Annotated in this window: 53 protein-coding genes (1 of these 53 only partly in view); 34 read left to right on the top strand and 19 right to left on the bottom strand. The window is 67.4% G+C overall.

Annotated features, from left to right (window positions below; genetic code table 11):
- The first annotated feature begins 116 nt into the window (after window positions 1–116).
- The gene (locus ABH900_RS08965; protein WP_108760017.1) at window positions 117–338 is read left to right on the top strand and encodes an RNA-binding S4 domain-containing protein; all 222 of its coding nucleotides are present in this window, start codon (window positions 117–119) and stop codon (window positions 336–338) included.
- A gap of 11 nt (window positions 339–349) precedes the next feature.
- Here ABH900_RS08965 and ubiM read toward each other — a convergent pair whose 3' ends face one another.
- From ubiM to ABH900_RS08945, 4 genes are all read right to left on the bottom strand, one after another.
- Entirely contained in the window at window positions 350–1,528 is a 1,179-nt protein-coding gene (ubiM, locus tag ABH900_RS08960; protein WP_429622544.1) for a 5-demethoxyubiquinol-8 5-hydroxylase UbiM, read from the bottom strand.
- 80 nt (window positions 1,529–1,608) lie between these two features.
- Window positions 1,609–1,998: an MAPEG family protein gene (locus ABH900_RS08955; protein WP_429622543.1), complete on the bottom strand. Its 390-nt coding sequence runs from the start codon at window positions 1,996–1,998 to the stop codon at window positions 1,609–1,611.
- 11 nt (window positions 1,999–2,009) lie between these two features.
- Window positions 2,010–2,555 carry a DUF4019 domain-containing protein gene (locus ABH900_RS08950; RefSeq protein ID WP_429622542.1) on the bottom strand — a complete coding sequence of 182 codons (546 nt, stop codon included), beginning with the start codon at window positions 2,553–2,555 and terminating at the stop codon, window positions 2,010–2,012.
- A 58-nt stretch (window positions 2,556–2,613) separates the two neighbouring features.
- Complete coding sequence (locus tag ABH900_RS08945) at window positions 2,614–3,780, bottom strand: hypothetical protein (RefSeq protein WP_429622541.1); 1,167 nt, start codon at window positions 3,778–3,780, stop codon at window positions 2,614–2,616.
- A gap of 474 nt (window positions 3,781–4,254) precedes the next feature.
- Here ABH900_RS08945 and ABH900_RS08940 point away from each other — a divergent pair, with 474 nt between their 5' ends.
- From ABH900_RS08940 to ABH900_RS08930, 3 genes are all read left to right on the top strand, one after another.
- A complete protein-coding gene (locus ABH900_RS08940; protein WP_429622540.1) occupies window positions 4,255–5,733 on the top strand; it encodes an AlkA N-terminal domain-containing protein in 1,479 nt (492 codons plus the stop codon).
- Window positions 5,730–6,221, top strand: coding sequence for a methylated-DNA--[protein]-cysteine S-methyltransferase (locus ABH900_RS08935; RefSeq protein ID WP_429622538.1), 492 nt, complete (start codon window positions 5,730–5,732; stop codon window positions 6,219–6,221). The genes ABH900_RS08940 and ABH900_RS08935 overlap by 4 nt, the downstream gene beginning before the upstream one ends.
- 106 nt (window positions 6,222–6,327) lie before the next feature.
- Window positions 6,328–7,584, top strand: coding sequence for an ectonucleotide pyrophosphatase/phosphodiesterase (locus ABH900_RS08930; RefSeq protein ID WP_429622537.1), 1,257 nt, complete (start codon window positions 6,328–6,330; stop codon window positions 7,582–7,584).
- Window positions 7,585–7,735: 151 nt separating this feature from the next.
- Here ABH900_RS08930 and ABH900_RS08925 read toward each other — a convergent pair whose 3' ends face one another.
- A complete protein-coding gene (locus ABH900_RS08925; protein WP_004150462.1) occupies window positions 7,736–7,915 on the bottom strand; it encodes a 30S ribosomal protein THX in 180 nt (59 codons plus the stop codon).
- Between the two features lie 110 nt (window positions 7,916–8,025).
- Window positions 8,026–8,439, bottom strand: a complete 414-nt coding sequence (locus tag ABH900_RS08920) for a MerC domain-containing protein (RefSeq protein WP_288415847.1) — start codon at window positions 8,437–8,439, stop codon at window positions 8,026–8,028.
- 136 nt (window positions 8,440–8,575) lie between these two features.
- Here ABH900_RS08920 and ABH900_RS08915 point away from each other — a divergent pair, with 136 nt between their 5' ends.
- From ABH900_RS08915 to ABH900_RS08900, 4 genes are all read left to right on the top strand, one after another.
- A complete protein-coding gene (locus tag ABH900_RS08915) occupies window positions 8,576–10,780 on the top strand; it encodes a TonB-dependent receptor (protein ID WP_429622536.1) in 2,205 nt (734 codons plus the stop codon).
- 246 nt (window positions 10,781–11,026) lie between these two features.
- Entirely contained in the window at window positions 11,027–11,593 is a 567-nt protein-coding gene (locus ABH900_RS08910; RefSeq protein WP_295570633.1) for a TetR/AcrR family transcriptional regulator, read from the top strand.
- A complete protein-coding gene (locus ABH900_RS08905) occupies window positions 11,593–13,266 on the top strand; it encodes an MFS transporter (protein ID WP_429622535.1) in 1,674 nt (557 codons plus the stop codon). Before ABH900_RS08910 ends, ABH900_RS08905 begins: the two co-directional genes overlap by 1 nt.
- Window positions 13,267–13,276: 10 nt before the next feature.
- Window positions 13,277–14,437, top strand: coding sequence for an HlyD family secretion protein (locus ABH900_RS08900; protein ID WP_429622534.1), 1,161 nt, complete (start codon window positions 13,277–13,279; stop codon window positions 14,435–14,437).
- 84 nt (window positions 14,438–14,521) lie between these two features.
- Here the strand turns inward: ABH900_RS08900 and ABH900_RS08895 are convergent, their stop codons facing one another.
- The 7 genes from ABH900_RS08895 to creB all read right to left on the bottom strand — a co-directional run bounded on the left by ABH900_RS08895 (window position 14,522) and on the right by creB (window position 22,386).
- The gene (locus ABH900_RS08895; protein WP_429622533.1) at window positions 14,522–15,013 is read right to left on the bottom strand and encodes a transcriptional repressor; all 492 of its coding nucleotides are present in this window, start codon (window positions 15,011–15,013) and stop codon (window positions 14,522–14,524) included.
- A gap of 33 nt (window positions 15,014–15,046) precedes the next feature.
- Window positions 15,047–16,450, bottom strand: coding sequence for a glutamate--tRNA ligase (gene gltX / locus ABH900_RS08890; protein WP_429622531.1), 1,404 nt, complete (start codon window positions 16,448–16,450; stop codon window positions 15,047–15,049).
- A 154-nt stretch (window positions 16,451–16,604) separates the two neighbouring features.
- Window positions 16,605–18,203, bottom strand: a complete 1,599-nt coding sequence (locus tag ABH900_RS08885) for a M20/M25/M40 family metallo-hydrolase (RefSeq protein ID WP_429622530.1) — start codon at window positions 18,201–18,203, stop codon at window positions 16,605–16,607.
- Window positions 18,204–18,380: 177 nt separating this feature from the next.
- Window positions 18,381–18,791: a hypothetical protein gene (locus ABH900_RS08880; RefSeq protein WP_429622529.1), complete on the bottom strand. Its 411-nt coding sequence runs from the start codon at window positions 18,789–18,791 to the stop codon at window positions 18,381–18,383.
- A gap of 10 nt (window positions 18,792–18,801) precedes the next feature.
- Window positions 18,802–20,121 (bottom strand): cell envelope integrity protein CreD, encoded by a 1,320-nt coding sequence (gene creD, locus ABH900_RS08875; protein ID WP_429622528.1) that lies wholly within the window; start codon window positions 20,119–20,121, stop codon window positions 18,802–18,804.
- An 81-nt stretch (window positions 20,122–20,202) separates the two neighbouring features.
- The gene (gene creC / locus ABH900_RS08870; protein ID WP_429622527.1) at window positions 20,203–21,663 is read right to left on the bottom strand and encodes a two-component system sensor histidine kinase CreC; all 1,461 of its coding nucleotides are present in this window, start codon (window positions 21,661–21,663) and stop codon (window positions 20,203–20,205) included.
- 3 nt (window positions 21,664–21,666) lie between these two features.
- Window positions 21,667–22,386 carry a two-component system response regulator CreB gene (creB, locus tag ABH900_RS08865; RefSeq protein ID WP_429622526.1) on the bottom strand — a complete coding sequence of 240 codons (720 nt, stop codon included), beginning with the start codon at window positions 22,384–22,386 and terminating at the stop codon, window positions 21,667–21,669.
- A 35-nt stretch (window positions 22,387–22,421) separates the two neighbouring features.
- Here creB and ABH900_RS08860 point away from each other — a divergent pair, with 35 nt between their 5' ends.
- The 4 genes from ABH900_RS08860 (at window position 22,422) to ABH900_RS08845 (ending at window position 28,162) form a co-directional block, all read left to right on the top strand.
- Window positions 22,422–23,279, top strand: coding sequence for a 23S rRNA (adenine(2030)-N(6))-methyltransferase RlmJ (locus tag ABH900_RS08860; RefSeq protein ID WP_429622524.1), 858 nt, complete (start codon window positions 22,422–22,424; stop codon window positions 23,277–23,279).
- 95 nt (window positions 23,280–23,374) lie between these two features.
- Entirely contained in the window at window positions 23,375–23,920 is a 546-nt protein-coding gene (locus ABH900_RS08855) for a GNAT family N-acetyltransferase (protein WP_004150340.1), read from the top strand.
- Window positions 23,921–24,036: 116 nt separating this feature from the next.
- The gene (mfd, locus tag ABH900_RS08850) at window positions 24,037–27,501 is read left to right on the top strand and encodes a transcription-repair coupling factor (protein WP_429622523.1); all 3,465 of its coding nucleotides are present in this window, start codon (window positions 24,037–24,039) and stop codon (window positions 27,499–27,501) included.
- Between the two features lie 43 nt (window positions 27,502–27,544).
- Window positions 27,545–28,162, top strand: a complete 618-nt coding sequence (locus tag ABH900_RS08845) for an HD-GYP domain-containing protein (protein WP_429622522.1) — start codon at window positions 27,545–27,547, stop codon at window positions 28,160–28,162.
- A 96-nt stretch (window positions 28,163–28,258) separates the two neighbouring features.
- Here ABH900_RS08845 and ABH900_RS08840 read toward each other — a convergent pair whose 3' ends face one another.
- Window positions 28,259–30,352, bottom strand: coding sequence for a M13 family metallopeptidase (locus ABH900_RS08840; protein ID WP_429622521.1), 2,094 nt, complete (start codon window positions 30,350–30,352; stop codon window positions 28,259–28,261).
- 138 nt (window positions 30,353–30,490) lie between these two features.
- On the opposite strand from ABH900_RS08840, the gene ABH900_RS08835 reads away from it, so the two are divergent.
- Entirely contained in the window at window positions 30,491–30,952 is a 462-nt protein-coding gene (locus ABH900_RS08835) for a hypothetical protein (RefSeq protein ID WP_429622520.1), read from the top strand.
- A 109-nt stretch (window positions 30,953–31,061) separates the two neighbouring features.
- On the opposite strand, the gene gpmA is transcribed toward ABH900_RS08835, so the two are convergent.
- A complete protein-coding gene (gene gpmA, locus ABH900_RS08830) occupies window positions 31,062–31,811 on the bottom strand; it encodes a 2,3-diphosphoglycerate-dependent phosphoglycerate mutase (RefSeq protein ID WP_429622519.1) in 750 nt (249 codons plus the stop codon).
- Window positions 31,812–31,905: 94 nt separating this feature from the next.
- Between gpmA and nfi the strand changes: the two genes are divergently transcribed.
- Window positions 31,906–32,580 (top strand): deoxyribonuclease V, encoded by a 675-nt coding sequence (nfi, locus tag ABH900_RS08825; RefSeq protein ID WP_429622517.1) that lies wholly within the window; start codon window positions 31,906–31,908, stop codon window positions 32,578–32,580.
- 38 nt (window positions 32,581–32,618) lie between these two features.
- Here the strand turns inward: nfi and ABH900_RS08820 are convergent, their stop codons facing one another.
- Window positions 32,619–33,599 (bottom strand): cation diffusion facilitator family transporter, encoded by a 981-nt coding sequence (locus ABH900_RS08820; RefSeq protein ID WP_429622516.1) that lies wholly within the window; start codon window positions 33,597–33,599, stop codon window positions 32,619–32,621.
- Between the two features lie 210 nt (window positions 33,600–33,809).
- Window positions 33,810–36,059 (bottom strand): TonB-dependent siderophore receptor, encoded by a 2,250-nt coding sequence (locus ABH900_RS08815; protein ID WP_429622515.1) that lies wholly within the window; start codon window positions 36,057–36,059, stop codon window positions 33,810–33,812.
- Window positions 36,060–36,345: 286 nt separating this feature from the next.
- Here ABH900_RS08815 and ABH900_RS08810 point away from each other — a divergent pair, with 286 nt between their 5' ends.
- Window positions 36,346–37,761 carry a diguanylate cyclase gene (locus ABH900_RS08810; RefSeq protein ID WP_429622513.1) on the top strand — a complete coding sequence of 472 codons (1,416 nt, stop codon included), beginning with the start codon at window positions 36,346–36,348 and terminating at the stop codon, window positions 37,759–37,761.
- 51 nt (window positions 37,762–37,812) lie between these two features.
- Here the strand turns inward: ABH900_RS08810 and ABH900_RS08805 are convergent, their stop codons facing one another.
- On the bottom strand, window positions 37,813–39,120 hold the full coding sequence (locus ABH900_RS08805) for an MFS transporter (RefSeq protein WP_429622512.1): 1,308 nt from the start codon (window positions 39,118–39,120) through the stop codon (window positions 37,813–37,815).
- Window positions 39,121–39,199: 79 nt separating this feature from the next.
- Between ABH900_RS08805 and ABH900_RS08800 the strand changes: the two genes are divergently transcribed.
- The 15 genes from ABH900_RS08800 (at window position 39,200) to map (ending at window position 51,802) form a co-directional block, all read left to right on the top strand.
- The gene (locus tag ABH900_RS08800; protein ID WP_429622511.1) at window positions 39,200–39,649 is read left to right on the top strand and encodes a winged helix-turn-helix transcriptional regulator; all 450 of its coding nucleotides are present in this window, start codon (window positions 39,200–39,202) and stop codon (window positions 39,647–39,649) included.
- Window positions 39,650–39,722: 73 nt separating this feature from the next.
- The gene (locus tag ABH900_RS08795; protein WP_429622510.1) at window positions 39,723–40,850 is read left to right on the top strand and encodes a metallophosphoesterase; all 1,128 of its coding nucleotides are present in this window, start codon (window positions 39,723–39,725) and stop codon (window positions 40,848–40,850) included.
- Between the two features lie 132 nt (window positions 40,851–40,982).
- Window positions 40,983–41,666, top strand: coding sequence for a response regulator (locus ABH900_RS08790; protein ID WP_429622509.1), 684 nt, complete (start codon window positions 40,983–40,985; stop codon window positions 41,664–41,666).
- Window positions 41,663–43,042, top strand: a complete 1,380-nt coding sequence (locus tag ABH900_RS08785; RefSeq protein WP_429622508.1) for a sensor histidine kinase — start codon at window positions 41,663–41,665, stop codon at window positions 43,040–43,042. The genes ABH900_RS08790 and ABH900_RS08785 overlap by 4 nt, the downstream gene beginning before the upstream one ends.
- A 79-nt stretch (window positions 43,043–43,121) precedes the next feature.
- Window positions 43,122–43,958 (top strand): alpha/beta hydrolase, encoded by an 837-nt coding sequence (locus ABH900_RS08780; protein ID WP_429622507.1) that lies wholly within the window; start codon window positions 43,122–43,124, stop codon window positions 43,956–43,958.
- Window position 43,959: 1 nt separating this feature from the next.
- Window positions 43,960–44,319 carry an EamA family transporter gene (locus ABH900_RS08775; RefSeq protein ID WP_429622506.1) on the top strand — a complete coding sequence of 120 codons (360 nt, stop codon included), beginning with the start codon at window positions 43,960–43,962 and terminating at the stop codon, window positions 44,317–44,319.
- Window positions 44,316–44,714: a DMT family transporter gene (locus tag ABH900_RS08770; RefSeq protein ID WP_429622505.1), complete on the top strand. Its 399-nt coding sequence runs from the start codon at window positions 44,316–44,318 to the stop codon at window positions 44,712–44,714. The genes ABH900_RS08775 and ABH900_RS08770 overlap by 4 nt, the downstream gene beginning before the upstream one ends.
- A gap of 10 nt (window positions 44,715–44,724) precedes the next feature.
- A complete protein-coding gene (locus tag ABH900_RS08765) occupies window positions 44,725–45,933 on the top strand; it encodes a DegT/DnrJ/EryC1/StrS family aminotransferase (RefSeq protein WP_429622504.1) in 1,209 nt (402 codons plus the stop codon).
- A gap of 169 nt (window positions 45,934–46,102) precedes the next feature.
- Window positions 46,103–46,819 (top strand): MtnX-like HAD-IB family phosphatase, encoded by a 717-nt coding sequence (locus tag ABH900_RS08760; protein ID WP_429622503.1) that lies wholly within the window; start codon window positions 46,103–46,105, stop codon window positions 46,817–46,819.
- 64 nt (window positions 46,820–46,883) lie between these two features.
- Window positions 46,884–48,284 (top strand): aspartate aminotransferase family protein, encoded by a 1,401-nt coding sequence (locus ABH900_RS08755; RefSeq protein WP_429622502.1) that lies wholly within the window; start codon window positions 46,884–46,886, stop codon window positions 48,282–48,284.
- Between the two features lie 29 nt (window positions 48,285–48,313).
- Window positions 48,314–49,378: a GNAT family N-acetyltransferase gene (locus ABH900_RS08750; protein ID WP_429622501.1), complete on the top strand. Its 1,065-nt coding sequence runs from the start codon at window positions 48,314–48,316 to the stop codon at window positions 49,376–49,378.
- A gap of 3 nt (window positions 49,379–49,381) precedes the next feature.
- Window positions 49,382–50,266, top strand: a complete 885-nt coding sequence (locus tag ABH900_RS08745; protein ID WP_429622500.1) for a hypothetical protein — start codon at window positions 49,382–49,384, stop codon at window positions 50,264–50,266.
- A 105-nt stretch (window positions 50,267–50,371) separates the two neighbouring features.
- A complete protein-coding gene (locus ABH900_RS08740; RefSeq protein WP_429622499.1) occupies window positions 50,372–50,731 on the top strand; it encodes a bleomycin resistance protein in 360 nt (119 codons plus the stop codon).
- Window positions 50,732–50,799: 68 nt separating this feature from the next.
- A complete protein-coding gene (locus tag ABH900_RS08735; RefSeq protein ID WP_429622498.1) occupies window positions 50,800–51,012 on the top strand; it encodes a ParD-like family protein in 213 nt (70 codons plus the stop codon).
- A gap of 7 nt (window positions 51,013–51,019) precedes the next feature.
- A complete protein-coding gene (gene map, locus ABH900_RS08730) occupies window positions 51,020–51,802 on the top strand; it encodes a type I methionyl aminopeptidase (protein ID WP_429622659.1) in 783 nt (260 codons plus the stop codon).
- Here the strand turns inward: map and ABH900_RS08725 are convergent.
- On the bottom strand, window positions 51,799–52,413 hold the full coding sequence (locus ABH900_RS08725; protein WP_429622497.1) for a LysE/ArgO family amino acid transporter: 615 nt from the start codon (window positions 52,411–52,413) through the stop codon (window positions 51,799–51,801). The genes map and ABH900_RS08725 overlap by 4 nt on opposite strands.
- A gap of 105 nt (window positions 52,414–52,518) precedes the next feature.
- Between ABH900_RS08725 and ABH900_RS08720 the strand changes: the two genes are divergently transcribed.
- The 4 genes from ABH900_RS08720 to ABH900_RS08705 form a co-directional block, all read left to right on the top strand.
- Complete coding sequence (locus ABH900_RS08720; protein ID WP_429622496.1) at window positions 52,519–53,412, top strand: LysR family transcriptional regulator ArgP; 894 nt, start codon at window positions 52,519–52,521, stop codon at window positions 53,410–53,412.
- A gap of 78 nt (window positions 53,413–53,490) precedes the next feature.
- Window positions 53,491–54,897, top strand: coding sequence for a TolC family protein (locus ABH900_RS08715; RefSeq protein ID WP_429622495.1), 1,407 nt, complete (start codon window positions 53,491–53,493; stop codon window positions 54,895–54,897).
- Window positions 54,890–55,903 (top strand): HlyD family secretion protein, encoded by a 1,014-nt coding sequence (locus ABH900_RS08710; RefSeq protein ID WP_429622494.1) that lies wholly within the window; start codon window positions 54,890–54,892, stop codon window positions 55,901–55,903. The genes ABH900_RS08715 and ABH900_RS08710 overlap by 8 nt, the downstream gene beginning before the upstream one ends.
- On the top strand, window positions 55,888–56,129 hold the 5' portion of the coding sequence (locus ABH900_RS08705; protein ID WP_429622493.1) for an ABC transporter permease. Its footprint extends 946 nt past the window's final position; 242 of the gene's 1,188 nt are visible here — the first part of the coding sequence; its start codon is at window positions 55,888–55,890; the stop codon falls past the right edge of the window. The genes ABH900_RS08710 and ABH900_RS08705 overlap by 16 nt, the downstream gene beginning before the upstream one ends.

Here is a 56,129-nt window from a genome sequence, read left to right as displayed (position 1 = left end):
GAACCATGCGTACAGGTTGTCGCGCGTGTGCCGCCATGGCCTGTGCTGGCGCACAATACGCGCCCGCTTTCCCCGCATGGCCGATGGCCTGCGCCCCTTTCCAGGAACTCCATTCCATGCAGATTCTCGAATTCGACCTCGACGGCGACTACGTCGAACTCAAGCAGTTGCTCAAGCTGGCCGACCTGGTCACCAGCGGCGGCGAGGCCAAGATGGTCATCAGTGAGGGCCAGGTGCTGGTCGACGGCGAGGTTGAACTGCGCAAGGCCTGCAAGATCCGCGCAGGCCAGGTGGTCGAATTCGCCGACAGCCAGATCCGGGTGCTGGCTGCCAGCTGATCTGAATCCGTTCAGGCCACGCGCTGGGTCAGGTGCGTGGCGATCAACTGCCTGAACGGCGCCACGCCCTGCGCCAGGCGCAGGCCGGCCGCTCGCAGCAGCCGGGCCGGACGGCGATCGTCGGTGTACAGACTGGCGATCGCATTGGTGGCCTCGTACAGCGGCCGCGACGCCAGCCGATGGCCGCGCTGGTAGCTGGCCAGCATGCCGGCCGCCGCGATGTCCGCACCATGCCGCTGCTGCGCGACGATGCCCTGCGCCAGCCGTTGCGCGCTGGCCAGGCCCAGGTTGAAGCCATGCGCGGTGACCGGGTGCATGCCCACGGCGGCATCGCCGATCAGCGCCGAGCCCTCGCCGACGAACCGGTGTGCATACACCCCAACCAGCGGATATGCCTGCGGCGTCGCCACCGGCTGCATCCGTCCCAGGCGATGTTCGAAGCAGCCGCTGATGGCTTCACCGAAAGCCACCTCGTCCATCGCCAGCAGTTCCTCGATCTGCCGTGGCGGCAGCGTGATCACCGCCGAGGCCTGGCCCTCGTTGAGCGGCAGCAACGCCATCGTGCGGCCGTAACCGAACCATTCCCAGGCAGTGTGGTGATGGTCGCGCTCGATCTGCATCCGGCACACCAGCATCGACTTGCCGAAGTCGCGCAGCTGCGCACCAATACCCAACATGCGACGGGTGGCGGAGAAGCGGCTGTCGGCCGCCACCAGCAGGCGTGCATGCAGCGCGCTGCCGTCGTCGAGCATGACCACATGGCCCTGCGCGTCGGCCTGCACGCCCTGCACCTTGCGTCCATCGAACAGGTGCAGCCCGTCCTGGCCCTGCACCGCATCCCACGCGGCGCGACGGATCAGGTGGTTGGGCACCAGCCAGCCCAGTGGCTGGCCATCAGTGTGGCCGCTGGCAAAGGTCAGCGCGAACGGCGAGCCACCATTCATCACCTTGGCATCGCGCAGTTCGGCGACTTCGGCCTGCGGCAGGCACTGCCACAGGCCCAGCTGTTCCATGCTCTGCCGCGAGGCATGCGTCAACGCGATCTCGCGGCCATCGAAGGCGGCTTCGGCGAGCACATGTCGCGGCTGCACGTCCACCAGCCCGACCTGCAGACCGCTGCCAGCCAGCGCACGCGCAAAGCACAGGCCCGCCGGTCCGGCGCCGACCACCACCACGTCCATCCTGCGCATGCGCGCCTCCCGCCGTTGATTCAGTCCGGGCCAGCATAGCGCTGGCTGCCTGACCAGCCTTGATCTGAATCAGCCGCGCATCACAGCAACGCGAACACCAACGCCAGGATCGACAACAGCGACACCGCCCAGACCAGGCTGCGTACATAGGGCACGCCTGCGGCATACAGCGGCAGATAGGCCACGCGTGCCCAGAAATACGCCTGCGTCGCCAGCGCCGTGGTGTCGTTGCCGCGCCCGGCCAGCACCACCGCAATTGCCGCGGCGGCGAAGAACGGGAAGGTTTCCAGGAAGTTGGCCTGCGCCCGTTGCAGGCGACCGGCCAGCGCGCTGAGCGGCCTGGGATCGCCATCCCGCGCCGAGGCATTCCACTTCATCCCGCGCTCGCGGGTGACCACGGTGGAGGTGGCGAAGATGTAGACGAAGCCCAGCAGGACCGACCAGGCCAACATCGTCAGTTCAGTTGCCATCACTCATCTCCTCAAGGTGCCGTCGCACGCAGGCTGTAGCCGGCCAGGCGCCACACCTGGTCTTCGTCGAAACGGAACGAAACCAGCTCGCGCACCGGCTGCGTGCTGTTGGCGAAGCGGGTCGGGAAGCTGACGTTGATGTACAGCCCTTCCGGCACGGCAGCACCAGCGCTGTACTTGACCCGGGTGATGGTCGGCTGGCCACGGCCGGCCAGTGCGCCCAGGCGCGTGCGCTCGGTGGTCAGCTGGGTGACGAAGGCCACCTTCGGCACCGCACGCCGCGCGACCGTCGATGCGCCATCCCACAACTCGCCCACGCGATTGGCATCGACCAGCTGCGCCACCTTCACTGCGGCCGCGCCCATTTCCGCATCCTGCTTCTGCACCTGGGCCTGTTGCGCGGCGGTCAAAGCAGGGGTGGCAGCGGTGATCGGTTTCGCAGCCCCCGGCGATGCCGGCGCCGGGCGCGCCGGGGCCGGTGCAGGCGTAGCCGGTGCAGGCGCCTGCGCCCACGCGCTCAATGGCATCAGGGACAGCAGCAGGAGCACGCGCTTCATGGACACCGCCGGTTCGAAGGAAAGAACCGCAGTCTACGCCAGCACGGTGACCGCTTCGTCAGCGCGCGTGGACGCTGCCTTCCACCGCCCCGGCCTCGGCCTGCGCGGCGGGCCTGGCGGCATCCGTCGTCGGCGCCTGTTCTGCCAGCGGAGGCGTCTGCGAAGGCGCCGGCGGCAACGTTGCCACGTCGATCTCCGAGAGCGGGCTTTCGTCCGGGCACACCGCATCCGGGAAACCGAAGCGCTGCTTCAGTGCCTGGCCGCAGCTGTTGATCGATTCCATGTCGGCGCCTTCGCGCTTGCACTGCTGATCGAAAGCGATCAGGAAGGCATCCTTGCGCTGCACGAAATCATCGCCACACGCACGCATCTGCTTGATCCGCTCCAGATCATCCTGCACCGCGTTGGTGCCATCCAGTCCGTACTGGCGCAGCTCGTCCGGGGTCAACAGGCGCAGGCTGCGGTTGGGTACGGTCATCATCAGGTCGGCCACACCTACGGCCACGCCGTTGCGCTGCAGATAATCCTTCACGTTGTCGTAGACCTCGTGCAGTTCGCGATTGAGCTCTGCGCGCGAGGTCGCCTTGGAACTGATGCGCATCATGCGATGGATGCCGACCTTGCCGGTCAGCAGCCGGTTGTCACCCGCGGCCAACACGAACACGCAGGCGCTGTGACAGATCGAGCCCTCGCGCACCCAGATGGTCCAGCCCGATTCACCGATGCTGTCACCGGCCACGATGGCCGATTCCACCTGGCCACCACTGGAATCCAGATCGAGGATGCGCTTGTGGATCTTCTGTTCGTCGGCGACCACGGCCAGCCGCCACATCATCTCGGCAAAACCCGGGTTGATCTTGCCGGCGTAGCGCACGCGCATCAGGCCACGTTCGGCGCACGGCGCCAGCACCTGGGTGATCTGGTCACGCTGCAGGCCTTCCAGCTCGATGCCGTCGCCCGCATCGCCAGCGTATTCGGTGCTGCAACTGACCCAGGCGCGGCCATTCTCCAGTTGCGCCTGCGGCCACGGCCGATCGGCGCGGCTGCGCGGCGGTGCCGGCGGCGGCGGTGCATCGGCGGCATTGATCGAGACCATGTTCTCGCCATCGCTGGCCGGCGCTCGTGCCGCCTTGTCGGCAGCGGTCACATTGCCTGGATTCTCCAGCTGACTGCAGCCCGCCAGGGCCAGGCACAACAGGGGCAACCAGCGGAGTTTGGCGGACATCGGGCAACCGGATTCCAGGGGAGCAAGGGCCACAGTCTACCCGTCCACGTCGCGCATTCAGCGCTTGGCACTGAACCCCCTCTGACCCTGGGGATTCGTCCATTCCCGTCCCGGTATCCTCCAACATCCCATCCACGCATGGCGTGGATCTACCGTGTCGACCAAGGTCGACACCTACCAACAGCAACGCAGAACGCCGTCCCGACAGATCGCGGACAACTGTCGAAGGCGGGGTGGGTCCGGTTGCGGGGGCGTGAGCCGCATGGATGCGGCGACCGAGCCTACATGGATGTATTTACGGCGCCCCCCCGCAACCGGACCCGCCCCGCCATCCCGCAGGAAGTCGGCTGTTGCTGTTGCCGTTGCTGTTGCTCTGGCCTCTGCGGGTGCAGGGCGCAGCCCTGCCGCCCCCCCTTCAGCATCCATGTCCGAATGTGGCGAGTATCGCCCTCGACAGAGGCCTAGACTGGCGCCATGGACACCGCCCTCGCCCTCGACACTGCCGCCTGTGACCGCGCCCGCCTGGCCCGCGACGCACGCTTCGACGGCGTGTTCTTCACCGCCGTGCGCAGCACTGGCATCTACTGCCGACCGGTCTGCCCGGCGCCCCCGCCGAAGCCGCGCAACATCAGCTACTTCCCAACGGCCGCCGCCGCAGCAGCAGCCGGCTACCGGCCGTGCCTGCGCTGTCGCCCCGAGTTGGCGCCGCAGGCCCAACAGGCACTGGCCGGGCAGACCGTACAGCGCGCTCTGGCGCTGATCCACGGGGGGTTCCTGCAGGAGCAGCCAGTGGCCGATCTTGCAGCGAAGCTCGACCTCAGTGCGCGCCAGCTGCAGCGTGTATTCGTCGAGCACCTTGGCGCGACACCCGGGCAGATCCACGCCACCCATCGCCTGCTGCTGGCCAAGCAGCTACTGACCGAGACCACGCTGGCGGTGACCGACGTGGCGCTGGCCGCCGGCTACAACAGCCTGCGTCGTTTCAATACCGCCTTCCTGCAGGGCTGCGGCATGGCGCCCAGTGCACTGCGCCGCCAGCATCAACCGCTGGCCAGCGACGACGGCGGCCTGGTGCTGCGCCTGGTCTACCGGCCGCCGCTGGATTTCCCGCGCATGCTTGCCTTCCTGCGCAAGCGCAGCCTGCCCGGCATCGAGCTGATCGGCGAAGACAGCTATCAACGCGTGCTGGGCACGCCCGAGCGTCCCACCCTGCTGCGTGTCACCGCCGATCCGAAGCGGCCGGAGCTGCGCCTGCAGCTGGGCGCAGTCGATCCACGGCTGATTCCGGACATCGTGCGCCGTGTGCGCCGCGTGTTCGACCTGGATGCCGATCTGCAGCAGGTCCACGCTGCGCTGGGCGAAGAACCGTTGCTGGCGCGCGGCATCGCCGAGCGCCCCGGCCTGCGCGTTCCCGGCGGCTGGGATGGATTCGAAGTGGGCGTGCGCGCCGTACTCGGCCAACAGGTCAGCGTGGCTGCGGCCACGACCTTCGCACGACGGCTGGTGGATGCCCATGGTGCGCACCTGCCAGGCATGCCGCCGGATTTCGATCGTCAGTTTCCGGCGCCGGACGTGCTCGCCGAAGCGCCGCTGGAATCGATCGGCCTGCCACGCAGCCGCGCGGCCACCGTGCGCGCCCTGGCAGCGGCCTGCGCCAGTGGCCAACTCGATTTCGGGCCCGGCCAAGCGTTGGAAGAATTCGTGGCCCGCTGCGTGGCACTGCCCGGCATCGGCCCCTGGACAGCGCAGTACATCGCCCTGCGCGGGCTCGGCCAGCCCGACGCCTTTCCCGCCGGCGACCTGGTACTGCAACAGGTACTCGGCCATGCGCAGGGCCAACGCCTGAGCGAACGCGCCACCGAAGCGCGCTCGCAACCGTGGCGCCCGTGGCGCGCCTATACCGTGTTGCACCTGTGGCACCTGTCCGGCACTTTCGTTGGAGAACCGACATGACCCTGTTGTTCGATCGTTTCGACAGCCCGATCGGCGTGCTGACCATCGCCGGCGACGAGCGTGGCCTTTCGCATGTGCTGTTCCCGGAGAACCGCCACCCGGCACGCGGCCGCGATGACTGGCACTACGCCCCTGATGCGTTGCCGGAAGCACGCGAACAGCTGCTGCAGTTCCTGCACGGGCAACGCAGCGGTTTCGACCTGCAGCTGGCACCACGCGGCACGCCGTTCCAGATGCGGGTATGGCAGGCGCTGGCGCTGATCCCGTTCGGCCAGACCTGGAGCTACCTGCAGCTGGCGCAGCATCTGGGCCAACCCAGCGCGACCCGCGCGGTGGGCGCGGCCAATGGCCGCAATCCCCTGCCGATCATCCTGCCCTGTCATCGCGTGATCGGCAGCAACGGCGCTCTCACCGGCTTCGGCGGCGGCCTGGAAACCAAGGCCACGCTGCTGCGGCTGGAACAGCGCCAGGCACCGCTGTTCGCCTGAAGATCGGGGTCAGATCCCTTTTCCAAAGGAGAAGGGATCTGACCCCAGGTGGCCGTTCGGCACGATGTGTCTTGGGCACGTCATTGCCGCCGCTTATCATGCGCGGATGACTTCCGTACGCCTGACCTGTTCGCTGGCGCTGCTGCTGCCATTGGCTGCCTGCACCACCGCCCCCGCCCCTTCTGCCTCCGCGCCGGCTCCCACCGCTGCAGCCGCGGCGACGCCGCCGAAGCTGCTGCTGATCTCCATCGACGGCCTGCGCGCAGATGCGCTGGATCGTGGCCTGACTCCGAACCTGCAGCGGATGATCGACGGCGGCGTTCGCGCCCGCTGGATGACACCGTCGTACCCGTCACTGACCTTCCCCAACCACTACACCCTCGTCACCGGCCTGCGCCCGGACCACCACGGCATCGTCAACAACAGCATGGACGATGCAACCCTCGGCCGTTTCGAACTGGGCAACCGTGAAGCAGTGACCGAGAGCCGCTGGTGGGGTGGCGAACCGATCTGGGTCGGTGCCGAGAATGCAGGGGTGCGCACCGCCACCACGTCGTGGCCGGGCAGCGAATCGGAAATCCGCGGCGTGCGCCCCAGCCAGTGGCGCACCTACGACAGCAAAGAGCCACTGGAGCAGCGGGCCGGCATCGTGCTCGACTGGTTGGCACAGACCGGCGCCGACGCGCCGCGGCTGACCACGCTGTACATGGAACATGTGGACAAGGCTGGCCACAATCACGGTCCCGAATCGAAGCAGTACGCCGACGCGATCGTGCGCGCCGATCTGATCGTCGGCCAGGTGCTCGATGGCCTGCAGCAACGCGGCCTGGCCGACACCACCAATGTGATCGTGGTGTCGGACCACGGCATGGCATCGGTGCCTGAAAACCAGGTGATTTCCACCGAGTCGATGGTCGATCCGGCCATCGCGCGCACTGTCAGCCAGGGCCAGTCGGTCGGCTTCGCGCCGCTGGCCGGCCGCGAGGCGGAAGCCGAACGTGCCCTGCTCGGCCGCCACGCGCACTATGAGTGCTGGAAGAAGGAAAACCTGCCGGCACGCTGGCACTACGGCACTCATCCGCGCATCCCGGCCATCGTCTGCAACATGGATGAAGGCTGGGACGCACTGCACCAGCAGAAGCTCGCCAAGCGCGTCCACCAGGACCGCGGCTCGCACGGCTACGACAATGCGCTGCCGTCGATGCGCGCGGTGTTCGTCGCCAGCGGCCCGTCGTTCCGCCAGGGGCTGGTGATTGACGGCTTCGACAATGTCGACGTCTACCCGCTGCTGGCCCACCTGCTGCAGGTTCCGGCCGCGCCGAACGATGGCAATGCCGAAACGCTGAAGCAGACCCTGCGCTGATTGAGCACCTCCGCCGGGCATGGCCCGGCGCTACCGCGCCACCGTTGGTAGCGCCGGGCCATGCCCGGCGAGCGCAGCGGCCCGAACGACAGGCATAAAAAAACGCGGCGCCAGGCGCCGCGTTTTTCTTTGGACCGGTCGGTCGGCCGGATCACGCCTTGGCGACGGCCTTCTTCGCCACAGCCTTCTTCGCCGGAGCCTTGGCCACGGTCTTCTTGGCAACCGGGGCGGCGGCGCCTACGGCGACCTTGCTCGCGGTGTGCGAACGGGCGTTGCCGTAGCTGGCGTTGTAACGCTTGCCCTTGGCGGTCTTGCGGTCACCCTTACCCATGTATTCAACTCCTCAAGTGTGAAATCTGGTTACCCCGTACTGACACGGGTTCGGCGGGGCCGCCTTGCTGGGCGCCCCCGCGCACGATCGAAAATCCTATCACGGAGCGCCTAGTGCGCGCAGCTGGCGTCGTGCACGTGGCCGTGATTGAGGCGCAGGTTGACCAGGTGGGCGACGCCGACCAGCAAGCCGCCGATGGTCATCACCACCGCATGCGGCACCGCGTTGTGGTGCAGCGGGTCATACAGCACGCCGGCCCACAGCGCGACCAGGCCGGGAATGAGGAAACCCAGCGCACGCAGCGCACCGTGCCGACGATAGCCCCAGACCAGACTGAACAGACCCAGCAGGGTCACGAACAGCACCAGCGCCTGCTCCACCCCATCGCTCAGCCAGAACGACAGGCCCAACGAGGGCGCCGCCGCCAGCAGCACGGGAATCACCGCACAGTGCACCGCACACAACATCGAACCGGTGGCGCCGAAACGGTCGAGCAGGTGGCGCAGGCGTGAGGACAGGGACATGACTTCCAGCAGGGTCGGCGAATCGTTATGGAATAATATAACATCCGTTCCCGACCCGCACGGTTTCCCTCCCCCCTGTCCCACCGACGGGATTCGTGCGCCCCGCGATTGATACAATGTAACAAAGGACCTGCCCATGCCCGCCCACACCCCGCGGTTGAAGCCGCATTCCCTCGCTCTGGCCCTCGCTGCCCTGCTGCCTTCGGTCGCCTTTGCCGCCAGCGATGACACGGCGCATCGTGACCGCCACCTGACCGAACTGTCGTCGGTACAAGTGACCGCCTCACCACTGCAGGGTGATGCCGAATCCCTGGCGCGTCCGGTGGACGTCCTCGCCGGAGAGCGCCTGGACGAGCAGAAGGCCGGCACCCTCGGCGATACCGTGGCCAAGCTGCCCGGTGTACAGAGCACGTTCTTCGGGCCGGGCGTCGGCCGTCCGATCATCCGTGGCCAGGAAGGCCCGCGCGTGGCCGTGTTGTCCAACGGCATGGGCAACATGGATGCCTCCACGGTCAGCGCCGACCACGCCACCAGCATCGAGCCGTTCCTGGCCGATCAGATCGAAGTACTGAAGGGTCCGGCCACGCTGCTGTTCGGCAGCGGTGCAATCGGTGGTGCGGTCAACGTGGTCGATGGCCGCATCGCGCGCGAGCTGCCGGAGCGTCCGCTCAGCGGCCGCGCCGAACTGCGTGGCAATTCGGTGAACAACGAGCGCAGCGGCATGTTCCGCCTCGATGGCGTCAGCGGCAACGTCGTGCTGCACGTGGATGGCCTGGTGCGCAATGGCGATGACTACCGCATTCCCGGCTATGCGGTGATCGATCGTCTGGAGGATCACCACGAGCACGATCATGACCACGAGGCAGCCGAGGGTGAAGAACCCCGTCGCGGCCGCCTGGACAACAGCTCCATCCGCACCCGCGCCGGTGGCGTCGGTGCCACCTGGCTGGGCGAAGGCGGCTACTTCGGCGTTTCGGCCAGCACCTACCGCACCAACTACGGCATTCCCAACGGCGCCCACGTGCACGCCGACGGCGATGATCACGGGCATGACCATGGCCACGATCACGGCGATGAAGAAGAAGGCGGCGACGAGCATGACGTGCGCATCGACATGGTGCAGAACCGCTTCGAGACCAAGGCCGGCATCTACAACCCGGTCTCGTTCCTGAAGAACATCAATGCACGTGTGGCCTACACCGACTACGAGCACGTGGAACTGGAAGCCGGCACGCCGTCGACCCGCTTCACCAACCGCGGCATCGAGGCGCGCCTGGAGGCCGTGCAGCAGCAGATCGGCGGCTGGGATGGTGCCTTCGGCCTGCAGTTCGGCAACAGTGATTTCGGCGCCAAGGGCGAAGAGGCGTTCGTTCCGGATACCGGCACCAGGAACATCGGTCTGTTCGTGCTGCAGGAAAAGCAGTTCGGCCCGTTCAAACTGGAACTGGGCGGCCGCCACGACCAGGTCAAGCTTGACCCGACCGGTGACTACCGCCGCCGCACGTTCGGTGCCACCAACCTGTCTTCCGCTGGTATCTGGAAGCTCAACGATGCCGTTGACCTGCGCATCGGCGTCGACAGCTCGGAGCGTGCACCGACCAACGAAGAGCTGTACGCCGCCGGCGCACACATCGCCACCCGTTCGCTGGAAATCGGCGACGGCAACCTGAAGACCGAGCGTGGCCAGCGCGTTGAACTGGGCATCCACACCCACAGCGAGCGCGTGGACTTCTCCGCGTCGGTCTACCAGACCAAGTTCAAGAACTTCATCTACCTGGCCGACACCGGCGTCACCGAAGGCCTGCCGGTCCGTGCCTGGACCCAGCAGGACGCGGTGTTCCGCGGTGCCGAGGCCGAAGCGCTGGTGCACCTGTTCGAAGGCGGCGCCGGCGACTGGGATCTGCGCCTGTTCGGTGACTACGTGAAGGCCAAGCTGGATGGCAGCGGCAGCCGCAACCTCGATATCGCCGTGCCGCATGGCGACCACAACCACAATTACTCGGTGGAACTGGCCAACACCGGCTACCTGCCGCGTATCGCGCCGGCCCGCGTCGGCGCCGACCTGCGCTGGTCGAAGGACGGCTGGCGCGCCTCGGTCGGTGCGGTGCGGTACAGCCGCCAGAAGGACGTGGCCCAGAACGAGGAGCCGAGCAACGGCTACACCCTGGTCGATGCGCATCTGGCCTACCGCTGGGACCGCAACGCCAGCAACAGCTACGAGGTGTTCCTGGATGGCAGCAACCTGACCAACCGCGAAGTGCGCCCGCATACCTCGCTGCTGCGCGATTACTCGCCGCTGCCGGGCCGCGGTGTCGCATTCGGCATCCGCGCGTTCTTCTGACCAGGCAATGCCGGGGTCGGATCCCTTTCCATAGGAAAGGGCTCTGCCCCCTGAGCAACGACATCCACGCATGGCGTGGATCTACCGACCGGTAGGGGTCGGATCCCACGGGGGCCTTCGGGCCCCTGTTTTGTTTCAGTCGCACTCCATCACACATTCGTCACAAAGATGTGCGTACGACAACAAGCGGACAATCCCGTCACTCAAAGTCTCGCCAATCGGACATTTCTGTCCGAAAATAACTCCATGACTGCCCAACGTGCCGATGCTGCTGCCCGCCGTGCCCTCATCCTTGACGCCGCCGATCATGTGTTCGGCCAGCATGGCGTCACCGCCCCGCTGGACCTGGTGGTCGAACGCGCCCAGGTGGGCCGAGCCACCCTGTACCGCAACTTCCCCGACCGCACCGCGCTGATCCAGGCGCTGCTGCAGCGCACGGTCGACCGCATCCGGCGCCAGGTCGAGCAGCTCGGCGACCGCGACGATGCCCTGTTCGAGGTGTTCGAGGGCATGGCCCAGCGCATCATCGATTCACCGGCGCTGGCCGACTACTGGCGCGCGGTGGACTCCGACGTACCTGCCATGCGCAGCGCGCGCGAGACCGTGCGCGACCTGCTGGAAGCGCCGATCGCCCGTGCCAAGGCCGCCGGCCTGTGTCGCCCTGACCTGGAGAAGACGGATATTTCACTGATCTCGGGCATGCTGGGTGCGGCCCTGCGCGGCAAGACCCGCGACGAGCGCGCCCAGCTGGCCGGGCGTGCCCTGCAGCTGCTGCGCGGCGGCCTTCAGGGAGAACCCAGCGAGGCCCGTTGATGGTCCAGCCGTATCTGAAGCCGGTTCCGGATTGGGAGGAGCACGAAAAGCCGACCATGCCCGGCTCGGCCTCGATGCCCTGGCATCCTCCCTATCGGCGCGTGGCCTACGCGTTGGTGTCGCTGCTGGTGGCGATCACCGGCGGCCTTGGCAACGCGCTGGTCACCGCCAACCTGCCCTTCCTGCAGGGCCAGCTGGCACTGACCCCGACCCAGGGCAGTTGGCTGGTGGCGGCCTACGCGATGGTGAATGTCACCGCCAACCTGCTGGCCTTCAAATTCCGCCAGCAGTACGGCATCCGTCTGTTCGCCGAGATCGGCCTGGGCCTGTATGCCGCGCTGGCGGTGCTGCACCTGTTCGTGGGCAGCTTCGAGACCACCCTGCTGACCCGTGCCGCCAGCGGTTTCGCCGGCGCGGCGTGTTCGACGCTGGGTACGCTGTACATGCTGCAGGCGTTGCCGCGGCGCTTCACCGGCAACCTGCTGGTGGTCGGCGTCGGCCTTTCGCAGCTGGCCGTGCCGATCGCCTGGATCGTCTCGCCGGGGCTGGTCGATACCGGCCAATGGCACCAGCTGTACTCGTTCGAAGCCGGCCTGGCGCTGTGTGCGTTCGCGGCAGTGGTGCTGCTGAAGCTGCCGCCAGGCATCCAGGTGAAGGCCTTCGAGCCATTGGACTTCCTCACCTTTGCCTTGCTCGCGCCGGCTGTCGCGCTGCTGGTGATCGTGCTGGCGCAGGGCTACACGCGCTGGTGGCTCAACACGCCGTGGCTGGGCTGGGCGCTGATCGCCTCCATCGCGCTGACCACCACCGCATTGATCATCGAGCATTACCGGCGCAATCCGCTGCTGCAGATCCGTTGGCTGTCGACGCTGCCGGTCCTGCATTTCATCGTCGGCGCCTTCCTGATCCGCTTCCTCACCACCGAGCAGTCCTACGGCGTGGTCAACCTGATGCGCACCCTGGGCATGGGACCTGACCAGATGCGGCCGCTGTTCGTGGTGATCCTGGCCGGGGTGATCGTCGGGATCGCCGGCGCCTCGCTGACCTTCGGCCCGAAACGACTGATCGCCCAGCTGCTGATGGCGATCCTGCTGCTGGGCGCCGCCGCGTTCTTCGACCAGCACCGCACCAGCCTGGACCGGCCGCACGACTTCTACGCCAGCCAGTTCCTGGCCTCGGTCGGCGCCGGCATGTTCATGGGGCCGCTGATCATGCTCGGCATCTCTGCCGCGTTGAAGCAGGGCGTGGACCACATGATCACCTTCCTGGTGACGCTGTCGATCACCCAGACGCTGGGCGGACTGGCCGGCTCAGCGGTGCTGGGCACCTTCCAGCTGCATCGCGAACAGCTGTACTCCAGCGCGCTGACCAGCCAGCTCAACCCGGCCGACCCGATCGTCGCGCAGCGCCTGCGCATCCAGCAGCAGCTGTATGCCGCACAGATCACCGACCCGGTGCTGCGCAACGCGCAGGGCAGCGCGCAGCTGGCGCAGACCGCGCGCCGCGAAGCCAACGTGCGCGGCTTCAATGATGTGTTCACCTTGAGTGGCTGGCTGGCGATCGGCTTCCTGTGCTGGTTGCTGCTGCTGTCGCTGCGCACCGCCGTGCTCAAGCAATGGCGCAAGCGCCATCCCTCCTCCCCCGCAGCGGCCACGCCGGCCGCGCCCCGTTGAGTCCACCGCCATGCCTCCGGTTCCTCCCCGCCCCGACGATACCGACGACGTCACCCCACCGCCGCCGACCGACGCAGCCCCCGCGCCGACGCCGGTCGAACCGGCCGTGGCACCGAAGTACCTCAAGCCCAGCGCACGCAGCGTGGTGGTGATGGTGGTGGTGGCGCTGCTGGGCATCGCGCTGATCCTGCGCGCCTGGCACCTGTGGCCCTTCACCAGCAGCGTGATGGTCACCGACAACGCCTATGTGCGCGGCCAGATCACAGTGATGGCGCCGCAGGTGAACGGCTACGTCACCGAGGTGCTGGTGAAGGACTTCCAGCACGTGAAGAAGGGCGAGCCGCTGTTGCGCATCGACGACCGCATCTACGCACAGCGGGTTTCGCAGGCACAGGCCACCCTGGACAGTGCGCGCGCGGCGCTGGCCAATTCGGACCAGTCACAGGCACAGAACCGTGCGCAGATCGCCTCGGCGCACGCCACGCTGTCGGCGGGCCAGGCCGAACTGCAGCGATCGCGCAACGAGGCCAAGCGCTACGAGGAACTGGCCGCGCAGCAGTTGGTGTCGATCAACGACCGTGACAAATTCCGTACCACCCAGGCCTCGGCGCAGGCGAGCGTGCAGCAGTCGCAGGCACAGATCCGCATTGCCGAGGAAACACTGGTGTCGACCCAGGTGGCGCGCAAGAGCCTGGAAGCCCAGGTCGAGAGCGCACAGGCGCAGCTGGAACTGGCCCGCATCGACCTGGCCAACACGGTGATCCATGCACCGCGCGACGGCCAGATCAGCGAGGCCAGCGTGCGTGCAGGACAGTACGTGGCGGCCGGCTCACAGCTGCTGTTTCTGGTGCCGGAGGCGCTGTGGGTAGTGGCCAACTACAAGGAAGGCCAGACCTGGCAGATGCGCATCGGCCAGCCGGCGACATTCGCGGTGGACGCGTTCCAGGGCCAGGTGCTGCATGGCCACGTGGAACAGATCGCGCCGGCCACGGGTTCGGAGTTCAGCGTGCTGCGCCCGGACAACGCCAGCGGCAACTTCACCAAGGTGGTACAGCGGCTGCCGATCCGGATCGCGATTGATCCGGGGCAGGAGCTGGCCGCGCGGCTGCGGCCAGGCATGTCGGTGATCGCGCGGGTGGATACAGCGGCAGAACCGGCATCCGCCCGGTAGAGTCGAGCTGGCCCGACTGCCATGAAGCGGGGTCAGATCCCTTTGCCGTTGGCAAAGGGATCTGACCCCAATCCCACCGCCCGCTCAGCCCGCGCAGCGCGCGCAGAGCCCGTGCACTTCCAGGGTCTGCGCCTGCGGCTGGAAGCCCAGTTCCTTGGCGCGCTTCTCAAGCTGGGTGACGATCTCGCGGTCTTCCAGTTCCACCGCGCTGTGGCAGCTGTTGCAGATCAGGAACGGCACCGAGTGCGCCGCGCTGCTGGGGTGATGGCAGGCCACGAAGGCGTTCACCGACTCCAGCTTGTGCACGAAGCCATTGGCCATCAGGAAATCCAGCGCGCGGTACACGGTGGGCGGGGCATCGGCGCCCACGCCCTTGCCATTGCGCACCCATTCCAGCAGTTCGTACGCCTTGACCGGCTTGCCGGCCTCGGCGATCAGCTTCAGCACGTTGGCGCGGATCGGGGTCAGGCGCAGCCCGCGTTCGCGCGAGACACGCTCGACCACCGCCACGAAATCGGTTGCGTCGTGAACGTGGTGGTGCGGGGCGGTACAGGCACTGTCTGTCTTGGCGGGCATGCGCGTTCTCCGGTTCGGCCTGGCAAGGATGCCTCAGGCCGTTGCTACCTTGGTGATGGCCACATCGATGCGTTTCAAGGCCTGCTCGCGGCCGGCCAGGTACACGGTATGGGAAATGTCAGGGCTGACCTGGGTGCCGGTGATGGCCACGCGCAGCGGCTGGGCGACCTTGCCCATGCCGATCTCCAGCGCGGCGGCCGCATCGTGCAGGGCCACGCCCACCGCCTCTGCAGTCCACTCCGGCAGGGCCGCCAGCAGCTCGCGGGCCTTGCCCAGCGCCACGTCGGCGCCGGCCTTGAAGTGCTTGGCCACCGCGGCGTCGTCGTAGACGGTCAGCGGCTGGTACCAGACCACGGCGCTCTCGGCCATGTCCTTCAGGGTCTGCACGCGGTCACGCAGGGCGACCACCACGTCCTCCGGTGCCGGGCCGGCGGCCACGTCCAGACCCAGCTTCTGCAGCTGGTAGACCAGGTGCGGAGCGATGCTGGCCGGCGTTTCGGACTTCAGGAACTGCTGGTTGACCCAGCCCAGCTTGGCCATGTCCAGGCGCGAGGCCTTGGAATTGCAGTCCTTCACATCAAACAGCTCGATCAGCTCCTGGCGGCTGAACAGCTCCTGGTCACCGTGCGACCAGCCCAGGCGGGCCAGGTAGCTCAGCAGTGCGTCGGGCAGGTAGCCGGCGTCCTTGTACTGCATCACGTCGGCCGCACCGGTGCGCTTGGACAGCTTGGCGCCCTGCTCGTCCAGGATCATCGGCATGTGGCCGAACTTCGGCACCGGCGCACCGATGCCTTCGTACAGGTTGATCTGGCGCGGGGTGTTGTTGATGTGGTCGTCGCCGCGGATGACCTCGGTGATGCCCATGTCCCAGTCGTCCACCACCACCGCGAAGTTGTAGGTGGGGAAGCCGTCCGGGCGGAAGATGACCATGTCATCCAGCTCGCTGTTGGCGATCTCGATGCGGCCCTTGATCAGGTCGTCGAACACCACCGTGCCGTCGAGCGGGTTCTTGAAGCGGATGACGCGGTTCGGGTCGTCCTTGCGCGGCAGGCCCAGCTCACGCGCGGCGCCGTTGTAGCGCGGCTTTTCCTGCTTGGCCATGGCCGCTTCGCGCATGGCATCGAGCTCTTCGCGGGTCTCGTAGGCGTAGTACGCCTTGCCGTCAGCCACCAGCTGCTCGGCCACTTCCAGGTAACGGGCCACGCGCGCGGTCTGGTAGATCGGGCCCTCGTCGTAGTCCAGGCCCAGCCACTCCATCGCCTCCAGGATGGCGTCGATCGCCCCCTGGGTGCTGCGTTCACGGTCGGTATCCTCGATGCGCAGCACGAACTCGCCGCCACGGTGGCGGGCCTCCAGCCAGCAGTACAGCGCAGTGCGGGCACCACCGATGTGCAGGTAGCCGGTGGGACTGGGGGCGAAGCGGGTGCGGCAGGTCATGGACGGCTCGAGGAACGGGAATCCCCCGATTTTACCAGCCCATCGCCCCCGACGGAAAAAGGGGACGGAGGGGATTAAGTCGCGATTGCCCCCGGTGTGGGCACCGCCAGGGAATGGAGGGGAGATACGACTTAATCCCCTCCGTCCCCTTTTCTTACGGCTGCGGTTCTGGCTTGCGAGGGAAGGCCTGCTCGCGCATCGCGGCGTTGTAGGCGAACGAGGCGACGATGGCGGCAGCCTGCTTCAGGTCTTCAGGTTCAGCGTGGTCCAAGGTGTCCAGGTGGCTGTGGTGGACGTTGCTGAAGTAGTCCAGCCGGTCCTGGATGAACTGGAAGCCCGGCAGGCCGATGCGGTCGAAGCTGATGTGGTCGGTGCTGCCGGTGTTGCGGGTGGCCACGGTGGTGGCGCCCACATCATGGAACGGCGCCAGCCAGGCTTCGAAGATCGGCATCGCCGCCAGGTTCTCCTGCGCATAGATGCCACGGAAGCGGCCCGAGCCGTTGTCCATGTTGAAGTAGACCTGGAACTTGCCGTAATCACGGGTCTTGCGCAGCGCGCCGGTGGGCTCGCGCAACGACGCCGGCAACGCCTTCTGCGCCGCATCGGTGGGCTCCGGGAACTGGCCGAAGTGCTTGGCCACATAGGCCTGCGAGCCGATCAGGCCCTGCTCCTCGCCACTCCACAACGCCACGCGGATGGTGCGCCGGGGCTTGGCGCCGGTCGCTTTGAGGATGCGCATTGCTTCCATCATCACCGCCACGCCGGCCGCATTGTCGGCCGCGCCGGTGCCGCTGTGCCAGGAATCCAGGTGCGCGCCGATCATCACCACTTCATCGGGCTTGCTGCTGCCACGGATCTCGGCCAGCGTGTTGTAGCCCGGCTGGTCGGCCTCGTCGGTGAAACGCGCGGCCACGTCCACGCGCAGGCGCACGGTCTGCTTGTCCTTCAGCGCGCGCACCAGCGGATTGAAGTGCTCGCTGATCATGGCCAGTTCGGGGATGCCCACCGACTCACCGGCCTTGCGCGAACCGCCACCGGCGACACGGATGATGCCGTTGTCCCAGCTGCTGATGCTGATCGAGGCCAGCGCGCCCTCTTCAACGAAGAAGGCGTTCACCTTGGCTGCCAGCGCCTGCCGCTCCTGGTATTCCTTGACCCGCTTCGCACGTTCGGCCGTCGCGTCCTGGTCCTTGGGCAGGGTGAACTCCTGCAGGCCTTCCAGCGAGGTCGCGTCGTGCCGGTGCGAATCCGGCTCGGTGCCGCGCTTGTACTCGCGCGCCTCGCCCAGCAGCAGGATCTTGCCGCGCAGCTTGCCACGGTACTTCTCGATGTCTTCGGGCTTCTTGATCTCGACCTGCACCAGCTCGCCCTCGACCGGCCCCTTGGTACCCGGGGTCCAGGCCTTGGGCAACGCATGCAGCGGCTGGATGCGATCACCCAGCATTTCCACGCTGGCCGAGGTGAACTCCCAGCCACGGCCGAAATCATCGAAAGCTTCGTCGTGGACGTTGTCCAGCTTCCATTCGTTGAACCTGCCACGGGTCCAGGCATTGGCGCGCCCCATCGCCGGCGAATTGGTCAGGCGCGGGCCGATGCGCTCGGTGAGGTAACTGAAGGTGTCCATCACCTGCGAGCGGTGGAAGGCCTCCTGGCGGATCCGGCTGACCATGTCCAGGTCGACCGTCTCGCGCTGCTGCGCCCCTGCATTGCCACCCATCGCCAGCGCTACCGCCAGCACGCCCCACTTCACCACATCGCACCCCTGCCCTTCGGCCTGCTGATCAACCCATCGAGTCTAGCCAGCAGGCGCGCGCCGATACCGTCCCATCGGTCATGGACGGCGCGGATGCATGCGAACCAAGGTTCGCACCCACCAAAGGGCTGGGGTTCCCCCCCGTAGATCCACGCCATGCGTGGATGAACAGCCCAATCACCCATTCCACCCCAGCCACAGCTGCGCCCGCTCCGGCAGCAGCAACAACCAGTGCCGCCGGTCGATGCTGCTGCAGCCGTACACCGCCGCATGCGCCGGCCAGTCACCGGGCAGGCCGGCAATACCGATTTCGGCCAGCGCCTGCGCCCCGGCCTGCCATGGCCGATAGCGCGGCACCCGGCCGGCCAGTGCGCCGCGTCCCTGCCGCGCGCCCTGCAACCAGCCCAATCCCTGCCCCTGCAATCCCTCGCAGGTCACCGCCGCCAGCTGGAAGCGGATCAGCCCGGGGGCGATCCGTGCCCCCGGCAACGCCGCCAGCACGCCATGCGCCTGCAGCAGTGCATCCACTTCCAGCAGGGCCGGAATGCCCTGCCGTGCCCGTTGCCGCAATCCCTGGCGCCAGCCCATGGCGTGCTCCTTACTTCAGTTCCGCGCCAAGCGCGTACCAGTCGACCCGACGGGTGACCCACATCGCCAGCGCCAGGATCACGAACAGCAGCAGCGAGCCCATCAGCAGTGCGTTGTTCTCCGACACCAGCAAGCCATACAGCGCGCCATACAGCACGGTCAGCAACGCGGCGAAGCCGAGGCCACGCTTCCAGTGGCCCAGCACGTTGGCCAGGTACACCGCCTGCAGGCCGATACAGGCCACGGCCGAGACCAGATACGCCTTCCAGAACGCGATGTGCTCGGACAGGCTGATCAGCAGCAGGAAGAAGATCGCCAGTGCCAGGCCCACCATCAGGTACTGCAACGGATGGATGCGCAGCGATTTGATCAGCTCGAACAGGATGAAGCCGACGAAGGTGAGCAGCACGAACAGCACGCCGTACTTCGAGGCGCGGTCGGCCTGGGTGTAGGCATCGACCGGATCGACCAGCGATACGGTCACCGCCTGCGAATCGACCGCGCCATCGCTGCGCAGCTGGCGCTGGGCGTCGGAGGCCAGCGAGGACACTGCCCAGCGCGCATCAAAGCCCTGCGCATCGACGCGGCGCTCATTGGGCAGGAAGGCGCCGCTGAACGACGGGTGCGGCCAGCTGGAGCGGAGTGCGATCTGAGTGTCGTCACCCACCGGCACCACCGACAGCATGCGGCTGCCGTCCAGGCGCAGTTCCAGTTCAACCGTGCTGCCGGCCAGGCTGCCGCCACGGTCGTCGGCGAACCCGGCCACCGGCGCATGCAGGCCACGCCCCAGTTCACTGGCCGCCTCCACGCCCGGCAGCAGGCGCGCCTGCTTGCCATCCACGCGCAGGTTCGGCGTGCCCACCAGGCCACGTGCATCGGAAACGCCCAGTGCCACATACGGCTGCCCATAGCTGCGTCCCGCCTTCACCGGGTAGTCGTCTTCGGCGAACGTGGCCTTCAACTGGCCGTTCCAGCTGTACACCGGCACCTTGAACAGGCCGACTTCACGCTGGCTTGGCAGCATCTCGCCACCCACCTCCAGCGAGGCCGGCATCTGCAGCCAGTGCCCCTCGGTGACCTGCACCTCGGTCTTCTTGTTGCCCTTGGCGTCGACCACTTCCACCGGCTGGCGTTCCACCCACGGCACCACCCGCACCGGCCCGACCAGCTGTTGCGCGCCAGCGCGGCTGTCGGCCACCCGCGAGAACGCCTCGTCGCGGTACGTGCTGCGCTCGCTGATGACCCCGCGGATCATCGTCAGCGGGATCAGCAGCAGCAGGATCAGGCCGCCGACAATGGCGAACCGCAGCAGCATCTTCAGGGATTTCATGGTCCATCCTCGTTGGAGAGGGCTGCAGGATGGACCGCTGCAGTGAGCAGGGTTTGTGGCGAATTTGAAGCGAGTGTGAAGTCAGCGGCGCGGGCGCTGCCCCGGCGTGCCCAGCGGCAGCCACAGGCTGGCCACGGTACCGCCACCGTCGCGGGGCGCGACGCTGGCACGACCGTCATGCAGGCGCACGACTTCCTGCACGAACGGCAGGCCCAGACCCGAACTGCGCCGGCCACTGCCGGGACGGGCCAGTGAATAGAAGCGTTCGAATATCCGTTCGCGCGCGTACTCCGGAATGCCGGCACCGCGATCGGCCACCTGCAGGCGCACGCCCTGGCCCTCCACTTCCGCCTGCAACGTCACGTCCGCGCCCGTCGGCGAGAAGGCAATCGCGTTGTCGATCAGGTTGTGCAGGGCCTGCCGCAGCAGGTAGGCATCGCCCTGCACGTGCAGGTCAGGCACCGGGCCTGTGCGGACCTGCACGCCGGCTGCCTGCGCACGCACCTGCGCCGCGCCTGCCGCATCGGCCAGCAGGCCAGGCAATGCGATCGGATCGCGGGTCTGCAGCCAGCCATGCTGCTCCACTTCGGCCAGTGCCAGCAGCTTGTCGATGGTCTCGGTCAGCCGTTCCTGCTGGTCGACGATGCTGCGCGCGAAATGCACGCGGTCAGCCTCGGGCAGCGGTTCCTGCAGCAGCTCGGCGGCACCACGGATCGCCGCCAGCGGACTCTTCATCTCATGCGTCAGCGATTGCACGTACTGTTCGACGTAGGCCTTGCCTTCCAGTTTGCGCCGCATGGTCTCCAGTGCCTGGCCCAGGTCGCCGATCTCGTCGCGACGGCGGCGCGGCGGCGGTACCGGCTCACCGGCGGTGACCGCGCGCGCATAGCGGCTGAGCTGGCCCAGGCCGGTGGTCAGCCACACCGTCACCAGCACACCGACCAGCGCCGACAACCCGATCAGCCACGCGCCGCGCTCGATGATGGCGCGCTGGCTGGCGGCAATGAACGGATCGATGCTGCGGTTGGGCTGGGCCAGGCTGAGCACGCCGATCAATGTGTGCCCATCGGCCGGGTCGTACACCGGTGCGGCCACGTGCATCACCGTATCGCCTTCCTCGCCAGGGATTTCCGGGCTGGAACGTGCACCGTATTCGCCGCGCAGGGTGCGGTAGACATCGTTCCAGCGCGAATTGTCACGCCCCAGATCACGGCCCAGCGAATCGTAGATGACGATGCCCTTGGCATCGGTGATGGTCACCCGATAGTCCAGTGCACGCTTGGGAAAGCGCCAGACCATCGCCTTCAGGTCACGCTGCCGGGCCTTGGCCAGGTTGCGGGTGAAGCTGCCGCTCCTGATGGTGCCGGCCTTGACGTCGGCGGCCGCCATCTCCGCCAGCACGTTGGCTGCATCGACCAGGGTCGACTCCATCGCCTGGCGCACACCGGGCTTCACCTCCGCGACGAACACGCGCATCACGAAGAACGCGGCAAGGCCGGTGATCAGGAAGAAGCCGAGGAACAGCTTCAGCACCAGGCGCATCGGCTAGACCTCCAGCGCGTAGCCGAGGCCACGGTGGGTGCGGATCGGATCGTCGCTGGCGCCGGCCGCGCGCAGTTTGGCGCGCAGGGTCTTTACATGGGTATCGACGGTGCGGTCGGCGCTTTCGGCACTGCTGTCCCAGCCCCGGTCCATCAGCTGCGCGCGGCTGAGGATGGCGCCGGGGCGCTGCAGCAGCGCCGCCAGCAGTGCGTACTCGTAGCGGGTCAGGTCCAGTGCCTGGCCATGGAAGCGGATACGCCGCCCTTCGCGATCGATGGCAAAACCGCCGGTCTCCTGCCAGCCGCTTTCGATGCCGGCCGCCGCGGGCGCTGCACGACGCAGGCGCGCCCGTACCCGCGCCACCAGCTCGCGCGGCGAAAACGGCTTGGTCATGTAGTCGTCGGCCCCCAGTTCCAGGCCGAGCACGCGGTCCACCTCATCGTTGCGGGCGGTCAGGAAGATCACCGGCACCTGCGCCGCCGGCCCGGGCTGCGCACGCAGGCGGCGGCAGACCTCGAAACCACCAAGATCGGGCAGGCCCACGTCCAGCACCACCACATCGATGTCACCGCTCTGCAGCCGCAGCAGGGCCTCGCCCCCCAGCAGGCAGTGGCTGGCGGCATAGCCTTCGCTGCGCAGCGCATAGAGCACGGTTTCGGCAATGGCGGCTTCGTCCTCGACCACCAGGACATGGGCAACAAGGGCTGTCATGGCGCGCAGCATAGCCGCTGCGGCCGCCGCCCCGTACACTGCCGCCCATGAACTATCGCCACGCCTTCCATGCCGGCAACCACGCCGATGTGCTCAAGCACATCGTGCAGCTGGCCCTGATTGACAGCTTCAAGCGCAAGGACAGCCCGTTCTTCGTGCTCGACACCCACGGCGGTGCCGGCCGCTACCTGCTGGCCAGCGAAGAGAGCCGCAAGACCCTGGAGGCCGAGTCCGGGATCATGCGGCTGATGGCCCAGCCCAAGCTGCCAGAGGTGGTCGAGCGCTATCTGAAAGCGGTACAGGCCGACAACCCGGTGGGCGCGATGACCAATTACCCGGGTTCGCCGCTGCTGACCGCACAGGCGATGCGCGCGCAGGACCGCATGGCGGTCTGCGAGCTGCAGGAAGCCGAAACGGCCACGCTGAAGGCCTTGTTCGCCCATGACAGCCGCGTCGATGTGCGTCCAGGCGATGGCTACGCCCTGCTGCGCTCGCTGCTGCCGCCGAAGTTCAACGGCAGCAAGATCGGTCGTGGCCTGGTGCTGATCGACCCGCCCTACGAGGCGCAGGACGCCGAGTACCAGAACGTGCTGGCCGCGCTGGCCGAGACCCTGGCGCGCTGGCCGCAGGCCACCTGCGCGGTCTGGTTCCCGATCAAGCAGCGCCGCACCATCCTGCATTTCCTGCGCAAGGCCACCGCCCTGCCGGTGAAATCGGCGATGACGATCGAGTTCCTGGTACGCCCGGACGACTCGCCGCTGCGCCTCAACGGCAGCGGCATGCTGCTGCTCAACCCGCCCTGGCAGTTCGACCGCGTGGTCGGCCCGGCCCTGCCGGCCCTGCGCCAGCACCTGGGCGAACCCGGCGCCAGCACCCGCCTGGATTGGCTGAAAGCGCCCGAATAGCGGCCTTCACGAGGCTGTACCGCCGTGAGCCATTCGTTCACGGAATGCAGCCCCGGTGATGCCACAATCGATGGACCACCAAGGAATCACCCGGTATGGCCACTCGCAACCGCATGCCGCCCTGGCATGAGATCTTCAAGGCTCCCAGCGGCCACGAGCTGCTGATCCGCCCCATCCGCCCGGAAGATGGCGCACCGCTGCAAGCGGCGTTCAGCCTGTTCGGACCGGAAGAAATCCGTGATCGTTTCCTGCAGGCGGTGACCGAGCTCTCGCCGGAAACCACCCAGCGCCTGACCCACCCGAACCCGAAGACCGAGATCACCCTGGTCGCTGCCGAATCCCTGCCGGCCGGTGAGGCGGTGGTCGGCGCGGTCGCCCGGGCCTCGATCATCCCCGGTACCCGTGAAGCCGAGTACGCGATCCTGATCAGCCGCTTCCTTATCGGCCAGGGTCTCGGCCGGCAGCTGATGCGCAAGCTGGTCAAGTGGGGCCGCGGCAAGTATCTGGACCGCCTGTATGGCGACGTTGCCGCCGAGAACGAGCCGATGAAGCAGCTGGCTGCCTCGCTGGGCTTCAAGCCGGTCCCCCACCCGACCGGTGCCGAAGGTCTGGTGCGGATGGTGCTGGAGCTGGACAACTGAGGGTAGTGCCGGCCGCTGGCCGGCATTCCGTTTCCCCGACAGCGCATGAGGCTACCGGCCAGCGGCCGGCATTACCCACCGGGCTTGGATCGGGCTTCTGCTAAAATCCGCAGTCCATGTCGCGTACCTCATACCTCGCCCCGCCGCTGCCGCGCGCCGGCCAGCTCCGCGCCTGGTGGCGCACCCCCGCCTCACCGACGGCCCTGGCCTGGTACCTGGCCCAGGCGGCGCGTGCGCACGACGCTCCGCTGCTGGTGGTTGCCCGTGACAACCACGGTGCAAACCAGCTTGAAGCCGACCTGCAGACCCTGCTTGGCGGCGACCCGGCCCTGCCGGTGGTCGCGTTCCCGGACTGGGAGACCCTGCCCTACGACCGCTTCAGCCCGCATCCGGAGATCATCTCGCAGCGCCTGGCCACCCTGCACCGCCTGCCCGCGCTGAAGCGCGGCCTGGTGATCGTGCCGGTGCAGACCCTGCTGCAGCAGCTGGCCCCGCGCAGCTATGTGATCGGTGGCAGTTTCGACCTGAAGGTCGGCCAGCGCCTGGACCTGGAGGCGGAGAAGCGCCGCCTGGAAAGCGCCGGTTACCGCAACGTGCCGCAGGTGATGGACCCGGGCGACTTCGCCGTACGTGGCGGCCTGCTGGACGTGTTCCCGATGGGCGCCGACGAGCCGCTGCGGGTGGAACTGCTGGACGAGGACATCGACTCGATCCGTGCCTTCGACCCGGAAAACCAGCGCTCGCTGGACAAGGTCGACGCCGTGCACATGCTGCCCGGCCGCGAAGTGCCGATGGATGAGGCCAGCATCGGACGCGTGCTGGCCACGCTGCGCGAGCGCTTCGATGTCGACACCCGGCGCAGCGCGTTGTACCAGGACCTGAAGTCCGGATTGGCCCCGGCCGGCGTCGAGTACTACCTGCCGCTGTTCTTCGAACGTACCGCGACCCTGTTCGACTATCTGCCCACTGGCAGCCTGCCGGTGGTCTGCGCCGGTGCCGGCGAAGCCGCCGAGGCGTTCTGGGCGCAGACCGGCGAGCGCTACGAACAGCGCCGCCACGATGTGGAACGGCCGCTGCTGCCGCCATCGGCGCTGTACCTGTCGCCGGAGCTGCTGCGCGAGCGCCTCAACGATGCCCCGCGCATCGAGGTCTGGGCGGCCGACCATGCACGCATCGCCGATGCGCATGCATTGGGCGACCAGCCGCTGCCGCCGCTGCCAGTGGCCGCTCGCGAGGCGCCGGCAGGCGATGCACTGAAATCCTTCCTGGGCCACTACCCGGGCCGGGTGCTGATCGCCGCCGATTCGCCCGGCCGCCGCGAAGCCCTGCTGGAGGTGCTGCAGGCCGCTGACCTGAAGCCACCGGTGGCGGCCGACCTGCCCAGCTTCCTCGCCGACGATACGCGCTTCGCGATCGCGGTGGCGCCGCTGGAAGATGGCTTCGCACTGGACGATCCGCGCATCGCGGTACTGACCGAGCGCCAGCTGTTCCCCGAGCGCGCCGGCAGTACCCGCCGCACGCGCCGTGCCGGCCGCGAGCCGGAAGCGATCATCCGCGACCTCGGTGAACTGACCGAGGGCGCGCCGATCGTGCACGAGGACCATGGCGTCGGCCGCTACCGTGGCCTGATCGCGATGGACGTCGGCGGCATGCCCGGCGAATTCCTCGAAATCGAATACGCCAAGGGTGACCGCCTGTATGTACCGGTCGCCCAGCTGCACCTGATCAGCCGCTACTCCGGTGCGTCGGCGGAAACCGCGCCACTGCATTCGCTGGGTGGCGAGCAATGGAGCAAGGCCAAGCGCAAGGCCGCCGAAAAGGTGCGCGACGTTGCCGCAGAACTGCTGGAGATCCAGGCCCGCCGCCAGGCGCGTGCCGGCCTGGCGCTGCAGGTCGACCGGGCGATGTACGAACCGTTCGCCGCCGGCTTCCCGTTCGAGGAGACGCCAGACCAGCTGGCTGCGATCGATGCCACCCTGCGCGACCTGGCCAGCAGCCAGCCGATGGACCGTGTGGTCTGCGGCGACGTCGGCTTCGGCAAGACCGAGGTCGCCGTGCGTGCCGCCTTCGCTGCCGCCAGCGCCGGCAAGCAGGTCGCCGTGCTGGTGCCGACCACGCTGCTGGCCGAACAGCATTACCGCAACTTCCGCGACCGTTTCGCCGACTACCCGATGAAGGTCGAGGTGCTGTCGCGCTTCAAGACCACCAAGGAAATCAAGGCAGAACTGGAGAAGGTCGCCGCCGGCACCATCGACGTCATCGTCGGTACCCACCGCCTGCTGCAGCCGGACGTGAAGTTCAAGGACCTGGGCATGGTCATCGTCGACGAGGAGCAGCGTTTCGGCGTGCGCCAGAAGGAAGCATTGAAGGCGCTGCGCGCCAACGTGCACCTGCTGACCCTGACCGCCACGCCGATCCCGCGCACGCTCAACATGGCCATGGCCGGCCTGCGCGACCTGTCGATCATCGCCACGCCGCCGCCGAACCGGCTGGCGGTGCAGACCTTCATCACCCAGTGGGACAACGCGCTGCTGCGCGAAGCCTTCCAGCGCGAGCTGGCCCGCGGTGGCCAGCTGTACTTCCTGCACAACGATGTGGAAAGCATCGGCCGCATGCAGCGTGAACTGTCCGAGCTGGTCCCGGAGGCGCGCATCGGCATCGCCCATGGGCAGATGCCCGAGCGCGAACTGGAAAAGGTGATGCTGGACTTCCAGAAGCAGCGCTTCAACGTGCTGCTGTCGACCACGATCATCGAATCGGGTATCGACATTCCCAACGCCAACACCATCATCATCAACCGCGCCGACCGCTTCGGCCTGGCCCAGCTGCACCAGCTGCGCGGCCGTGTCGGTCGTTCGCACCACCGTGCCTACGCCTACCTGGTCGCGCCGGACCGCCGTTCGATCACCCCGGACGCGGAGAAACGCCTGGAAGCGATCGCCTCGATGGACGAACTCGGCGCCGGGTTCACCCTGGCTACGCACGATCTGGAAATCCGCGGTGCCGGTGAACTGCTGGGCGAGGACCAGAGCGGCCAGATGGCCGAGGTCGGCTTCAGCCTGTACACCGAGCTGCTCGAACGCGCGGTGCGCAGCATCAAGCAAGGCAAGCTGCCCGACCTGGATGCCGGCGAGGAAGTGCGCGGTGCCGAGGTCGAGCTGCACGTGCCGGCGTTGATTCCGGAAGATTACCTGCCGGACGTGCATACCCGCCTGACCCTGTACAAGCGCATTTCCAGCGCGCGCGACAGCGATGCGCTGCGCGAACTGCAGGTGGAGATGATCGATCGCTTCGGCCTGCTGCCGGATGCGGCCAAGCACCTGTTCGCCATTGCCGAACTGAAGCTGAAAGCCAATGCGCTGGGCATCCGCAAGCTCGACCTGGGCGAGAACGGTGGCCGCATCGTGTTCGAGTCCAAGCCGAACATCGACCCGATGGCGGTGATCCAGCTGATCCAGAAACAACCGAACCTGTACGCCATGGAAGGGCCTGAAAAGCTGCGCATCAAGCATCCGCTGCCGTTGCCGGAAGACCGCTTCAACGCGGCCCGCGCCCTTCTGACCACCCTCGCCCCGGGTTGATCCCCTCGAACCACCCCGCACCGGTTTCACCCGGTGCGGGCGGATGACCATGTTTCCTGACGCCGTACCCGCCCCCGACCTGCTGCACGCGCAGGCCTGCCTGATCGATGCCCTTTCGATGTCGCTGCAGATGCGCGATGCCTACACCCGCCACCACTGCGACCGCGTCGGCCTGCTCGCGCAGCGCCTGGCGGCGCACTGCGATCTCGACGACGAGGCCAGTGCACAGATTGGACTGGCTGCCCGCTTCCACGACATCGGCAAGATCGGCATCCCCGACGACGTGTTGCTGACCCCGCGCAAGCATACCGACGAAGAGCGCGCGATCATGCGTGAGCATCCGGTGCGCGGCGAGCATATTTTCCTGGCCACTGGCCGCAGCGACGCCGCGCCGGTGGCACGGCTGATCCGCGCCCATCACGAGGCATTCGATGGCAGCGGCTATCCCGATGGGCTGCGCGGAGAATCCATTCCCTTGGGTGCGCGTATCGTCACCATCGCTGACGCGTACGATGCGATGACCAGCGTGCGCCCGTATCGCGACGCGATGGAACACGAGACGGTGCTGCGCATCATCGACCAGCAGTCGGGTGGATTGATCGACCCGTATGTACTGCGGCGCTTCCATCGCATGCTGGCGCAGGAACCGGAGCTGGCGTAACGGCCTGTCGCCGGGCATGACCCGGCGCTACCGACCGGGCAAACAAAAGGCCCGGCGTTCGCCGGGCCTTCTGCATCTCGCTTCACGCGCGATCGTTTACCAGATCACCACGCGCTTGTCGTCGGCACGCACCATGGCGTCACCGGCCTTGCACTGGAACGCCGCGGCGTACGACGGCATGTTCGACGGCGCACCGTTGGCACGGAAGTTGGCCGGCGCGTGCGGGTCGGTGTTCAGGCGCACGCGCAGCTCACCATCGGTGAAGTTGCGACGCCACACGGTGGCCCAGTTCATGAAGAAGCGCTGGTCCTGGCTGTGGCCATCGACTTCAACATTCGCCTTCGGGTCTTCCTTCAGCGCCATCTGCAGCGCGTCGTAGGCCACGGTCAGGCCACCCAGGTCACCGATGTTCTCGCCCAGGGTCAGCTTGCCCTTCACGAACACGCCCGGCACCGACTCATAACCATCGAACTGCGCGACCAGCTGGTCGGTACGCTGGGTGAAGGCCTTGCGGTCGGCATCGGTCCACCAGTTGTCGAAGTTGCCGTTGGCGGCGAACTGGCTGCCAGAATCGTCGTAGCCATGCATCATCTCGTGGCCGATGACCGCACCGATGCCGCCGTAGTTCAGCGCCGGATCGGCCTTGGCATCGAAGAACGGCGCCTGCAGGATCGCCGCCGGGAACACGATCTCGTTCTTGGTGGCGTTGTAGTACGCGTTGACCGTCTGCGGAGTCATGCCCCACTCGGTCTTGTCCACCGGCTTGCCGATCTTGTCCAGCATGTAGCGGTAGTTGAACGCACGCGCCGCCTGCATGTTGCCCAGGTAGCTGTCGCCGTTGGTCTGCAGGCCCGCCCAGTCACGCCACTTGTCCGGGTAACCGATCTTCGGGGTGAAGCTGGCCCACTTCTCCAGCGCCTTCTTCTTGGTTTCTTCGCCCATCCAGGGCAACTGCTCCAGGCGCGCCTTCAGTGCCTGCGACAGGTTTTCCACCAGGTGCTGCATGGCGACCTTCGACTCGGCCGGGAACACAGCGTCGACGTACAGCTGGCCCAGGGCTTCACCCATGCCGCCGTTGACCGACTCCAGCACACGCTTCCAGCGCGGCTGCATTTCCTTCTGGCCACGCAGGGTGCTGCCATAGAAATCAAAGTTGGCCTTCTCGAACTGGCTGCTCAGGTACGGCGAGGCATCGTCGATCGTGTGGAAGCGCAGGTAGGCCTGCCAGGTGCTGGCCGGCACGTCGGCGAGCATCTTGTCCAGTTCGCCGAAGAAGCCCGGCTGGGCCAGCGAGAACTTCTGCGCAGCCGGCACCTTCAGGGTGTCGAACAGCGCGGTCCAGCTGAAGTTCGGGGTCAGCTTGTCGGCGTCGGCGGCGCTGAGCGGGTTGTAGCGCTTGGCCGGGTCACGCATCTCGATGCGCGACATCGAAGCCTTGGCCAGGCGGGTTTCGAAGGCCATCACTGCCTTGGCCTGCTCGGCGGCCTGCGCGGCATCCACACCGGACAGGGTCAGCACCTGCGCGATGTAGGCCACGTAGGCGTCGCGGATCTTGGCCTGGGCATCGTCGAAGTAGTAGCCCTTCTCCGGCAGGCCCAGACCGCCCTGACCAACGTAGGCGATGACGTTGGCCGAATCCTTGTAATCGGCATTGGCAAACAGCGAGAACAGCACGCCCTTGCCCTCGGCCTGGCTGTCGCGCAGGTACCGGGTGATGGCGGCGGTGTCGTTCAGCGCGGTGATCTTGTCCAGCTGCGGCTGCAGCGGCGCCAGGCCGGCGGCTTCGATCTTGGCTTCGTCGTTGCCGGTCTTCCAGATATCACCGATCTTGGCTTCCACCGAACCGGCCTTGGCCTGGCTGGCGGCGGCCTGCTGCACCAGTGTGTGCTGCACTTCCAGAGAGCGCTCACGCAGAATCTCGAAGCTGCCCCAGGTCGTCTGGTCGCCCGGCACCGGGTTGGCCTTCAGCCACTTGCTGTTGACGAAGCCATTGAGGTCGGTACAGGCGGAGATGGCCGGGTCCAGGTCGGCGCTGTTGAGCGAGATCAGCGGGGTCTTGATCTGAGAGAGATCGAAGGCCGGCTTGGCGTCGGCGTTGGCGGTCGGCGCGGTTTCATTCTTGCCACAGGCGGCCAGCGAGGCGGCGATGGCGATCGTCAGGCCCAACGGGACCAGGTTGCGGACGTTCATGAGGCTCTCCTGCGGGTAATTTCACAGGGTAGCCGGGAAGGCCCAGCGCAGGGACCGGCCAAAGGTCACGAGCCCACGGCGCAGCTCCCTCCGCATCCCGCTATGCTCTGGCCTCCACGATCACTGGACCTCATGACCATGGACGAAACTGCACTGCTGCTGGCCATCGACGCCTGTGAGTTTCTGTTCCTGGCGGGCATTGGCGAGCCGGAGGCGAATCGTCTGCGCCTGGTCGTCGAAGAAGGCCTGGTGGTCGGAAAGCCCTCCCGTGTGGAGCTTGGTCATGGACGTTCAATCGATGGTGTGCGTGCGATAGATGTGGTGCCCCACTCGCAGCGATTTGAACTGATCTGGGACCACTACATCAGCTACGCCGTGCACAACGAGTCCTACCAGAGCTGGGATGACTCCGAAGCTTGGAGCGGCAACCTGTTCCGCCGCTACAGCCGTTCGAAGTTCCTTGATTATCTGGACCGTGCCACCTTCGCTGATATCCGTTACCCGGGCCCATTCACGCATTACCAAGTGATATGCCAGGACCACGTCATCGACATTGCCGCGTTGCAGCCGCCGAAAATTCGCCTGCTGGGCCCTTCGTAGCGAACGGACGCGGCCACCCATGGGGTGGCTCTACTGGACTGGGGCAACAGCCGTCGAGCATGGCTCGACGCTAAAAAGCGAAGGCCGGCTTGCGCCGGCCTTCTGCTTCTTACTTCGCCTTGCCCTGGTTGGCCACGGCTTCAGCGGCCTTGCGCGCTGCTTCCGGGTCGCCCAGGTAACGGAACGACTTCACGGTCAGATCGTCGTTCAACTCGAACAGCAGCGGGATGCCGGTCGGGATGTTCAGCTCGAGGATTTCCTCGCGCGAAACGTTGTTGAGGTACTTGTACAGCGCACGCAGCGAGTTGCCGTGGGCGGTGACAAGCACGGTCTTGCCGTCCTTCAGCTGCGGCGCGATGGCGTCGTGCCAATACGGCAGCACACGGTCCAGAGTAGTCGCCAGCGATTCGGTGCCCGGCAGCGCGTTGCGGTCCAGGCCGGCGTAGCGGCGGTCATGGATCGGGTGGCCCGGATCCTCCAGGTCCATCGGCGGCGGCGGGATGTCGTACGAACGGCGCCACACCTTGACCTGCTCCTCGCCGTGCTTGGCAGCGGTCTCAGCCTTGTCCAGGCCCTGCAGGCCACCGTAGTGGCGCTCATTGAGGCGCCAGGACTTGCTGACCGGCAGCCAGTCCTGCTCCAGCTCGGCCAGCGCCCCCTGCAGGGTGTGGATGGCGCGCTTGAGCACCGAGGTGTGGGCGACGTCGAACTGCAGGCCTTCCTCGCGCATCAGGCGACCGGCGGTGGCCGCTTCCCGGCGCCCCTGCTCGGTCAGGTCGACATCAACCCAGCCGGTGAAGCGGTTGTCCAGGTTCCACTGGCTCTGGCCATGGCGCAACAGTACGAGTTTACGGGTCACTGCAGGGTCTCCAACGCGAGGAAAGGCAGGCTGCCATTGTAGCCCCGGCCGCCGCTCACCGGGCCATGGCGCCGCCCATGCGATGCTGTGGCCAATGAATACAGTGATCGACCCCGGGCGCTGGGAAGGGAGCGTCGCGGCCGCCCGAACGCAGCAGCTGCAGCTGGCCGGCCGCGTGGAACGCCAGGACCGCCTGTCGCGCGATGTACGGTGGCTGGCCGGGCTGGATGTCGGCTTCGAGGACAACGGCGCCATTACCCGCGCAGCGGCGGTGCTGCTGGATGCGAAGACGCTGCTGCCTGTGGCGCAGGAGGTTGCGCGCATTCCCACGGTGATGCCGTACATCCCCGGCCTGCTCAGCTTCCGCGAGCTGCCAGCGTTGTTGGCCGCGCTGGCGCTGCTGCCGCGCACGCCGGACCTGGTGTTCGTCGACGGCCACGGCATCAGCCATCCGCGCCGGCTGGGCGTGGCCGCGCATCTGGGCGTGGTCACCGATCTGCCCAGCATCGGCGTGGCCAAGTCGAAACTGGTGGGACGGTTCGTCGAACCGGGCGCCGAGGCCGGCGCGCATACAGCGCTGCTGGACGGCGATGAGCAACTGGGCTGGGTACTGCGCAGCAAAGTGCGTTGCAAGCCGCTGTTCGTGTCCGGTGGACATCGTGTCAGTGCCGATACCGCGTTGGACTGGGTGCAGCGCACGCTGCGTGGCTACCGCCTGCCGGAGCCGACCCGGCTGGCGGATCGGCTGGCCTCGCGACGGGACGAATGACCGCTCCGGGCATCACCCGGCGCGGCCATTACCGTTAATCAACGATGCACGTGGCCACGATGGCCCTGCGCGTCTTCGCTGTGATCATGGCCTTCATGACCCTCGTGCTCAGCGCTCTTGGCTGGTGCCGGCTCACCGCAGGCTTCGCCGCAATGGTCCGCTTCGATCTGCAACGTCACGTGCTCGATGCCGAAATCATCGTGCAGGCGGCCACCCAGCTCACGGCGCAGGGCATCGGCATCGGTGCCATCGCGCATCACGATGTGTGCGGTCAGCGCCGGGGTACTGGAAGCCAGCGCCCACACGTGCAGGTCATGCACGTCCAGCACCGCGGCATGGCCGGACAGGCTGTCGCGCACCTTGGCCACGTCCATGCCCTTGGGCACGCCCTCCAGCAGCACGTTGATCGCCTCGCGCATCAGCACCCAGGTACGTGGCAGCACCCACAGGCCGATCAGCACCGCCAGGATCGGGTCGATCGGCTTCCAGCCGGTCAACTGGATCAAAATGGCGCCGGCGATCACCGCCACCGAGCCGAGCATGTCGGCCCACACTTCCAGGTAGGCGCCCTTCACGTTCAGGCTCTCGCCGCTACCGGCCTGCAACAGACGCATCGAAATCAGATTGATGACCAGACCGGCCGAGGCGATCACCAGCATGCCGGTGGAGGCGATCTCCTGCGGCTGGCTGAAGCGCCCGACCGCTTCCCACAGGATGTAGCCGGCGACCACGAACAGCATCGCGCCATTGATCATCGCGCCCAACGCTTCCAGGCGCGCATAGCCGTAGGTGCGGCGGGCATCCGGCGGACGCCGGCTCAACCGTACCGCCACCAGCGCGATCATCAGCGCCAGCGCGTCGGTGGCCATGTGCGCCGCGTCGGACAACAGCGCCAGGCTGTTGGTCCAGAACGCGCCCACCACCTCGACGACGAGGAAAGTGGAGGTCAGGCCGAGCGCCCACCACAGGGGTTTCTCGTGGCGGATCTCGGATGGCAGGTGATCGTGGTCGTGGCCCATGGCAACAGCTCCTTTGCGATGGAGGCAGGCTACGCTGGCGGCCGTGGGGAAACTATCACGGTGTTTATAACATTGCAGGCCTGCGGGGTTGAGGCCGCCGGGCATGGCCCGGCGCTACCGAGGCTGGAACGGCGCCGCGCGTGGCCCGGCGCCACCGGGGTAGCGCCAGGCCATGCTTGGCGAGCGCAACGGAAGCGGGGCCGCGTCCGCTCAGAACCCGAAACGCAGGCTGGCCCAGTACGCACGGCCCGGCTCGTTGTAGGTCGCCGCGCCGGCATCGCTGCTGTTGGCCTCGCGGAACAGGCGCTTGTCGGCCAGGTTGTTCACGCCCAAGCCGAAGCTGACCGTCTCGGTCACCTTGTAGCGCGCGCTCACGCCCCAGATGTTGTAGGCGCCCCGATCCTGCAGCGCCACCGACGGATTACACGTGCCGGTGCAGCGCGGATCGTTGTTGATGTTGGTGGTGGCCGGCTTCTGCTTACCGTAGAAGGTACCGGTCAGCAGCAGCGACAGCTTGTCGGTGGCCTGCCAGTCCAGCATCGTGTTGATGGTGTACTTCGGAATCACCGACAGCGGCTGGCGCGTGGTCTTGTTCTCGTTTTCCACCATGTAGGTGAAATTGTTGCTCCACTTCAGGCGGCTGCCCTGCTCGCCCAGCAGCGGAATCACCAGGTTGCCTTCCAGCCCCTGCACGATCGCCTTCGGTGCGTTCTCCCAGCGGAAGATGCGGCCCTTGCCGTCGGCGGTCAGGCCGATCTGATCGTAGCCCGCCTGGATCTTGTCCTTGTAATCGTTGTGGAAGTAGGTCAACGAGGCCTGCCAGCCGCTCTGCGGCGCCCACTCGATGCCCAGTTCCTTGTTCAGGCTGGTTTCCGCCTTCAGGTCGGCATTGCCGCGCATGTAGCAGCCGGCACCCAGGCTAGGCAGCGCGTTGGGGCAGCCCAGGCCGCGCGTGTAGTACAGATAATCGGGGTTGGACTGGTACAGGTTCGGCGCCTTGAATGCGCGGGCGATGCCGCCCTTGACCACCCAGTCTCCGTTGATGCGGAACTGCGCGTTGAGGCTGGGGCTGGTGTTGTTGCCGAACTGGCTGTGGTGGTCGAAGCGCAGGCCCGGGGTGACGATCCAGCGCTCGCCCAGGTACATGTTGTCTTCCACGAACACCGCCGTGGTCTGCGCATCGGCCTTGCCGCGCGCGCGGTCTGCCGACAGCCCGGGGAAGCCGCCGCCGCTGCTGCCGGACTGGCTCATCGAGTAGGGGTCGGTCAGGCGGCTGTCGAGGTATTCAAAGCCCAGCGTCCAGATGTTCTCGGCACCACCCAGCGTGGTCGGGAAGCTCACTTCGCCGTCCAGCTGGTAATTGCGCAGGCGCGAGGTCGACCAGTCGGTACCGTTGAAGCTGCCCTCCGGGCCACCGGCCAGACCCTCGTTGATGCGCGAATTGTTGACCGCCTCCACTGCCGCGGTCAGCCGCGAGGTGACGTCGCCCCAGCGACCGCGGTGGGTGATCGCGCCGGTGTTGCGGTACATGCGGTTGGTCTCGGCCTCGCCGTCGGCCAGCGCTGCCAGGTCGATGCCGGTGGAGGTACCGGTGGTGCTGACCGCGCGGTCGCCGGCATAGATGTTGCCCTGGCGGCTGGTGCCGGCTTCGAACTCGACCACTTGGTTGGCGGTCACGTCCCAGCGCAGCAGCGCATTGACGTCGCGGTTCTTGACGCCCTCGCGCCCCGCAGGCGGTACCGCGCCGGAGTTGGTCGCGTACTGGCGGTTCAGATCCAGCGAATCGGCGTCGGTCTTGTTGAGATTGCCGTACAGGCGGAACGACAGCGTGTCGGTCATCGGCCCACTCAACTGCAGGCCCACGCGCTCGCTGCCACCTTCGGCGCTGTGCTCGGGCACCAGGCCATACAGGTCGACCGCACCGGTCAGGTCACCCGTCGGGCGCTTGGTGATGATGTTGACCACGCCACCGGAGGCGCCGGAGCCGTAGCGCGCTGCTGCAGGGCCGCGCAGGACTTCGATGCGCTCGATCATTTCCGCCGGTACCCAGTTGGTGTCGCCGCGGGTGTTGCGCTCACCACTGCGGCCCATGCGTACGGCGTCGCGCGCACCGGTGCGCTTGCCATCGACCAGAATCAGCGTGTTCTCCGGGCCCATGCCGCGCAGGTCGATCTGGCGGTTGTTGCCGTACTGGCCCGAAGCGCTGTTGCCGGTGAGATTGACGCCCGGCATGGTGCGCAACAGTTCGGCGATGTCGTTGGCCGGCGGGCGCTTGGCGATGTCCTCGGCGGTGATGGTCGAGGTACCCAGCGCCTGGCGCGCGATCTGCGAGGCGGTGACATGCACCGTATCGATGTCGGTGGCATCGGTCTCGGCATGGGCCGCCAGGGCACTGCCGGCCAGCAGCGCAGCAACGGCGAGCGCCAGCGGGCGCGGCGAAAGGACAACGGCAGGAGACATGATCGGAACCTTCTGGCAGGGCAACGGGGCCTCTGGCAAAGGGCTTGAGGCGACGACGAGGGGGAGGCGGAGCATCGCTGCAGGCAGCTGCAGCTCGATCCGTGCGCGCATTCTCCCACTAATGCGAGTGATTCTCAAATGCGTTCACTCGTTGCCGCTGCCCTGCCACTGTGCTTTGCGCACCGAGCAAGCCTGCATCGCGCTTAAACTGGCTGGCTTACCCGCCATCAACCGTACGCCACCACTGCCGATACCCGTGGTTTGCCGTACGCAGTCAGAGATCGACGTGGAAACACCCCAACTGGACGATGCCAGCCAGCCGCTGGCCGAGGCCTGGCAGCACTGCCTGCAGCAGGCTGGGCCGGCCGCCACCGCGCTGCTGCACGCCGCAGCCACCGATGCCCCACCGACGCTGGCCCAGCGCTTCTATGACGTGCTGCTGCAGGATCCGCGCGCGCGCCGCTTCCTGTCCCATGATCAGGTCAAACAGCGCCTGCAGCCCGCCATGCAACGCTGGCTGGTGCAGCTGCTGACCACCGCTGCCGACGGCATCGCGACCACGGTTGCCTCGCAGCGGGTGATCGGTGATGTGCATGCGCGGGTCGGTATCCCGGTCGATCTGGTCACCCGGGGTGCGCGCGTGCTCAAGCACGAACTGTTCGTACGCCTGCGCGACGATGCGCCGGACAGCGCGACCGCGTTTGCGGCCATCGACTGCCTCAGTGCGATCATGGATATCGCCATGGAAGGCATGACCCTGGCCTACACGCATGCGCGCGAGCGTTCCACCCGCGCCGACGCGGCCTACCGGCTGTTCTCGCTGGTGCAGAACGTCAGTACCGAACGCGAGCGCCAGCGCGCACTGCTGCTGGACTGGGAAAACGCCCTGCTCTACGCGCTGGCCGGCCACGTGCAGGGCAGCGACAGTGCCAGCCTGGCCACCTCCGAGTTCGGCCTGTGGTTCACCCACAAGGGCATCCCCAGCTTCGGTGAAAGCAGCGAGACCCAGCAGGTCGGCCGGTTGATGGCACGCATCGACGGCAACCTGCAGCGCGTCAGCGGCGATGCCGCTGCACAGCGGCTGGCGGCGCTGCCCGCCATCCGCGAGGACCTGGCCGCGATCCGTACCCTGATGACCCTGTTGTTCGAGCGCATCGGCGAACTGGATGCCGGCAGCGATGCATTGACCCATCTGCTCAACCGCCGCTTCCTGCCCACCGTGCTGCGCAGGGAGATCGAGCTGGCCACGCGCAACGGCACGCCGTTTTCGCTGCTGCTGCTTGATCTGGATCACTTCAAGACGATCAACGATGGCCACGGCCATGATGCCGGCGACCGCGCGCTGCAGCATGTGGCCGGCCTGCTGGGTCAGCTGACCCGTGGCAGCGACTATCTGTTCCGCTACGGCGGTGAGGAATTCGTGGTGGTGCTGGTGGCGGCCAGCGAATCGCAGGCTGCGGTGATCGCCGAGAGCCTGCGCCGGCAGATCGCGCAGTCACCGGTGGCGCTGGCCAACGGCCAGGTACTGGGCCTGACTGCCAGCATCGGTGTGGCCGGCCACGATGGCCACCCGGACTATGAGCGCTTGATGGCACGCGCCGACGCGGCGATGTACGAGGCCAAGCGCAGCGGACGCAACCGTGTGGTGGTGGCCAGCGAGGCATTGCAGGAGGCCCCGGGGCGGCGCGCGCTGCAGCGGTAGCTCTGCGCGCATGAACAGGCGGCGCGGGAACCCATCGGGTAGCGTCGGCGGTTAGTCGACGGCTCTTCGGTCAGTTTGCGGAACAGCCCGCACTGCGCGCGATGGTCGACCAGCAGTCGACTCTACCGTGCAGTCGACCTCACCGTGGGTGCACATATCACTGGCGCAGGTGCCTGCCGGTGCTTTCAACACCCTCACCCGCCACGCCGCCCACCACAGCAGCGCCAGCAACGCGATAGCAGCGCCCAGCAGGCACACGGCAGGCCAGCCATGCCGCGCCTGCATCCAGGTTCCCGCCGCCGCGCCGCCGCCACTGCCCACGGCATAGAACAGCATGTACAGCGCCACCAGGCGTCCATGCTGTTCACCTGGCGCGCGCAACAGCAGGCTCTGGTTGGCGACGTGCAGCGCCTGCCCGCCCAGATCCAGTACGACCACGCCCAGCAGCAGCCACGCCAGCGACTGTGGCAGGCCCAACAACGGCCACCAGGCAGCCAGCATCAACAGCAGTGCACCGAGGCTGACCCGATCGGCGAAACCACGGTCCATCCAGTGCCCGACCCGCGCCGCCAGCAAAGCACCGACCACGCCGGCCAGGCCCAGCGCACCGATCGCCGCGGTCGACCAGCCCAGCGGCGGCGCCGACAACGGCAACGGGACCGCCGCCCAGAACACATTGAGGCCGGCAAACAGCAGCAATGCCAGCGGACCGCGCGCGAGCAGCGTTCGGTCGCTGCGCAGCATGCCCAGCATCGAGCCCATCAGTACCCGCCAGCGCGGTGGTACCGGCGGTACCGGCAGCACCGGCAGGCGCCGCCACAGCAGCAGCGCCAGCGCCGCCGTCACCCCGGCGGACAGCAGATAGACCGCACGCCAGCCCAGCGCAGAGGCCACCGTGCCCGACACCACGCGTGCCAGCAGCAGGCCGATGAACACCCCACCCTGGACGACGCCTACCATGCGCCCGCGCTGCTCGACCGGCGCCAGCGTCGCGGTGTACGCAATCAGGCCCTGCGTGAGCGCCGTGCCGAGCAGCCCGGCCAGGAGCATGCCCGACAGCAACCACACCGCCGTACGTGCGGCCGCCAACCACGCCAACGCCACAATCAGTGCGATCAACTGCAGCCGCAGCAGGCGTCGCCGATCACCGCGATCGGCCAGCGGCAGCAGCCCCAGCAGCGCCAGCACGCTGCCGGCCTGGGTCGCGGCCAGCATCGCGCCCGCCGCCGCACGGTCCAGCTCGAAGGCCTGGGCGAGCTGGTCCAGCAGCGGCTGCGCGTAATAGACGTTGGCGACGCTGGCACCAGCAGCAACCGCAAGCAGGATCTGCAGTGAGCGGGAAACGGGCGAGGGGTTCATGACATTGGTTTCATATTGCAACCAGATGCAAGCTAACCTTATTGGTTTTAAACTGCAACCACATTCGCTGGAGCCCGCCATGCACACTGACAGCCCCTGCCCCGTCGCCCGTAGCGCGGACCTGCTGGGTGACCGCTGGGCTCTCCTGGTGATCCGCGATGCCTTCGACGGCGTGACCCGCTTCGGCGACTTCCAGCGCAGCCTTGGCGTCGCGCGCAACATCCTCAGTGACCGCCTGCGCCGACTGGTGGAAGCCGGCATTCTGCAGCTGCAGCCGGCGTCCGATGGCTCGGCCTACCAGGAGTACGTGCTGACCGCTGCCGGCCTGGAGCTGTTCCCGCTGCTGGTGGCGCTGCGCCAATGGGGCGAACGTCACCGCTTCGCGGTCGGCGAAGCCCATTCGCAGCTGATCGAATCGAGCACGCGGCGGGCACTGCCCTACATGCAGCCGTGTGGACGCGATGGCCAGCCGCTGCTGGCCTCCGCCACCCGGGTACGCAAGCTCAAGGACGACGGGCGCGGCGCCTGACCCGCCCGTTCGCGCACACCATGGCTGCGCGGCGCCGGTTAGCATCGGCTCTTTCCGCTGCTGGATGACGCTGATGCCGCGCTGCCGCCCTTCCTTGTTGATTGCCCTGCTGCTGCCGGTACTGGCCTGCGCCGCAGGGGCCACGCAGGCCCGCGAGGTCGCCGCGCCGGCCGCCCATGTGGATGCCGATGGCCCCTATGTGTTCCGCCAGGGCAAGCAGCTGCAGGCCCAATGGGTCTGCGCGGACAAGGTCGAGTCGCGCACGCTGACCGTCGGCGTGGCCGGCACCGATATCGCGCCGCGCTGCGGCTACGCACACACCGTGCACGTGGACGCAGCCAACGCAGCGTCGGTTTCCGTGCTGCCGGCCGTGCCGCGCATCGTTGCGCTGTCCGACATCCACGGCCAGTACGGGCTGCTGGTACGCCTGCTGCGCGCGAACCGGGTCATCGACGCACAGGACCGCTGGGCACTGGGCAAGGACACTCTGGTGATTGCCGGCGATGTGTTCGACCGTGGCCCGCAGGTGACCGAGGCGTTCTGGCTGCTGTACGGCCTGCAGCAGCAGGCCGCCGCCGCCGGTGGCGCGGTCCATTTCGTGCTTGGCAACCACGAGACCATGGTGCTGTACGACGACCTGCGCTACGTCAATGCGAAGTACCTGCGCAGTGCTCAGCTGCTCGGTCGCAGCTACCCGCAGCTGTATGGCGCCGACTCGGTGATCGGCCAGTGGCTGCGCACCCGCCCGGTGCTGTTGAAGATCGGCGACACCCTGTTCCTGCACGGCGGCATTTCGCCCGAGGCAGTCGAGCTGGCGCTGGACCCGGCGCGTACCAACGCGGCCTACCAGGCGTCGCTGGGGCTGCCCAAGGCCGAGGTAAAGGCCGACCCCGCCACAGCGCCACTGTATGACGGCAAGACCAGCCCGATCTGGTACCGCGGCTATTTCGATGGCCGACTCGACACGCCCGGCGTACAGGCCGTGCTCGACCGCCTGCAGCTCAAGCGCATCGTGGTCGGCCATACCTCGATGCCGCACGTCAGCACCTTCCATGGCGACCGCGTGATCGCCATCGACAGCAGCATCAAGAACGGCGAGAACGGCGAGCTGCTGTTCATCGAGGATGGCAGGCTCAGCCGTGGCCTGCTGGATGGCTCGCGGGTGCCGCTGGCGCAGGGTGAGCCCGGCCTGCAGGACTGAATGGCGGGACAGCGCGACGGCGCCCGCGCACGCCGCCACGCTCCCCCTTCACCCGGTTTGCAGCTACCCTCGGCAGCCGAGAGGCCCGCCCCGTTCCTGCGGTGGGCCTGACCGCTACAGGAGCCCCCGCGCATGCGCGTTCTGATTGCTGAAGACGACCCGGATATCGCCTCCGGCCTGTGCGCCTCGCTGCGCCGGCAAGGACATGTGGTCGACCACGTCGACAACGGCGCGCACGCCGATGCCGCACTGGGCTCGACCCAGTACGCGCTGCTGGTGCTCGACCTGGGCCTGCCGCAGCTGGATGGCCGCGACGTGCTGCAACGCCTGCGCCAACGCGGCGATGGCCTGGCGGTACTGGTGGTGACCGCGCGCGACGGCTTGGCCGAACGCGTGCGCGTGCTCGACCTCGGCGCCGACGATTACCTGGTCAAGCCGTTCGCACTGGACGAATTCGAAGCGCGCGTGCGCGCGCAGCTGCGACGGGTCACCAGCAATGGCAACCCGGACCTGCGCATCGGCCGCCTGCGCCTGGACCTGGCCGGGCACCGCGTGTGGATCGACGAGCAGTCGCTGGAACTGACCGCACGCGAATTCGGGCTGCTGTCCGCGCTGGCGGTGCGCGCCGAGCGCATCGTGTCGCGCGCGCAGCTGGTGGAAGCACTGTGCGACTGGGGCCAGGACCTGACCGACAACGGCCTGGACATCGCCCTGCACCGCCTGCGCCGCAAGCTGCAGCCCGGCGGCATGGGCATCCGCACGGTGCGCGGGCTGGGCTACATGCTCGAAGACGGACAGGACGACGTCACCCCGTGATCAGTGGACCGCCCAGCCTGCGCCGGCGCCTGCTCGCCTTCCTGGCGTTGCCGATGCTGGGCCTGCTTACCTTCAACACGATCCTGGCGTACTACGTTGCATTGGACTATTCCAACCGCATCCACGACCGCAACCTGATCGACGACACGCATTCGTTCGCGCAGATGCTGAGCACCATGCCGGTGACCAGCGACCTGTCACCGCAGGCGCGCTTCCTGATCGAATACGATCCCGACGGGCATCGTTACTTCAACGTCGACAGCAGCCGCAAGGGAACCCTCAGCGGCAACGCCGATTTCAGCCCCTATGCGCCTTCGCAGGACTGCACCGGCGTGCGTCCTGCCCTGTACGACGGCACCCTCAACGGCCAGCAGGTACGCATGGCCACGGTCTGCACGCAGGCGATGAACGACCCGCAGGACCAGCTGGCGGTGACCGTGGCCGAGAGCATGGCCGACCGCCGCCAGCGTGCGCGCGAGATCCTGATGATCATCATTCCGCTGATGACCATGCTGGCGCTGGGCACTGCCGCGCTGGTCTGGTTCGGCGTGACCTACGGCCTGCGCATCCTGACCCCGCTGACCACCCGCCTGGCACAGCGCCGCGGCGAGCTGGCGCCGATCTCCGATGCCGACGTTCCGGAAGAAATCCAGCCACTGATCAGCACCATCGACGGCCTGTTCGCCCGCCAGGCGGAAATGATCACGATGCAGAACCGCTTCATCGCCGATGCCGCGCACCAGCTGCGTTCGCCGCTGGCCGGGATGGCCCTGCACGTGGACCAGGCGCTGGCGCATGGCGACCCGGACACGGTGCGCGAGGCCCTGCAGCATATCCGCCGGCTCAACCAGCGCACCGCGCGGGTCAGCACCCAGCTGCTGGCGCTGAGCCGGGCGCAGACCGTGCCGGACACCATCGAGGCGCTGGACCTGTGCGAACTGGTGCCACAGTGGATCGGCATGCGGGTGCCCGAAGCGATCCGCGATGGCATCGATCTGGGCTACCGCGGCAGCCCCCATCCGCTGCGCGTGCTCGGCAACGGTGCGCAGCTGCAGGAGGCGCTGGACAACCTGATCGACAACGCCCTGCGCTATGCCGGGCGCGATGCGACCGTCACGGTCGGCGTGCACGCGCTGGACGACAATGACGTCGAACTGTACGTGGAAGACAATGGACCCGGCGTGCCCGAGGATGTGATGCCGCGGCTGGGCGAGCGCTTCTTCCGTGCCCCTGGCACCACCGCCAGCGGCACCGGCCTGGGCCTGGCCATCGCCCACGAAGCGGTGGAACACTTCGGCGGCCGCCTGACCTTCCTCAACCGCGCTGGCGGCGGCCTGAAGGTCGCCATCACGCTGCCGCTGCTGAAGGCCCCCTGACCCGGCCGGGGGCGCTGAAAGGCTGGTGAAAATCGCGCTTGCGATCCTGCCATCCCCACTGCCGCCCCGGAGCCGCCAGGTGACCGAATCGCACGACTTCTTCCTCCCCGGTGGCCCGCAGGGCGTGCTGCTGGTCCATGGCCTGACCGGCACCCCGGCGGAAATGCGCATGCTCGGCAAGGGCCTGAACAATGCCGGTTTCACCGTGCATGGCGTGCAGCTGCCCGGCCATTGCGGCACCGTGGATGACCTGCTGGCGACCACCTGGGAACAGTGGTACCAGGGCGTGGAGGATGCAGCGGCAAGCCTGCGTGGCAAGGTCGACCAGCTGTTCGTCGGTGGCCTGTCGATGGGCGCGGTGCTGTCGCTGGCCCTGGCCGCGCGCCGCCCGGAGTGGGTGTCGGGCGTGGGCGTGTATGGCGCCACCTTCCGCTATGACGGCTGGAACATCCCAGCCGTGGCCCGCCTGTCGTTCCTGCTGCCGTGGTTCAAGCGCTTCAACATCGGCCGCGACCGCATGTTCATGGAGGAACCTCCTTACGGCCTGCGTGACGAACGCCTGCGCGCGCAGGTCAGCGCCGCCATGCTGTCCGGCGACAGCGCGGCCGCCGGCCTGCCGGGCAATCCCTGGCACGCACTGGCCGAGATGCGCGCCCTCAGCAACTGGACCCGCCGCCACCTGCACCAGGTCACCGCACCGTGCCTGGTGATGCACGCCCGCGAAGACGACGTGGCCAGCATGGGCAATGCCGAACTGGTGATGTCACGGGTCAGCGGGCCGAAGGAACTGGTGGTGCTGGAGGACAGCTACCACATGATCACCATCGACCGCGAACGCCGTGATGTGATCCGGCGCAGCGCGCGCTTCTTCGCCGGCATCGGTGAGCGCAGCGACGTCCTCCAGGCGGTGGCCTGAGATGGGGTCACTCGCCACGCTGTTGTGGCTGGTCAACGTGGTGCTCGATACCGGTGGCCAGCTCGCCTTCAAGGCCGCCGCCAGTGACCCGCAGGACCTCGAAGGCCTGCAGCGCTGGAAACACATGCTCTGCCGGCCGTGGCTGTGGCTGGGCATCGCCTGCTACGTGCTTGAATTCGTCGCCTGGATCGCCTTCCTGTCGCTGGTCCCCCTTTCCAAGGGCGTGCTTCTGGGGTCGATCAACATCGTCGCGCTGATGATCGCCGGCCGCTTCCTGTTCCGCGAGAAGCTCACGCCGCTGCGGGTCACCGGCATGCTGCTGGTCACCGCCGGCGTTGCGGTGGTGGGGGCCGGCTCATGAGGCGCCTGTATGTGATCGGATTCCCGCTGCTGATGGCCTTCGACACGCTGGCCCAGCTGTGCTTCAAGTACGCTGGCGATGCCGCGCTGCCGGTCGAGGCCAACACGGCCTGGCTGCTGCGCGTGCTGTCGCAGCCCTGGGTCTACGGCGCCATCCTTGGCTATGTCGGTGCGTTCTTCACCTGGATGAGCCTGCTGCGCCACGCCCCGATCGGCCCCGCGTTCGCCGCTTCGCACCTCGAAGTGATCAGCGTGCTGCTGCTGTCGGCGTGGCTGTTGAACGAACCGCTGACCCTGCATCACCTGGTCGGCGCGGTATTGATCGTGGCCGGCATCGTCTGCCTCGGCCGCGCCGAAGCGGACGACCCGCACAGCCCTGTCGAAAGCGCAGCGTGAGCGCGCTGCGATGAAGCTGTTCGCACGCGAGCTGCCGCCCACCGCTGGCCTGCCGATGCAGGCCAGCGACTTCCTCCCCGGGGGCGGCGACCTGCGCGCGATCCTGGCCAGCCAGCTCGGCACTCCCCCGCTGCAGCTGACCTGCTCCGGCACCCACGCCCTGCTGATCGCGCTGCGCACCCTGCGCAAGCGCGCGCCCAAGCGCGACACCGTGATCCTGCCGGCCTACACCTGCCCGTTGGTCCCGATCGCAGTGCACAGCCTGGGCCTGCGCGTGCAGCTGTGCGACACCCGTCGTGGCCACTTTGATTTCGATCCGGCACAGCTCAAGCAGCTGGCCGACACGCGCACACTGGCGATCCTGCCGACCCACCTCGGCGGCCGCATCGCCGATGTCGACCTCGCCTGCGACGTTGCCCACAGCGCCGGCGCCTGGGTGATCGAGGATGCCGCGCAGGCACTCGGTGCGCGGGTTGGCAACAGCAGCGTCGGGCTGCGTGGCGATATCGGCTTTTTCAGCCTGGCCGCCGGCAAGGGACTGAGCCTGCATGAAGGTGGCCTGCTGGTCAGCCGCGACGACGAGCTGCGTGCCGCACTGGCCACACATGCCGCCGAACAGGTGCGTTTCAGCCTGCGCTGGGAACTGCTGCGCAGCGCGCAGCTGCTGGGACTTGCGGCGTGCTACCGGCCTTCGCTGCTGTCGCTGGTATACGGCAATCCGCTGCGCAGCGCGCTGCAGCGTGGCGACCTGGAAGAAGCGGTCGGTGACATCTTCCCACTGGACATCCCGCAGCATCGGGTCAGCCAATGGCGGCAGAACATCGGTGCCCACGCCGCGCGGCGGCTGCCGGCGTTCCTGCAGGCCGGACGCCTGCGCGCACTGCAGCTGCGCGTGCAGCTGGCACAGCTGCCGGCGGTGGAAGTGGTCGATGGCCTGCCCGGCACCGGCGGCACCTGGCCGATGCTGATGCTGCTGCTGCCCAGCACCCAGGCCCGCGATGCCGCGCTGGCAGATCTGTGGCCACGCGGGCTCGGCGCCAGCCGCATGTTCATCCATGCCCTGCCTGATTACGCCTACCTGCGCGGCATCGTGCCGGATACCGCCATGCCCAACGCGCGCGACTTCGCCGCACGCATGCTGACGCTCGGCAACAGCGCCTGGCAGACCCGTGAAGAGACCGCCGGGATCCTGCAGGCACTGGCCCACGCCCAGGCCTGAAACCGCCTGTTTCACGGCCTTTCGCCCATTCAGACTGCTCGCTTCCTGAACACTTTCCCCGCCCTGGAGTGAAGGCTTTCAACAGGAAAGGAACGAGAAAGGCGGCCTGCCTACATTGAGCCTGCCCCGGCATTGTGCCGGGCGACTCTTTTCATCGACGGACCTGCCCATGCGCTGGAGCATCCTGTGTGACTTCGACGGCACCATCAGCCTCGAAGATGTCATCGACTCGCTGCTGGAGAAGTACGGCCAGCCGGGCTGGCAGGACCTGGAAGACCAGTGGAAGGCGGGGAAGATCGGCTCGCGTGAATGCATGCAGGGCCAGGTGCGGCTGCTGAAGCTGGACCCGGCCACGCTCGACGCACACCTGGACCAGGTGCAGATCGACCCGGGCTTCGCCGCCTTCGTCACCCGTGCCGCACAGCTGGGCCTGCCGCTGCGCATCGTCAGCGACGGCCTGGACTACGCGATCCACCGCATCCTCGCCAACCACGGCCTGCCGCCACTGCCGGTGGTGGCCAACCACCTGCGCTGGTGCGAAGACCACTGGGAACTGGAGTCGCCCTACCAGTCCGAAGGCTGCCGCAGCGGCACCTGCAAGTGCACGTGTGCCGCGCAGGCGCGCGCCAACGAAGCACCGCGCGTACTGATGATCGGCGACGGCAGTTCGGACTTCTGCGTGTCCGAAGATGCCGACTTCGTATTCGCCAAGCGTCGCCTGATCACCCATTGCACGAATGCCGGCATCGAGCATGCCGCCATCGACACCTTCCACGATGCAATCGCACTGTTGCCGCGCTTGCTCGATGGCAGCCTGCTGCAGCCACGTCGCATCGACGCCAGCCCGCAGCCCGCCGCACTGCCCCTGCTGCTGGCCACCGCCTGAGCAGTTACTGCCAAGCACGCCCCCTGTTGCCCCCTTTCGAACGTCCTTCACGGAACCGAACTGCATGAACATTTTTGACAAGAACGCCGACGCCGCTGCCTCCGATGCGCAGCTGCTGGCCGACGAAGCCCGCTACAGCTCCTTCGGCGACACCGTCCATTACGTCGATCCGCCGAAGATCTTCCAGCGCGGCGAAGGCAGCTACATGTTCGACGGTGCGGGCGTGCCCTACCTCGACCTGCAGATGTGGTACTCGGCCTGCAACTTCGGTTACAGCAACAAGCGCCTGAACGACGCGCTGAAGGACCAGATCGACACCCTGCCGCAGGTTGCCAGCCAGTACCTGCACCCGACCCGCGTGCAGCTGGCCAAGACGATTGCCGTGGACATGCACGAGAAGTTCGGCCTCGACGGCCGCGTGCATTTCAACGTCGGCGGCGCGCAGGCCATCGAAGACTCGCTGAAGATCGTGCGCAACGCGCGCGGCGGCAAGAGCCTGATGTTCGCCTTCGAAGGCGGCTACCACGGCCGTACCCTGGGCGCATCGTCGATCACCTCCAGCTACCGCTACCGCCGCCGCTACGGCCACTTCGGCGAGCGCGCGATGTTCATCCCGTTCCCGTACCCGTTCCGCCGCCCGAAGGGCATGACCCCGGACGAGTATTCCGACCATTGCGTGTGGCAGTTCGAGCGCCTGTTCGAAAGCGAATACAACGGCGTGTGGGACCCCAAGGTCGGCCAGGCCGAGTACGCCGCGTTCTACGTCGAACCGATCCAGGGCACCGGCGGCTACGTCATCCCGCCGCGCAACTTCTTCACCGGCCTCAAGCGCGTGCTGGACAAGTACGGCATCCTGATGGTCGTGGATGAAATCCAGATGGGCTTCTGGCGCACCGGCAAGCTGTGGGCCATCGAGCACTTCGGCGTGACCCCGGACGTGCTGGTGTTCGGCAAGGCGCTGACCAACGGCCTGAACCCGCTGTCGGGCCTGTGGGCGCGCGAAGAGCTGATCAATCCGACCGTGTTCCCGCCGGGTTCCACCCATTCCACCTTCAACTCCAACCCGCTCGGCACCCGCCTGGGCCTGGAAGTGCTGAAGCTGGGCAAGGAAATGGATTACGAGCGTACCGTGCCGGAAAAGGGCGCCTACTTCCTCGACGGCCTGCGTGGCCTGCAGAAGCGCCACCCGGAAATCGGCGATGTCGACGGCCTGGGCCTGGCCCTGCGTGCGGAAATCTGCCAGGTCGACGGCTACACCCCGAACAAGGAACTGCTGGACCGCATGGTCGACATCGGCCTGGCCGGTGACCTGCTGCACGACGGCAAGCGCATGGGTCTGGTGCTTGACGTGGGTGGCTGGTACAAGAACGTGATCACCTTCGCGCCGTCGCTGGACATCAGCTACGAAGAGATCGACCTGGCGATCATCCTGCTCGACCAGGCGCTGACCAAGGCCAAGGGCTGAGGTCGAATGCGCTGCCGGTTCCCGTGCCGATGGAGATGACGTCACGCGCGTCCAGCACCGCGCTGGAACCGGCCGCGCTGCTGGAGGGCTTCCTGGCCCACCCGCCGCTCGGTTTCGAAGCAGGCCGCCTTCCCAGTGGCCTGCCAACCTTCCGTGCGCCGCTGGACCTGACCACCACGATGGACGACGCACTGCGCAGCAGGCTGCTTGGCCTGCCGCTGTCGCGCGTGTGGCGGCCATGGATCACCTGGCAGACCCGCTTCGTCGGTGCCACCAGCACCGAGTACACCCCGCTGCCGGCGCACGTCGCGCCGGAGGCACTGGCCGAGGACGTGACGCGTCACGCGGTCGGCGACACACGGCTATTGGTGGTCAAGGACCTGGCAATCGATTCACCGCTGCTGGATGACGCCGCCAATGCACACAGCGGCGCCTTTCTGCAGGCGCTGCTGGCACGCGGCTTCGTCGAACTGGACGGCATGCCGCTGGCGTGGGTAGCCATCGATTTCGATTCGCTCGATGGCTATCTCGGCCGCCTGTCGTCCTCGCGCCGCAAGAACATCCGGCGCAAACTGCGCTCGCGCGACGACCTGCAGATCGACTGCATCGCCACCGGCGACCCGGCCCTGGCCGACCCGCAGCTGCAGGCCGAACTGTACGCGCTGTACCTGGGCGTGTACGCGCAGAGCGCGGTGCATTTCGACCAGCTCGACCTGCCTTACTTCCAGCATCTTCTGGCCGACAACCAGGGCCACGGCCGCCTGTTCCTGTACCGCCACCAGGGCCAGCTGATCGGCTGGAACCTGTGCTACGTGCACGCCGGCAAGCTGGTGGACAAGTACATCGGCCTGGCCTATCCGCAATCGCGCGAGCACAACCTCTACGCGGTCAGCTGGATGCACAACCTCGAGTACGCCCTGCAACACGGCCTGAGCCACTACGTGGCCGGCTGGACCGATTCGCGGATCAAGGCAGAACTGGGGGCAAGCTTCACCTCCACCCGGCACGCGATCCACGCCCGCTCGCCGCTGCTGCGCGCCGCATTGCGCAAGCTGGCCCCGCATCTGCAGGGCGAACCTGATGGAGGCGGCTGAACGATGCCGTTGCGTTCCCCGCTGATCCTGGACCTGGACGGTGGCGTGCTGCCCGTGCCGCAGGCGCAGACCCTGGCGCTGCCGCAGTGGCACGACCCGCTGCGCTTCGCCTGCAGCAACGCCACCCTCGACCGATTCGCCACTGAAGTACTGGCATCGTTGCCGGCCCAGCTCGGCACGGTGATGCTCGGCAGTGGCGACTTCCACCATCTCAGCCTGCCGCTGCTGCAGCGCATGCGCCCGCAGCAGCCGTTCCAGCTGGTGGTGCTGGACAACCATCCGGACAACATGCGCTTTCCGTTCGGCATGCACTGCGGTTCATGGGTGAACGCCGCCAGCAAGCTGCCGCAGATCTCGCACATCCATGTGCTGGGAATCACCTCGAGCGACATCGGCCTTGGCCACGCCTGGGAAAATCACTGGCGGCCGTTGCTGGGCGGGCGCCTGACCTACTGGTGCATGGACGTGGACGTCGGCTGGGGCCACCGCCTTGGCATGGGCCGCGCGTTCCGGCGCTTCGAGCACCCGGAGGCACTGGTCGCCGCATTCGCCGCCGAGCAGGCCAAGTCGCCGCAGCCGACCTACCTGTCGATCGACAAGGATGTGTTTGCCGAGGAAGTGGCCCGCAGCAATTGGGACCAGGGCCGCTTCCAGCTGGAACACGCACTGGTAGTGATCGAAGCAGTGCGCGCCGGTGGCCTGATCGGCAGTGACATCACCGGCGAAGTGTCGATGGCCAATTACCAGAGCCGCTTCAAGCGCTGGCTGTCGTCGCTGGATGGCCAGCCCGACATCAGCGCCGACGATCTTCCGGTCTGGCAGGCCCGGCACCAGCAGGTGAACCGCGAACTGCTGGCCGCGATGGCCGCACTGCCGACGGCCTGCTGACCACGGGTGCCGGCCGCTGGCCGGCAACCTCCTTGCCCCCTGGCTCACGAGAACGCCGGCCAGCGGCCGGCACTACACTGGGCTCCTATCCCAGGAGCCGCCGCCATGCCCCAGACCGTCATCCCGCAGCTGCGCATGCGCCACGCCGATACCAGCCTGCCCTTCTACGTGCAGGGACTGGGTTTCGTGGTCGACTGGGAACATCGCTTCGAACCCGGCTTCCCGCTGTTCGCCCAGCTCACCCGCGACGGCCAGACGGTCTTCCTCACCGAGCACAGCGGCGACTGCGAGGTCGGCGGCGCGGTGTACTTCATCGTCGAGGATGTCGATGGCCTGCATCGCGCCTTCAGCGCCGCGAACGTGCCGATTGAACAGCCCCCGCATGACACCGAGTGGGGCAGCCGCGAAATGCTGCTGCGCGACCCGGATGGCAACCGGCTGCGCTTCGCCACCCACGTGGACTGAACGACGCGGGCTTGAGATGGATATACGAAACATATACGCTTCGTATATTCACTCTTCCAGGACCGCCCATGGGCATCGTCAACATCGATGACACCCTGCACGACCAGCTGCGCCGTGCCTGCACCGTCTCCAGCCGCTCGATCAACGCCCAGGCCAATTTCTGGATCCGGGTCGGCATGCTGTGCGAGATGAACCCCACGCTGAGCTTCCAGGACATCGTCGCCAGCGAGCTGCGCGCAGCCGGCGTGCAACCGCTGGCGCTGGCGCCCGGGCAGGCCTGACATGGCGATGATCAAGCGGCCGGATGAAATCGCGCTGATGGCCGAATCCGGTCGCCTGCTGGCGCAGGTGTTCGCCGCGCTCGACCAGCTGCCGCTGCAGGGTCGCAACACGATGGAGATCAACGAATTCGTCGAGCGCATGATCGTCGACGAACTGCAGGCGCGGCCGGCCAGCAAGGGGCAGTACGGTTTTCCGTACGTGCTCAATACTTCTGTCGACAACGTGATCTGCCACGGCGTCCCCAGCGCCACCGAGGTGCTGCGCAACGGGCAGATCGTCAACCTCGACATCACCTTGGAAAAGAACGGCTACATCGCTGATTCCAGCACCACCTATCTGGTCGGTGAGGTCGACTACGCCGCGCGCAGGCTGGTGCAGACCGCCTACCAGGCGATGTGGAAAGGCATCGCCGCGGTCCGCCCCGGCGCACGCCTGGGCGATATCGGCCACGCCATCGCCCGCCATGCACGCAGCCACGGCTACAGCGTGGTGAAGGAATACTGCGGGCACGGCATCGGCCAGGAGATGCACGAGGAACCACAGATCCTGCACTACGGCCACCCCAACACCGGCATGGTGCTGGAAGAAGGCATGGTGTTCACCATCGAGCCGATGCTCAACCAGGGCAAGCCAGCCATCCGCCAGCAGCCGGACGAATGGCCGGTCTACACCCGCGACGGCAAGCTCTCCGCGCAGTTCGAGCATACCGTGGCGGTCACCCGCAACGGCGTACGCGTGCTGACCCTGCGCCCCGGCGAAACACCGTTGTGCGTGGTGGAAGCGGCCTAGAGCGGACGCAACAGCAGCAGCGTGGCAAGGCAGAACATGAAGAGCGCCACGCCCGCATCCAACACCCGCCAGGCGCTCGGCCTGCGGAACACCGGCTGCAACAGGCGCGCGCCGAAGCCCAGCGTACAGAACCAGGCCACGCTGGCCACGCACGCACCGGCGGCGAAGGCCCAGCGCAGATCGCCCGGGTAGCGCGTGGACAAGCTGCCCAGCAGTACCACCGTATCCAGGTAGACGTGCGGGTTAAGCAGGGTGAACGCCAGGCAGGTCAACAGCACCTGCCGTCCACTGCTACCCTGCGCTTCGGCTGCAGCCAGCGCACTGCCACCGCGCCACGCACGCAGCCCGGCCTGCAGGCCATACCAGAGCAGGAACGCGGTACCGCCGAAGCGCAGCACCTGCAGCAGCAGCGGCCACCGCATCACCAGTGCGCCCATGCCGCCCACACCGGCCAGGATCAGCACGATGTCGGCGCCAGCACACGCCAGCACTACCCTGCCCACATGACGCTGCTGCAGCCCCTGACGCAGCACGAAGGCGTTCTGCGCACCGATGGCGATGATCAGGCCGGCTCCTGCGAACAGGCCGGCGGCGGTAGCGGCGATCCACATCGGGACAGACCAGGCAGCGAGAGGACGCGCAGGGTGCGGCCAACAGCCCGTTAAGACAATCTGATTTTTCTTTATCCTGTGCAGAAAAACTGAAGAGGCGCCTGCATGGACCTGGTACATCCGCAACTGACCGCGTTTGCCGCGGTGCTGGAGGAAGGCAGCTTCGAGGCCGCTGCACGCCGGCTGTCAATCAGCCCCTCGGCACTGTCGCAACGGATCAGGGCACTGGAAGACAGGCTCGGCCAGGTGCTGCTGGTGCGCCAGGCACCGCGCCACCCCACCGCCGCCGGAGAGACGCTCCTGCGCCGGGTACGGCCGATGCAGGCACTGGAGGCCGAGGCGCTGGCCGAACTGCTGCCCGAGCGTGGCAGCGACGCCGCGCGCACGCCGATCCCACTGGCGGTCAACGACGACTCGCTCGATACCTGGTTCGTGCCGGCCATCGCCGACCTGCACCAGCGCCACGGCTACCTGTTCGACCTGCGCATGGACGACCAGGACCACACCCTGCAGCTGCTGCGCGATGGCAGCGTACTCGGTGCGGTCACCGCCGAAAGCCAGCCGGTAAAGGGCTGCAACGTGCATCCGCTTGGCGCCATGCGTTACCAGGCCATCGCCTCGCCGGGTTTCGCACGCCAGTACTTCAGCGACGGCATGCAGGCTGCGGCATTGGCGCGCGCGCCAATGCTGGTGTTCAACCGCAAAGATGAACTGCAATGGCGTTTCGTGCGGCGCCTGACCCGCGCGCGGCTGCAGCCGCCGCTACACTACCTGCCCTCTTCCACCGGTTTCGTCGAAGCCGCTGCATGCGGACTCGGCTGGGGCATGGCCCCGGAAACGCTGGTCGCACCTGCAGTGCACGCGGGCCGCGTGGTGGTACTGGAACCCCGCCGCTGGCTCGATGTGCCGTTGTACTGGCAGCATGCCGCCGTGCGCTCAAGCACGCTGCAGCACATCACGCACGCGCTGCGCGCAGCGGCCGGCGGCACCCTTCGTTGAGGACCACACGATGACCGCAGACCCGGGCTTCACGCCACGCGCACTACCGTTTGCACACTTCTTCACCATTGGGACGGCATGGGCGTGATCGGCCGACGTACAAGGACGCACCGCGCGAAGGCCGCGCTGGCGCAGGCGCTGCTGGCCTGCCTGCCGCTTGCTGCGCCGGCGCAGAACACCGCCGATGTACCGGCATTGGACTGGGAACAGGCACGGCAGCGGCTGGAGCAGGTCTCCGATGCACTGGCCGCCGCCGATGCAGCGGTACGCAACAAGCAGGACCTGCAGGAAGCGACCCGCCTGCTGCGCCTGCCGGAGATCACCGGCGAAGTGCGCCGCCTGCAGTTCCAGAAAACGCTCACCCTGCCACTGGGTTCGCTGGCGCCGGTGGCAGAAGCCTATGGCATCGACTCACCGCTGTCGTTCACCGAGCGCGACTGGCGCACGCGTCCGGTGGTGACCGCGGTGCTTCCGCTATACACCGGTGGTGTGATTCCGGCAGCGCAGCGCGCCGCCAGCGCCGCCCACCAACAGGCCAGCGCCGAGCGCGAAGCACAGCGCCAGTCGCTGACCGTGCAGCTGGCCCAGGCCTATTTCGGCCAGCGCCTGGCCGAGCAGGCAGTGGATGTGCGCCGCGATGTGCGCGATGGCCTCAACCGCCACCTGTCCGACGCAGAGAAGCTGGAACGCGAGGGCTTCGCCACCCGCGCGCAGCGCCTGCAGGCCACCGTGGCGCGCGACAAGGCCGAGCGCGAGTACCAGAAGACGGTGAACGACCTGGCCACGCTGAAGGCCGCGCTGGCCACCCTGCTGCGCAGTGGCGGCGAGGTGCAGCCGGTGTCGCCGCTGTTCGTGCAGCGCGCGCCGCTGGAACCTGTCGCCAGCTTCGAGCGCACCGCGCAGGCACGCCAGCCGCAGATCGCACGCTTGCGGGCGGTGGTGGCGCAGGCCGAACAGGGTGTACGCGTGCAGCAGGCCAAGCTGAAACCGCAGATCTTCGCCTTCGGCCAGTACGACTTCCGTCGCCGCGACGAGATGCTGACCGACCCGGATTGGGCCTTCGGCATCGGCCTGAAGTACACCTTCCTGTCGTCGAATTCGCGGCCAGCGCAGATCAGCGCCGCACGTGCGCAGCAGGAACAGGCCGAGGCCGGACTGCGCGAGGCCGAAAACCAGGTCGCGCTGGGCGTACGCAAGGCCTGGAACGAACTGGAAACCGCGCGCCAGCAGTACGTGCTGCTCGACAGCAGCATCGCCCAGACACAGGAAAACCTGCGCCTGCAGGAGCTGGCGTTCCGCGAAGGCCAGGCCACCTCGCTGGATGTGATCGACGCACGGCTCGGCCTCGGCGGCGCCCGTGTCGAGCGCGCACAGGCCGCCTACCAATACGATATTGCGCTGGCGCAGCTGCTGGAGGTCAGTGGACAGATGGACCGTTTTGAGGACTTCCGGCGGCGTGCGGACGAGGTGATCGATCATGAGTGATGTGCTGCACGACGATGCGACGACGCCCCCCGGCAAGCGCCGGCTGGGCCCGATCCTGGCGGTGGTGCTGCTGATCGTGGTGGTGCTGGGCCTGTGGCTGGCGTGGCGCAGCCCGGCCGACCAGATCCAGGGCATGGCCGATGCGGACACGATCAACGTGGCCGCCAAGATCACCGCGCGCGTGGCCGAACTGAAGGTGCGCGAGGGCGACCGCGTGCAGCCGGGGCAGGTGCTGTTCCTGCTCGACAGCCCCGAGGTGGCCGCCAAGGAACAGCAGGCGCATGGCGCACTGGCCGCCGCGCAGGCCGTGGCCGACAAGGCCGACGAAGGCGCGCGCAGCGAAGACATCCGTGCCGCGGAAGCCAACTGGAAGCGTGCCGAAGCCGGTGCGACGCTGGCCGAAGCCACCTACCAGCGCGTGCGGAACCTGTTCAACGAAGGGGTAATGACCCGGCAGAAGCGCGATGAAGCGCATGCCCAGGCCACCAGTTCGCGCGAGCTGGCGCGTGCCGCCCGCGCGCAGTACGACATGGCGTTGGCTGGCGCGCGCGAGCAGGACAAGCGCGCCGCCCAGGGCCAGGTGCAGCAGGCGCAGGGCGCGGTTGCGGAGGTCAACGCGGCGCGTGCCGAAGTGGAAGGGCGTGCGCCGGTGGCAGGCGAGATCAACAAGCGCATGGCCGATCCGGGCGAACTGGTACCGGCCGGCTACCCGGTGTTCACCCTGGTCGACATCGAGCGCATGTGGGTGGCGATGAACCTGCGCGAGTCGCAGATGCAGGGCCTGAAGGTCGGCAGCAAACTGCGCGGCAGCGTCCCGGCGCTTGGCCAGGAGGGCGAGTTCGAGGTCTACTTCATCAACCCGGCCGGCGACTACGCGACCTGGCGTACCACTCGCCAATCGTCCGGCTATGACGTCCGCAGCTTCGAGGTGCGGGTGCGCCCGGTACGCCGCATCGAGGGCTTCCGCCCCGGCATGAGCGTGCTGTTCGCATGGCCCCAGCACTGAGCTCGGACAGCGGCGGCGTCGCCGCCTCTTGGCGGCGCGAGCTGCGTGCGCTGCGCGGCAACCGCGCCGACCTGATGCTGGTCACCCTGCTGCCACTGGTGATGCTGGTGGTGATGGCGTGGATGTTCACCCCGTCGGTGATGCGGGATATCCCGATCGCCGTGGTCGACCTCGACCACAGCAGCGACAGCCGGCTACTGCTGCGCATGCTCGATGCCAGTCCGGG

It is taken from the genome of Stenotrophomonas sp. AN71 (assembly GCF_050435725.1).
In the GTDB taxonomy this organism is placed as follows: Bacteria; Pseudomonadota; Gammaproteobacteria; order Xanthomonadales; family Xanthomonadaceae; genus Stenotrophomonas.
This window is presented reverse-complemented; position numbering and strand designations above follow the sequence as displayed.

Bases quoted from the DNA above. Each gene is read 5' to 3' on its own strand.
- ABH900_RS08735 (WP_429622498.1), top strand. From the start codon at position 50,800: ATGGGCATCGTCAACATCGATGACACCCTGCACGACCAGCTGCGCCGT.
- ABH900_RS08965 (WP_108760017.1), top strand. From the start codon at position 117: ATGCAGATTCTCGAATTCGACCTCGACGGCGACTACGTCGAACTCAAG.
- ABH900_RS08940 (WP_429622540.1), top strand. From the start codon at position 4,255: ATGGACACCGCCCTCGCCCTCGACACTGCCGCCTGTGACCGCGCCCGC.
- ABH900_RS08720 (WP_429622496.1), top strand. From the start codon at position 52,519: ATGGACCTGGTACATCCGCAACTGACCGCGTTTGCCGCGGTGCTGGAG.
- ABH900_RS08770 (WP_429622505.1), top strand. From the start codon at position 44,316: ATGAGGCGCCTGTATGTGATCGGATTCCCGCTGCTGATGGCCTTCGAC.
- ABH900_RS08945 (WP_429622541.1), bottom strand. From the start codon at position 3,780: ATGTCCGCCAAACTCCGCTGGTTGCCCCTGTTGTGCCTGGCCCTGGCG.
- ABH900_RS08815 (WP_429622515.1), bottom strand. From the start codon at position 36,059: ATGTCTCCTGCCGTTGTCCTTTCGCCGCGCCCGCTGGCGCTCGCCGTT.
- ABH900_RS08900 (WP_429622534.1), top strand. From the start codon at position 13,277: ATGCCTCCGGTTCCTCCCCGCCCCGACGATACCGACGACGTCACCCCA.
- mfd (WP_429622523.1), top strand. From the start codon at position 24,037: ATGTCGCGTACCTCATACCTCGCCCCGCCGCTGCCGCGCGCCGGCCAG.
- ABH900_RS08725 (WP_429622497.1), bottom strand. From the start codon at position 52,413: ATGTGGATCGCCGCTACCGCCGCCGGCCTGTTCGCAGGAGCCGGCCTG.
- ABH900_RS08820 (WP_429622516.1), bottom strand. From the start codon at position 33,599: ATGGGCCACGACCACGATCACCTGCCATCCGAGATCCGCCACGAGAAA.
- ABH900_RS08955 (WP_429622543.1), bottom strand. From the start codon at position 1,998: ATGGCAACTGAACTGACGATGTTGGCCTGGTCGGTCCTGCTGGGCTTC.
- ABH900_RS08925 (WP_004150462.1), bottom strand. From the start codon at position 7,915: ATGGGTAAGGGTGACCGCAAGACCGCCAAGGGCAAGCGTTACAACGCC.
- ABH900_RS08860 (WP_429622524.1), top strand. From the start codon at position 22,422: ATGAACTATCGCCACGCCTTCCATGCCGGCAACCACGCCGATGTGCTC.
- ABH900_RS08790 (WP_429622509.1), top strand. From the start codon at position 40,983: ATGCGCGTTCTGATTGCTGAAGACGACCCGGATATCGCCTCCGGCCTG.
- ABH900_RS08935 (WP_429622538.1), top strand. From the start codon at position 5,730: ATGACCCTGTTGTTCGATCGTTTCGACAGCCCGATCGGCGTGCTGACC.
- ABH900_RS08950 (WP_429622542.1), bottom strand. From the start codon at position 2,555: ATGAAGCGCGTGCTCCTGCTGCTGTCCCTGATGCCATTGAGCGCGTGG.
- ABH900_RS08800 (WP_429622511.1), top strand. From the start codon at position 39,200: ATGCACACTGACAGCCCCTGCCCCGTCGCCCGTAGCGCGGACCTGCTG.
- ABH900_RS08710 (WP_429622494.1), top strand. From the start codon at position 54,890: ATGAGTGATGTGCTGCACGACGATGCGACGACGCCCCCCGGCAAGCGC.
- ABH900_RS08920 (WP_288415847.1), bottom strand. From the start codon at position 8,439: ATGTCCCTGTCCTCACGCCTGCGCCACCTGCTCGACCGTTTCGGCGCC.
- ABH900_RS08910 (WP_295570633.1), top strand. From the start codon at position 11,027: ATGACTGCCCAACGTGCCGATGCTGCTGCCCGCCGTGCCCTCATCCTT.
- ABH900_RS08880 (WP_429622529.1), bottom strand. From the start codon at position 18,791: ATGGGCTGGCGCCAGGGATTGCGGCAACGGGCACGGCAGGGCATTCCG.
- creD (WP_429622528.1), bottom strand. From the start codon at position 20,121: ATGAAATCCCTGAAGATGCTGCTGCGGTTCGCCATTGTCGGCGGCCTG.
- ABH900_RS08905 (WP_429622535.1), top strand. From the start codon at position 11,593: ATGGTCCAGCCGTATCTGAAGCCGGTTCCGGATTGGGAGGAGCACGAA.
- ABH900_RS08740 (WP_429622499.1), top strand. From the start codon at position 50,372: ATGCCCCAGACCGTCATCCCGCAGCTGCGCATGCGCCACGCCGATACC.
- ABH900_RS08795 (WP_429622510.1), top strand. From the start codon at position 39,723: ATGCCGCGCTGCCGCCCTTCCTTGTTGATTGCCCTGCTGCTGCCGGTA.
- ABH900_RS08895 (WP_429622533.1), bottom strand. From the start codon at position 15,013: ATGCCCGCCAAGACAGACAGTGCCTGTACCGCCCCGCACCACCACGTT.
- creC (WP_429622527.1), bottom strand. From the start codon at position 21,663: ATGCGCCTGGTGCTGAAGCTGTTCCTCGGCTTCTTCCTGATCACCGGC.
- ABH900_RS08750 (WP_429622501.1), top strand. From the start codon at position 48,314: ATGGAGATGACGTCACGCGCGTCCAGCACCGCGCTGGAACCGGCCGCG.
- ABH900_RS08775 (WP_429622506.1), top strand. From the start codon at position 43,960: ATGGGGTCACTCGCCACGCTGTTGTGGCTGGTCAACGTGGTGCTCGAT.
- ABH900_RS08760 (WP_429622503.1), top strand. From the start codon at position 46,103: ATGCGCTGGAGCATCCTGTGTGACTTCGACGGCACCATCAGCCTCGAA.
- ABH900_RS08840 (WP_429622521.1), bottom strand. From the start codon at position 30,352: ATGAACGTCCGCAACCTGGTCCCGTTGGGCCTGACGATCGCCATCGCC.
- ABH900_RS08745 (WP_429622500.1), top strand. From the start codon at position 49,382: ATGCCGTTGCGTTCCCCGCTGATCCTGGACCTGGACGGTGGCGTGCTG.
- gltX (WP_429622531.1), bottom strand. From the start codon at position 16,450: ATGACCTGCCGCACCCGCTTCGCCCCCAGTCCCACCGGCTACCTGCAC.
- ABH900_RS08855 (WP_004150340.1), top strand. From the start codon at position 23,375: ATGGCCACTCGCAACCGCATGCCGCCCTGGCATGAGATCTTCAAGGCT.
- ubiM (WP_429622544.1), bottom strand. From the start codon at position 1,528: ATGCGCAGGATGGACGTGGTGGTGGTCGGCGCCGGACCGGCGGGCCTG.
- ABH900_RS08835 (WP_429622520.1), top strand. From the start codon at position 30,491: ATGGACGAAACTGCACTGCTGCTGGCCATCGACGCCTGTGAGTTTCTG.
- ABH900_RS08765 (WP_429622504.1), top strand. From the start codon at position 44,725: ATGAAGCTGTTCGCACGCGAGCTGCCGCCCACCGCTGGCCTGCCGATG.
- ABH900_RS08805 (WP_429622512.1), bottom strand. From the start codon at position 39,120: ATGAACCCCTCGCCCGTTTCCCGCTCACTGCAGATCCTGCTTGCGGTT.
- ABH900_RS08915 (WP_429622536.1), top strand. From the start codon at position 8,576: ATGCCCGCCCACACCCCGCGGTTGAAGCCGCATTCCCTCGCTCTGGCC.
- ABH900_RS08715 (WP_429622495.1), top strand. From the start codon at position 53,491: ATGGGCGTGATCGGCCGACGTACAAGGACGCACCGCGCGAAGGCCGCG.
- nfi (WP_429622517.1), top strand. From the start codon at position 31,906: ATGAATACAGTGATCGACCCCGGGCGCTGGGAAGGGAGCGTCGCGGCC.
- map (WP_429622659.1), top strand. From the start codon at position 51,020: ATGATCAAGCGGCCGGATGAAATCGCGCTGATGGCCGAATCCGGTCGC.
- ABH900_RS08845 (WP_429622522.1), top strand. From the start codon at position 27,545: ATGACCATGTTTCCTGACGCCGTACCCGCCCCCGACCTGCTGCACGCG.
- creB (WP_429622526.1), bottom strand. From the start codon at position 22,386: ATGCTGCGCGCCATGACAGCCCTTGTTGCCCATGTCCTGGTGGTCGAG.
- ABH900_RS08930 (WP_429622537.1), top strand. From the start codon at position 6,328: ATGACTTCCGTACGCCTGACCTGTTCGCTGGCGCTGCTGCTGCCATTG.
- ABH900_RS08755 (WP_429622502.1), top strand. From the start codon at position 46,884: ATGAACATTTTTGACAAGAACGCCGACGCCGCTGCCTCCGATGCGCAG.